Consider the following 57,671-nt stretch of genomic DNA (forward strand, 5'->3'; position numbering starts at 1 on the left):
GACCTGCTGCTCTTCTTCCGGATGGGCGACTTCTATGAGCTGTTCTACGACGACGCCCGCAAGGCGGCGCGGCTGCTGGACATCACCCTGACCCAGCGCGGCAGCTCCGGCGGCGCGCCGATCCCGATGGCCGGCGTCCCGGTCCACGCCTACGAAGGCTATCTGGCGCGTCTGGTCGCCCTGGGCGAGTCGGTGGCGATCTGCGAGCAGATCGGCGACCCGGCGCTGGCCAAGGGCCTGGTGGAACGCAAGGTGGTGCGCATCGTCACCCCCGGCACCGTGACCGACGAAGCGCTGCTGGACGAGCGCCGCGATACGCTGCTGATGGCGCTTTCGCGCGGCAAGCAGGGCTACGGCCTGGCCTGGGCCGATCTGGCCGGCGGCCGCTTTTTGGTCAACGAAGTCGATTCGGACGATGCGCTGGAAGCCGAGCTCGCGCGATTGGAACCGGCCGAGCTGCTGGTGCCCGATGAAGAAAACTGGCCGGCCTTCCTGCAGTACCGCAGCGGCATCCGGCGACGTGCGCCGTGGCTGTTCGATGCCGACAGCGGCCGCCGACAGCTGCTGAATTTCTTCAAACTGCACGACCTGACCGGGTTCGGCATCGACGACAAGCCGCGCGCCACCGCCGCCGCCGGTGCCCTGCTCGGCTATGTCGAAGAAACCCAGAAACAGCGCCTGCCGCACTTGACTGCGATCGCCACCGAAACCGCCAGCGAAGCCATCGCCATGAACGCGGCCACGCGCCGCCATCTGGAGCTGGATACGCGCGTGGATGGCGATACCCGCAACACCCTGCTCGGTGTGCTCGACACCACGGTGACGCCGATGGGCGGTCGCCTGCTGCGGCGCTGGCTGCACCGCCCGCTGCGCCTGCGCGAGGTGCTGGTGCACCGCCACGATGCGGTCGCCACGCTGATCGACCGCGGTGCCGACAGCGACGTGCGCGATGCCTTCCGCGCCCTGGGCGATCTGGAACGCATTCTTACCCGGGTGGCCCTGCGCTCGGCGCGCCCGCGCGATTTCTCCACGTTGCGTGATGGCCTGGGCCTGCTACCGGACGTGCGCGCGGTGCTCGCCCCGCTGGATTCGCCGCGCCTGATCGCCCTGCACGATGCGCTGGGCTCGCATGACGAATGCGCGCACCTGCTGGCCAGCGCGATCGCCCCGACCCCGCCGCTGAAGCTCAGCGATGGCGGCGTCATCGCCGAAGGGTACGACGCCGAGCTCGATGAGCTGCGCCGCCTCTCCACGCATGCGGACCAGTTCCTGATCGATCTGGAACAGCGCGAGCGCATCAGCAGCGGCATCGCCACGCTCAAGGTTGGCTACAACCGCGTGCACGGCTACTACATCGAAATCAGCAAGGGCCAGTCGGAGAAGGCACCGGTGCATTACACGCGCCGCCAGACGCTGACCAATGCCGAGCGTTACATCACCGAGGAACTGAAGTCCTTCGAGGACAAGGTGCTGTCCGCGCGCGAGCGCTCGCTGAGCCGCGAGAAGTTCCTGTACGAGCAGTTGCTGGACATCCTCGCCAGCGGGCTGGAGCCGCTCAAGCAGTGCGCGGCGGCATTGAGCGAACTGGACGTGCTGGCCGGTTTCGCCGAGCGTGCGCAGGCGCTGGACTGGGCGCGCCCGGAACTGGAGACCGCGCCCTGCCTGAAGATCGAGCGTGGGCGTCACCCGGTGGTCGAGGCGGTGCGGGAACAGCCGTTTGAACCGAACGACCTGGACCTGCATCCGGACCGCCGCATGCTGGTGATCACCGGCCCGAACATGGGCGGTAAATCCACCTACATGCGCCAGAACGCACTGATCGTGCTGCTGGCCCACATCGGCAGCTTCGTGCCGGCCAGCCGCGCGGTGATCGGCCCGATCGACCGCATCCTGACCCGTATCGGCGCCGGCGACGATCTGGCCCGCGGGCAATCGACCTTCATGGTCGAGATGGCCGAGACCAGCTACATCCTGCACCACGCCAGCGCACAGTCGCTGGTGCTGATGGACGAGATCGGCCGCGGCACGTCCACGTACGACGGCCTGGCGCTGGCTGATGCGGTCGCACGCCATCTGGCTTACCAGAACCGCTGCTACACGCTGTTCGCCACGCACTATTTCGAACTGACCGCGCTGGCCGACGAACAGCACCAAGGCGGCGCCAGCGGCATCGCCAACGTGCACCTGGATGCGGTGGAGCACGGCGACGCGCTGGTGTTCATGCACGCCGTGAAGGATGGCCCGGCCAACCGCAGCTTCGGCCTGCAGGTGGCCGCACTGGCTGGCCTGCCGAAATCGACCGTCGCCCAGGCGCGACGTCGCTTGGCCGAGCTGGAACAGCGCAGCCATGAGACGCAGTCCGCCGTGGTCGCCGCGCAGGCGCTGGATGCACCGCAGCAGTTCGGGCTGTTCAACGCGCCCAACACCGCTGCCCAGGACGCGCTGGCCGCGATCGATCCGGACGAGCTGACCCCGAAGCAGGCACTGGAAGCGCTGTACCGGTTGAAGACACTGCTCTGACGATCCGGTAGTGCCGGCCGCTGGCCGGCTCCCCGCAGAGCCGGTAGCACCCGACCGTTGGTCGGGTGCGCGCGCGGGCCCGCGTGAATTCTTCGCATTCCCGTAGTGAACGCGGCGCTATGCTCGGGCGGTCCCCATCCCTGCCCTGGAGTCCGCCGTGAATACCGAATCGCTTGCCGCGTCCCTGTTCCAGCAACTGCAGCAGGGCCAAGGCCTGCAGCAGGTATCCCAGCAGTTGGGCATCGATCAGAACCAGGCCAGTGGCGCCATCGGGGCGGCGCTGCCCCTCTTGCTGGGCGCGATGGGCCGCAATGCCCAGGAACCCCAAGGCGCGCAGGCCCTGCTCGGCGCCCTGCAGCGCGACCACGCGCCGGCCAGCGGCGGCGGCTTCGATCTGGGCGGGCTGCTAGGCAGCGTGCTCGGCGGTGGCGGCGGCAATGCGACCAACGGCGCCGGCATCCTTGGCCACGTCTTCGGTGGCAACACCGACCGCGCCACCCAGGGCCTGAGCCAGGCCACCGGGCTGGACAGCAGCAAGACCAGCCAGCTGCTCGCCATCCTCGCCCCCATCGTCATGTCCTATCTGGCCCAGCGCTTCGCCAGTGGCGGCAACGCGAGCCCGGGTCAGCTCAGCCAGGCCCTCGGCCAGGAAGCGCAGAGCGCCAACAGCGGTGGCCTGCTGACCTCCGTGCTGGACCAGGACGGCGACGGCCAGCTGGGCGTCGGCGATCTGCTCAAGCTCGGTGGCGGGCTGTTCGGCAAGCGCTGAGGGCGAGACGCGAAATAGTCTGCGCCTATCACATTGGTTGATTCATTCGAATTTACTGAATGAACGGCAGTGCCTAACGTGGACGTACGCCTTCACATCGCGCCGCCCCACGCGCCGCACGTGCAGGTGCCACGTTACCCGACGTCGCCATCGCCTCCCCCGCGCCGGTGGTCTCCACGTTCGCCAGTCCACAGGTAGATACCCATGAAAAGCGAAGCCAAGTGTCCGTTCAACCACGCCCTCGTCGGCGATGCCACCACCAACCGGGACTGGTGGCCCAAGCAACTGCGGGTGGATCTGCTCAACCAGCACTCGAGCCGCTCGCATCCGCTGGATGACACTTTCGATTACGCCGAGGCCTTCAAGGGCCTGGATTACGCCGCGCTCAAGGCCGACCTCAAGGCCTTGATGACCGACTCGCAGGACTGGTGGCCGGCCGACTTCGGCCATTACGGCGGCCTGTTCGTGCGCATGGCGTGGCACAGCGCCGGCACCTACCGCATCGGCGATGGCCGGGGTGGCGCCGGCCGCGGCCAGCAGCGCTTCGCACCGCTCAACAGCTGGCCGGACAATGTCAGCCTGGACAAGGCCCGCCGCCTGCTGTGGCCGATCAAGCAGAAGTATGGCCAGGCGATCTCCTGGGCCGACCTGCTGGTGCTGACCGGCAACGTCGCACTGGAATCGATGGGCTTCAAGACGTTGGGCTTCGCCGGCGGCCGCCCCGATACCTGGGAACCGGACCAGGACGTGTACTGGGGCCGTGAAACCACCTGGCTGGGCGGCGACGTGCGGTATGCGCACGGCTCCGAAGGCGTGCAGGAAGACCACGGTGTGCTGGTCTCCGATGACGACGCGGACGGCGACATCCACTCACGCGATCTCGAGAACCCGCTGGCCGCCGTGCAGATGGGCCTGATCTACGTCAATCCGGAAGGCCCGGACGGCAACCCCGATCCGCTCAAGGCAGCATTCGACATCCGCGATACCTTCGGCCGCATGGCCATGGACGACGAGGAAACCGTCGCCCTGATCGCCGGTGGTCACAGCTTCGGCAAGACCCACGGCGCCGGCCCGGCCGACAACGTCGATGTGGAACCAGAAGCGGCCGGGCTGGAAAGCCAGGGCCTGGGCTGGGCCAACCGGTTTGGCACCGGCAAGGGCGGCGACACCATCACCAGTGGCCTGGAGGTCACCTGGACACGCACCCCGGCGCAATGGAGTCACGACTTCTTCGAGATCCTGTTCGGCCACGAGTGGGAGCTGACCAAGAGCCCGGCCGGTGCGCACCAGTGGGTAGCCAAGGACAGCGAGGCGATCATTCCCGATGCGCACGATCCGTCGAAGAAGCATCGCCCGACCATGCTCACCACCGACCTGTCGCTGCGGGTGGACCCGGCGTACGAAAAGATCTCGCGTCGCTTCCTGGCCGACCCGCAGGCCTTTGCCGATGCCTTCGCCCGTGCGTGGTTCAAGTTGACCCATCGCGACATGGGCCCGCGCGCACGCTATCTCGGCCCTGAGATTCCGGCCGAAGAATTCGTCTGGCAGGATCCCGTGCCGGCAGCCCCCCAGGCCACGATCAGCGCGCAGGACATCGCCTCGCTGAAACAGCAGATCGCTGCGGCCGGGCTGAGCGTAGGTGAGCTGGTCTCCACCGCGTGGGCGTCGGCGTCCACCTTCCGCGGCTCGGACAAGCGCGGCGGAGCCAATGGTGCGCGCGTGCGCCTGGCCCCGCAGAAGGACTGGGCGGTCAACCAGCCGCAGCAGCTGGGCAAGGTGCTGGCCGCGCTGGAGAAGATCCAGAGCGGCTTCAAGGGCGATGGCGGTGCGCAGGTGTCGCTGGCCGATCTGATCGTGCTGGCCGGCAATGTCGGCGTCGAGCAGGCGGCCAAGGCCGGTGGCCATGAGGTGAGCGTGCCGTTCAACCCGGGCCGCACCGATGCCAGCCAGGCGCAGACCGATGTCGCGTCCTTCGCGGTGCTGGAACCGTACGCCGATGGGTTCCGCAACTACGTCAAGGGCCGTTACGCCGTGCCTGCCGAGGCGATGCTGATCGACCGCGCACAGCTGCTCACGCTGACCGCCCCGGAAATGACCGCACTGGTCGGTGGCCTGCGCGTGATCGGCACCAACGTCGGCGGCAGCCTGGACGGCGTGTTCACCGATCGCGTCGGCACGTTGAGCAACGACTTCTTCGTCAACCTGCTCGACATGCGCACGCAGTGGGTGGCCAACGGCGATGGCTACAGCGGCCGCGACCGCAGCACCGGCGCGCAGCGCTGGAGCGGCAGCCGCGTGGACCTGGTGTTCGGCTCGAACTCGGTGTTGCGTGCACTGGCCGAGGTCTACGCCAGCGCGGACGGCGAGAAGAAGTTCGTTCGCGACTTCGTCGCTGCCTGGGCGCGGGTGATGGAGCTGGACCGCTACGACCTGCGCTGATCCGCCGTCGCAGGCACACACGAAGACCGGGCCCACTGGCCCGGTCTTTTCATTTCTGCAGGGCGCCCCTCACAGCGCGTCCAGATCGCCCAGCGCACGGATCAATCGACGCGCACGCTTGTCCGGCTTGTGCTCCGGCGGCAGGTAACCGTTCTTCGCCGCCGCACGCTGCAGGCGCACCTCCGCGCGGCGAGCCAGCGACGCTTCACTTTCGACATACAACTGCTGCGCCACCGGTGCCGGGCCGCGCATATCGCTCAGGCCACGGACCTCGATCTCGAACACTTCATCGCCCCGGCTGATCTGCAGGGCTTCGCCCACGCGCACCGCGCGCGAGGATTTCGGACGCTGCCCGGCCACGTCCACCTTGCCGGTTTCCACCGCCTGTTTGGCCAGGCTGCGGGTCCGGAAAAACCGTGCGGCCCACAGCCACACGTCCAGCCGCACGGCGGCTACCGGTGTTGCTTCAGTCATGCGTTCTACCCAGCTCCACGGCGTTGGCCGGTTGTCGATTCAGCGGTTGCGTCGCGTCCGGATTACCGCGGCACCCCGTGCCACCGATCAGCGCCGGCACTCCGGCATCCAGATCACGGCGCTGGCTGCCGACCTGGCATTCCGGTCGGTCCATGGGCCTTACCTGTGCATCGCGCAGGCGGTCGTCCGTACTCGAACATGCGGCCAGCGAGGCGCCAATCAAGAGGGCCAGCGCAGCGGGGATGAACCGGTCAGCCGGGAGGATCGGCAGCCGGCCAACGGCCGGCACTGCCGGGGGAGCGGCTGACGTGCGTTGAGACGCGGAAGTGCGCATCGCGATATCCCCTTGATGGGCTTGGTGCTAGTGTGCCGCTCTCTGAGCATGATCTCCAGCGCACATGGCCAAAGCGCCGCTTGACCTGACCACCGGCCCGATCGGGCGCAATCTGTTCCTGTTCGCCCTGCCGATCCTGGCCGGCAACATCGCCCAGTCTCTGAACGGCTCGGTGAACGCGATCTGGGTCGGCCGCTTCCTCGGCGAAGCGGCGCTCACCGCCACCGCGAACGCCAACAACATCATGTTCTTCCTGATCGGCTCGGTGTTCGGGATCGGCATGGCCGCGTCGATCCTGATCGGCCAATCCATGGGCGCGCGTGACCTGCCGCAGGCGCGCCGCGTCATGGGCACCAGCGCGACCTTCTTCATCGGCCTGTCGGTGGTGATCGCGATTGCCGGCTGGTGGCTCTCACACCCGCTGCTGGCGGCGATGGGTACACCGGCCGAGTCCCTGCCGCTGGCCGAGGCCTACCTGCGCATCATCTTCCTGGCGATGCCCACGCTGTATGCCTTCGCCTTCCTGAGCTCGGCGCTGCGCGGCGTGGGCGATTCACGCACGCCGTTCCGCTTCCTGCTGCTCTCGGTGCTGCTGGACATCGGCTTCAACCCGCTGCTGATCTTCGGCATCGGCCCGTTCCCGCAGCTGGGCATCGCCGGCGCGGCGTGGGCCACGCTGATCGCGCAGACCCTCTCGCTGCTCGGCCTGCTCTGGTATATGCGCAACAAGCGCCATGTGCTCTGGTTGGGGCGCAAGGACATGGCGCTGTTCAAGATCGATGGGGAGATCCTGCGCGCCCTGGTGGTCAAGGGCGTGCCGATGGGCCTGCAGATGGTGCTGATCTCGCTGTCGATGATCCTGATGATGACCATGGTCAACGGCTACGGCACCGATACCGCGGCCGCGTATGGCGCCTCGCTGCAGCTGTGGACCTATGTGCAGATGCCGGCGATGGCGATCGGCGCGGCGTGCTCGACCATGGCGGCGCAGAACGTCGGCGCGCAGCGCTGGGACCGCGTCCGTGGCACCGCCCGCAGCGGTGTGCTCTACAACTTCCTGCTGACCGGCGTGCTGATCCTGCCGCTGATCCTGCTTGATCGTTACACGCTCGCCCTGTTCCTGCCCGAGGGCAGCCAGGCGCTGGAAGTGGCCCGCCACCTCAACCACATCGCGGTGTGGTCGTTCCTGTTCTTCGGCGTGAACTTCGTGATCTCCGGCGTGGTGCGCTCCACCGGCGCGGTGATCCCGCCGCTGCTTATCCTGGCCGCCTCGCTGTGGGGCATCCGCGTGCCGTTCGCCGAGCTGCTGCAGGACCGCTGGGGCGCCGACGCGGTGTGGTGGAGTTTCCCGGTCAGCTCGTTCTGCGCGATGCTGATGTCGCTGGCGTATTACCGCTGGGGCGGCTGGCGCAAGGCACGCATGCTGCCCAGCCATCATGAAGAGCTGGCAGCCCCGGCCGAGATCCCGGCGTCGCCGCCGTCACCCGTGGCGGACCCGAATCCCACCACGCTGCAGCCCGCCGCGGCGGGCAACGCACGGCCGGATTAGGCCACGCGCCCCTGCAGCAGGGTCTTCCAGGCCGGCAGCCTGTAGCGCCGGCGCTGGTAGCGCATGAGCAGCGCCATCAGCAGGCCGAACAACAGCCCGGCCATGACAGCACTGCCCACGGTGATGCCCAGCGTGAGCGAACCAAGGTCAAGCACCAGCCCCATCAACAGGCGCCACAGCACGCCCCACAGCACCCCGAACAGTCCGCCCATCACGAACAGGTTGCTACTGAAGCTGGCGAGCAGCGGGGGCGGCACGCGCAGCCCCATGCGCCACAGCAGCCGATGCATCGGCGGTGCGCGCATGCCGGCGGGCACCCTGGCGTCGGCCATGGCCTGCAGGGCAAGACGTACGTCGGCGGGATAACGGTCCATGTGCTTCTCCATCACGAGGCCACAAACGCAAACGGCCACCCGAAGGTGGCCGTTTGAGGCGACAACCGAAGTTGCCGGCCGGGAATTACTGGGCAGCCTTGGCAGCCAGGCGCGCGGCCTTGGCCTGCGCAGCAGCAGCCAGATCTTCCTTGATGCGGGCAGCCTTGCCTTCCAGGCCACGCAGGTAGTACAGCTTGCCGGCGCGGACCTTGCCACGACGCTTCACTTCGACCGAGTCGATGATGGCGCTGTGGGTCTGGAAGACGCGCTCGACGCCGTAGCCGTGCGAGATCTTGCGGACGGTGAACGCGGAGTTCAGGCCGGCGTTCTTGGTGCCGATGACGACGCCTTCGTAAGCCTGCACGCGCTCACGGTTGCCTTCCTTCACCTTCACGTTGACGACGACGGTGTCACCCTGGCTGAACTTCGGCAGCTCGCGGGTGATCTGGGCGGATTCGAAGTCCGAGAGGATGGATTTGTTCAGCTTGCTCATGGGTGCACCGATAGTGTTCGGGTGGTCGTGTCGTTCGACAACGTGGGCTCATGCAGTCACCGGACTGTGCTGCACGTTTTTTGTAGGGATTCCTGCCACCGCGCCCAAAAGGCCGATGGCAATCCCGAATTGTAAACAAGATCCCGCCCCCGCGCTAGGGGGTCGGATCCTTGGCAATGGCCTGCCGCGCCTGCTCCAGCAGGAGGCGGTCGGCCTTGGGCAACTGGCTTTCATCGAGCAGATCCGGCCGCCGCAGCGCGGTACGCAGCAGCGACTGCTGCCGTCGCCAGCGGGCGATGGCGGCATGGTTGCCCGAGCGCAGCACGTCCGGGACAGTGCCCCATTCATGCTGCGCGGGATGACTGTAGTGCGGGCAGTCCAGCAGCCCCTGCGGGCCTTCGAAACTGTCCTGGGCGGCCGATTCGGCATCGCCGAGGGCCCCGTCCTGCAGGCGGGTCACCGCATCGACGATCACCGCCGCGCCCAGCTCACCGCCGGACAGGACGTAGTCGCCCAGCGAGATCTCCTCGGTGACCTCGGCCTCGAGGAAGCGCTCGTCGATGCCTTCATAGCGGCCGCAGAGCAGGATCATGCGCGGCAATGCCGCCAGTTCCCGGACCTTGGCCTGGGTCAGCGGCCTGCCCTGCGGGCTGAGGTAGATCACCGGCGCAGGCGCCGGGTCCGCCGCCTTGGCCGCAGCCAGGCAGGCCCGCAGCGGCTCGATCAGCATGACCATGCCCGGGCCACCCCCGAACGGACGGTCGTCCACCCGGCGGTAGTTGCCTTCGGCATAGTCACGCGGATTCCAGCCGTGCAGGTCCAGCAGACCGCGCTCAGCGGCGCGGCCGACCACGCCCAGCGCGGCCGACTGCGCCATGAACTCGGGGAACAACGTGACGACGTCGATACGCATCCGGCCTAGAACTCCGGATCCCAGTCGACCACGATCAGGTTGGCCTCGAAATCCACCGAGACCACGAATTCGGGCTGCACGAACGGAATCATCCGCTCACGGTCACCCTGCACCACGAGCACATCGTTGGAGCCGGTCGAGAACAGGTGGGATGCCCGCCCCAGTTCGACGCCCTCGACGGTACGCACCTGCAGGCCTTCCAGATCCACCCAGTAATATTCATCGGGCTTCGGCGGCGGCAGTGCGCTGCGCGCGACATAGACTTCGGTCCCGTACATCGCCTCGACCACGTCGCGGTCGGTGATGCCGGGAAACACGGCGACCAGATGCTTGCCGGACTGACGTCCGCGCGCACCGGTGAGCGTGCTCTCCTGGCCGGCGGGGGTCCGCAGGATCCAGGGCTGATAGTGGAAAATGGCGGTACGCGGCTCGGTCCAGGACTCGAGCTTGATCTCGCCTCGCACACCAAAAGCGCCGACAATCCTGCCCAGCAGGATCCGGCGCTCGGTATCTTTCATCTGAATAGACCGAATGGGCCGCGGCAGGCGCGGCCCTTCAGGATCAGGCCGCGGAGGCCTGGGCCTTGGTCGCTTCCTTGTACAGGTTGCGGACCTTGTCGGTCATCTGGGCGCCGTTGGCGACCCACTTGTCGACCAGCGGCAGGTCCAGCACGATGCGGGACTCGGCACCCTGGGCAACCGGGTTGTAGTAACCGACGCGCTCGATGTTGCGGCCATCACGGGCGCTGCGCGAGTCGGTCACGATGATGTGGTAGAACGGACGCTTCTTGGCGCCGCCGCGGGTCAGTCGAATCTTGACCATGGTGTTGTTTCCTCAATTGCCCAGTCGCCAGGATGGCGCGGTAAGCCGGCGATTATAGCGGCGGCCTCCCGCCATTCCAAGCCTGTGAAGGCCAGGAAAGCTGAACAGGGCTCATTGATCGGCGCGTTCACGACGACAAGGGCTGCCAAGGTGTCCCGGCGAGCACCCGCCGTGCGTTGGCGCACAGGGCTTCCGAGTTCCCCAGTGCGACGCCATCGACCCTCGCGATCGGCCAGATGCCGGCGGCATTGCAGGCGATGGCGGCGTCGAACCCGGCCAGGTCCCCCAGCGCGACCGGCCGCACCTGCTGATCGCTGCCCCACCCTGCCTGCAGCAGGCGTTCGTGGGTGCCGCGCAGCGCGGGCGCCTGCGGCCAGACCAGCGTGCCACCGCTGGCGAACGCGATGTTCCAAGTGGTGCCTTCGCTGATATGCCCGTCGTCGCCAACGAACAGCGCGTCGTCCACGCCAGCCTGCAGTGCCTCGCGACGATGCTGGAACAGCGCGAACGTCCCGACATGCTTCACGTGCGGCAGCTCGCGCTGATAGCGCACCGTCCGCAGCCGCCGTGACATCGCCGGTAGATCGACCGGCGGCGCCACGGCGACCAGCACATCGACGGCCACCGGTTGCAGCGGCCGCCGGAAATCGAACTGGCGCGAGAACACAGTCACCCGCAGCGACGCATCGACCACGCCCTCGGCCTGCAGCGCGCCGTGCATCCAGGCCCGCACCTGCTGCGGATCCAGTGCGGTGCCGAACAGCTCGGCCGTGCCCTCCTGCAGGCGCTGCAGATGCAGGTCCAGGCCCTGCACCGCAGCGCCGCGCACCTGCAACGAGGTGAAATGGCCGTAGTTGGTCAGCGCCCCGGCAAGATCATCGACCGTGGCCGGCCGGCCATTGCAATACAGCGTCATCCCAGCAACGCCTTGGCGTCGGACCACATCTGCTGCAGAACCTCGGCGGCGGGGCGTGCCGGCGCCATCCACGCGGACTGCCCGGCCCAGGCCTGCATCGCATCGAGGTTGCTGTCGCGGCCCGCCTGCGTGCGCATCGGTGCGGTCAGGCCACGCTGCACCGGATACGGGCGCGGCGGCGGCGCATCGGCAGACGCGGCGGCCCGTACATACGCGGTCGCCAGACCACGGCCGAGGCGACCGCTGAAGGCGCGGGTCGGCCAGGTATCTTCGGGTTCGGTCTCGGCCAATGCCTGCGACCACGCCGGATTCAAATGACACTCGGGGGTACGCAGGAACGCGGTGCCCACCTGCACTGCACTCGCGCCCAGCGTCAGCGCCGCGGCGATGCCGCGCCCATCGGCGATGCCACCGGCCGCGATCACCGGAATATCCAGATGATCGGCCAGCCGCGGCAGCAGCGCGAACAACCCGACCAGCTGGCGCTCGGCCGCATCCGGATCGAACGCGCCCCGATGCCCGCCGGCTTCAAACCCCTGCGCGACCACCGCGTCGGCGCCGGCGGCCTGTGCGGCACGCGCTTCGGCCAAGGTGGTCGCACACGCGATCCAGGCAATGCCCACGTCTTTCAGGCGCTGCACCTGTGCCGCGGAGAACACGCCCATGATGGTCGAGGCCACCGCAGGGCGCGCCTCGATCAGGGCCTCGAACTGTGCATCGAAATCGGCCGGCCCGGCATCGGCCGCACTGGCCGGCACCTCCGGCCCCCACTGCGCCAGGAAGCGACGTGTCGCGGCTTCCGCATCGGCATCGCGCCTGGGCAACGGATCAGGAATCCAGACATTGACCTGCGCCGGCCCTGCGGACTGCGCGCGGAAATCGGTCATCCACGCCACGATGTCCTGCGGCTGGGACAACACCGCGCCCATCGCGCCCATGCTGCCGGCGTTGGCCAGCGCCGCCGACAGCGGCACCGGGCAGGCGCCGGCCATCGGCGCCAGCAGGATCGGGGCCTGCAATGCAAAACGCCGACAGAAGCTGTCGGCGCGTTCGAGAAGCGGAGAACCATTCACGCGCGGCGCACCTGGGGAAGGAGACGGTGCCAGCATACGCCGCACCGCCCCCGCCCGGAATGCATGCACGCAGGACTCAGCGGAACGGCATGCCGCCGCGGCCGCCCATGGCGCCCATCATCCCCTTCATGCTGCGCATCATGCCCTTCATGCCGCCGCCGGCCATCTTGCTCATCATCTTTTCCATCTGCTGGAACTGCTTCATGAGCTTGTTGACGTCGGCCGGGGTCAGGCCGGAACCACGCGCGATGCGGGCGCGGCGCGAGCCGTTGAGCAGGCCCGGGTTGCGGCGCTCTTTCTTGGTCATCGAGTTGATGATCGCGATCATGCGCGGCACTTCCTTGCCCTGGCTGACCTGCTGCTTGAGGTGCTCGGGAATCTGGCCCAGGCCCGGCAGCTTGTCCATCAGGCCGCCGATGCCGCCCATGTTCTGCATCTGCTCGAGCTGGTCACGCATGTCGTTCAGATCGAACTTCTTGCCCTTGGCGACCTTCTCGGCCAGCTTCTGGGCCTTGTCCTTGTCGACCTGCTGCTCGACCTGCTCCACCAGCGACAGCACGTCGCCCATGTCCAGGATGCGGCTGGCGATACGGTCCGGGTGGAACACATCCAGGCCGTCCGGCTTTTCGCTCACACCGACGAACTTGATCGGCTTGCCGGTGATGTAGCGCACGCTCAGCGCAGCACCGCCGCGGGCGTCACCGTCGGTCTTGGTCAGCACCACGCCGGTCAGCGGCAGCGCATCGCCGAAGGCCTTGGCGGTGTTGGCGGCATCCTGGCCGGTCATGGCGTCGACCACGAACAGCGTTTCGGCCGGGTTGACCGCGGCGTGCAGCGCCTTGATCTCGGCCATCATCGCTTCGTCGATGGCCAGGCGACCGGCGGTATCGACGATCAGCACATCCACGAACGACTTGCGCGCGTCATCGATCGCGGCGCGGACGATGGCTTCCGGCTTCTGGTCGGCGGTGGACGGGAAGAACAGCACGCCGACCTGGTCGGCCAGGGTCTTGAGCTGCTCGATCGCAGCCGGACGGTAGACGTCGGCCGAGACCACCATCACCTTCTTCTTGCGCTTTTCCTTCAGGTGCTTGGCCAGCTTGCCCACGGTGGTGGTCTTGCCCGCACCCTGCAGGCCGGCCATCAGGATGATCGCCGGGGCCGGCACGTTGAGGTTCAGGTCCGAGGCGGCCGAGCCCATGACCGCGGTCAGCTCGTCGCGCACGACCTTGATCAGCGCCTGGCCCGGGGTCAGCGACTTGAGCACTTCCTGGCCGACCGCGCGCACCTTGATGCGCTCGACCAGCGCCTGCACCACGGGCAGCGCGACATCGGCCTCGAGCAGCGCGATGCGGACTTCGCGGGTGGCCTCGCGGATGTTTTCCTCGGTCAGGCGACCGCGGCCGCGCAGCCGCTCGATGGTGCCGGAGAGGCGCTGGGTCAGGGACTCGAACATGGAAGCGACCTGTTCAGAACAAAAGACAATGAGACCGCCAGTATAACGGTTCCGCCCCGGCTCCCGGACCGACCGCAACCTGCCGCCCGCCGGGCATCGCCAGCACCCCGGGGGTATGCGAAACTGACACGATGACAATCGTTCTCATCGCGACCCTGCTGTACCTGACCGCCACCGGCCTGCTGGTGCGCGCGGTCGTCCGCGATGATGCGGTGACCTCCCCGGCCTGGCTGTGGCCGGCGCTCCCGGCGATGCTGCTGCACGGCGGCTATCACGTGCTGGTGGCGATGCGCACCAGCGGCGGCCCGGACATGCACTTTTTCGCGGCCCTGTCGCTGGTCGGCCTGGGCATGGCGTGGCTGACCTCGCTGGTCGCCGCGCGCGGGCGCATGGCAGCACTTGGCGTGCTGGTGTTCCCGATGGCCGCCGCGGTGTTGTGGATCTATCACGCCTACGGCCACGAGCCGAGCAGGCCGCTGGGCTGGCAGCTGGCCACCCACGCGTGGATGGCGCTGCTTGCCTACGCCACCCTGAGCGTGGCCGCCCTGCTGGCCATCATGCTGTGGCTGCAGGAACGCGCCCTGCGCCGCCGCGATTTCCGGCCGTGGCTGCGCGCCCTGCCCCCGCTGGCGGATCTTGAAGCCCTGCTGTTCCGCGTGATCGCGGTCGGCTTTGCACTGTTGACGCTCACCCTGGTGACCGGCGTGCTGTTCGTCGATGACCTGCTGGCACAGAAGCTGGTCCACAAGACTGTGCTCAGCATCCTGTCCTGGATCGTATTCGGCACCCTGCTGATCGGCCGCCGCCGCTATGGCTGGCGCGGCGCGAAGGCGGTGCACTGGACCCTGACCGCGATGGCGCTGCTGCTGCTGGCGTTCTTCGGCAGCCAGTTCGTGATCGAATTGGTGTTCGGCCGCACGCGATAGAGGCGTGCCGACCAACGGTCGGCACCTGCCCGAACCTCGCAAGGGGAGCTGCCGACTGTTGGCCGGCAGGCCGCTGGCGGGCACCAATCCGCTATCCGTTGATCACAACCCGTACCGTTCGATCGCGTCCAGATGCGGCTGACGGTCCTGGTCGCAGGCCTCGGCCAGGCGCAGCCAGCAGTGCGGGTGCGCCCACTGCGCCGTCACCTGCTGCAGGAAGCGATGCAGTGCCAGCGGCGCGTGATCCTGTGGCTGGGCGATAGTGAACAGCAGGCCCGGCAGCGTCCCGCCTTCCGCATCCGGATCGGTCACCGTGTAGTCCGGCCGGCTGTGCGCCCACACCTTCCAGCCCTGTGCCTCTGCCGCTGCTACCAGAGCGTTCCACGCCTCCTCGCCCGGGTGCGCGCCGTCGACCAGCCAGCTGCGTGCGAAACCGCCCCGCTCCAGCACGTGCACCTGCGCATAGGTCGGAATGAAGTGCTCGCGCTCCGCTTCGTCCTCCGGCGCGGGGTGTACGAGGCCGGAGTCAAACACCACCCAGTCCCCCACCTGCTGCGCGCGGTTGGCCGGTGCGTTCTCGACGATGCGCGCGGTCACCGGTCCGGTGCGGCGGCCGTAGTACTCCATCGGCTCGCCGCCTTCTTCGCTGCGGATGATCACCCAGCCCCAGGACTCTTCGACCACGCCCTGCTGGCTGGACAGTTCCATGCCGATCGCCGCCGCCGAGCGGCGCACCGCCTCCCAGTCGCGCGCCGCGCTGGCCGCACTCATGTGGTCCCAGTGCGCGGCGTTGGGCTCATCCAGCGTCTCCACCAGCTGCGCATAGCAGGCTTGGGCGTCGCTGAAGCGGCCGGTCTCCATGTACATGCGGGCAAGCGTCCCGCGTGCGCCGTTCGAGCCTGGCGACAGCGTGAGCAACGCCTGCGCGGCCTGTTCCAGCGCCGGCCAGTCGGACGCGCGCCGGGCGCGCTGCACCTCGCACCAGTGCGCGAACACCGGCACGCTGTCGCGGTAGGTCGCGGCCAGCCTGCGCAGGCCGTCATCATCGCCCTGCTCGGCCAGCCAACGCATCAGCGTATAGGCCGCTGCGCCATCTTCCTGCGCGTGGGCGCGCACGAAGTCCCACAGCAGCGCCTGCGCTTCTGTCTTCGCGCCACAGGCATGCAACGCCGAGGCGGCAACTTCGGCCAGCGCGCCGTCGTCCGGCCGCTCGCCGTGCGCCTGCAGCAGCCACTGCGCCTCACGCTCGGGATCGCGCGACTGGTGCTGTTCGCCCTGGGCCTGCAGCCATGCCAGCAGTTCATCGGCCGGCACCGGCAAGGGTGCCATCTCCGGCAGCGCCTCGATCCGCGCCGCCAACCCATCCACCAGCGCGGCAGCGCCACGATCCTGGCGCAGCTGCGCCAGGTGGGTACGGGCCAGTCCAAGCTGGCGCTGCGCCACCCAGCGCGCACCACGCTGCAGGGCCAGTTCAAGGCTCAACGCGGCGATCTCGATCACCAGGCGATGCGCGCCGACAGCGGCGAAGTGCTCGATGATCGTGTTGAAGCGCGTCCCCAGATCCCAGGTATTGCGTGCGCCATCACGGCTGCACAGCGTCGAAGCGGTATTGGCCCACAGCCGCCAGTGATTCGGCGTCAGCTCGCTCCAGGGCACCAGCTGCTGCAACGCCTCTTCATCGCGCCCCAGCTGGGCCAGTGCCCAGGCCTTGGACAGCCGGCGCGGCACCGTGCAGTTGGCAGGTTCGTATTCGCCCGCAGCGGCCACCTCGGCTTCGCGCGTCTCGATCAGCGCCAGCGCTTCCTGCGCACGGCCGCTGGCCAGCAGGATCTTGATCTGCATTTCAGGGAAGCTGTCGAACACTTCCTTGCCGCGCGCCTGGATCGCCGCCGCCTGCACCTGCAGGTAATCCAGCGCGTCCTGGCCGCGGCCGTCGTCCAGCAGCGCGTCGGCCTTCTCGCAGCTCAGGCACTGGAAGCAGGCCCAGCTCGGGTCGATGCGGCCCAGCGTCTCGTCGCAGACCTCGATGCGTTCGGGCACCCAGCCCGGACCATCGATGTTGCCATAGCAGGCGGCAAGATCCTGGGTGACGCAGATCGACTGCGGGCAGTCCAGGGTATCGGCGCGGTGTGCGCGCTCGAACAGCGCCACCGACTCGCCCAGCGCGCTTTCACCTTCCATGCGGTTGCCGACGCGGTTGCGCAGGGCCCAGTGGCCGACATAGACGTCGACCCAGGGGTTGTCCAATGCCTTGCCCAGCGCGCGCGCTTCAGGCAGCAGTGCATCGACGCGGTCGACCTGCAGTTCACTGACGTCATCGGCAAGGCGGGTCAGCAGGTGGGCGTTCTGTGCCTGGCCTGCCTGGCGCAGGTCTTCCTGCAGTTTTTCGACCCAGTTCCAGATATCCATGGGGGTTGAGGCTCCTGTCTAGCGAAGGCTTGATGAGAGAGGGGGCGGTACTCAGCGCAGCATCTGCTGCAGGGCACCGGCAATATCGGTAAATGCACCATTGAGATCGGGGCCTGGCGTCGCGGTGCTCCGCTGCAACGGCCGGCCCTGCGCGGACACGATGATCTTCAGTGAGCGCAGCAGGCGCGCGGCCGCCCCGGCCTGCGGGTGGCCCTCGCGCTGGGCCTGCAGCAACGCCTGCACCGCTGGATTGTCCAGGTTGAGGTACAGCCGCGACGGCGCACGTGCCTCGATGCGCGCGGTGAACTGGCGGGCCAGTCGCAATGCGGCCATCGATACGCGCTTGTCGTTCTCGTCGTCTTCGAGGCGCTGCTTCAGTTCGGCTTCGCGGTCGGGCACCACCACCACCGGGAGTGCCTCGGGGCTGAACCGCGCCGGCAGCAGCTGTTCGCCGTCGCCCAGGTGCTCGCGCAGCCAGGCCAACTGCGTATCGTCAAGGCTGTCGTCGGTGCGGAACAGGGCGCGGTTGCCCTGCTCGGTACCCAGTTCGACCAGGCGCAGGCCCTTGGCCTGGGCCCAGCGCCGCAGGAACGGCACGACCGCGTAGCGATGACCATGCGCGACCGGCACGCCCATCGCGCGGAACAGCATTTCCTCGAAGCCACCACCGTTGTCGAGGATCACATGCACTGCGCCGCGCGCCGGCAACGCGCTGGCCGGCAGGTCACCCTGCGAGGTCGGCACGCGCACGTGTTCCAGCAGCAGGTCGAACAGGCGCTCATCGCACAGCGCCGCGCCCAGCAGGGCCTCGTTGTGGCGGCTGAGCACGCGGCGCCAGGCTTCGGGCTGCTGCCGCGCGACGTCGGCCAGGCCATCGATCAGCGCTTCCAGCAGCGCGTGCTGCACGGCGCGATAGTGGTCATCGCGCTGCAGGTCCTCGCGGCTGGCGGTCGGGGTCAGCTTCGACGATTCGATCACCCCGCCGATGAAACCGGCCCACGGCGGCAGCAGGTCGCGTGCATCGTCGTCCAGCAGCATGCCGCGCACGAACACCGACAGGTTGCGGTTGTCGCTGGTGCCGTAGGTGGCACCGTCCTGCACCCAGAGCATGCCGAGGGCGTCGCTGCTGCCATCGGACTGCAGCGGCATCGTCACGATGGGCTCGAAATCGTGTTCGAAACGGGCCGCGAACTGCAGCGCCTGGCGGCGCGCCTGCACCGGATGCAGCGCGACCTCACCCTGCCCGCGCCACGGCGGCGGTTCGGGATTGATCGCGGCGGTCGCCGCACCGATGAAGATCGGCTCGGACAGCAGCGCGCAGTAGCGGCCCAGCACCTCGTGCAGGCGCGCTTCGTTGGCCAGCGGCAGGAAGTCCGGATGCAGCTCCAGCTCGACCTCGGTGCCGATCGCGCGCGCCGGCACGTCGCTGACGGTGTACTGCTCGGCGTTGCTGGACACGTACAGGTGGCCCAGTTCCGGTGCCTGGTAGGAAGTGGTGCGCACGCTGACGCGGCGCGCCAATACAAAGGCCGACAGGAACCCCAGGCCGAACATGCCGATCAGGCCGTCATTGTCCTCGCCATCCTGGCGCAGCCCCCGGGTGTAACCCACCCCCACCGTGGCCAGGTAATCGTGGATTTCCTGCCGGGTCAGGCCGGCACCGGTATCGGTGATGCGCAGCACGCCGGCGGCGGCGTCCACCTGCACGTCGATGCGCGACAGACCCGGGCTGCCGGGCTGCTCGATACGGCGACGGATGATCGAATCGTGCGCGTTCTGCACCAGTTCGCGCAGCGCCACCATCGGGGTGGAATACAGGTGCTTGCCCAGCACCGTCATCAATCCATTGAGATCGACCCCGGCGCGGCGGATTTCGGCGGCGGGGGCGCTGAACATCGGGTCCTGCATGTAATCGGTTACTCCTTGCCACGGAAAGCGCCGGAGGGCGCCTTCGTCGAGCCGGGAAAACTAGCACAGGCCGGCTGAGCGCAGACGCACTTTCCCGCGGCATCCCGCGCCGGCCCGGCCCCGCTTACAGCGCGTCGATCGCCTCGGACAGCCGCTCCACCGCGATCACTTCCATCCCCTTCACGCTGCCGGTCTTCGGCGCGTTCGCCTTGGGCACGATGGCGCGCTTGAAGCCATGCGTGGCTGCCTCGCGCAGGCGATCCTCACCGTTGGGCACCGGGCGGATCTCGCCGGACAGGCCCACCTCGCCGAAGGCGATCGTTTTCTCTGCCAATGGCCGGTCCTGCAACGAAGACAGCACCGCCAGCAGCACGGGCAGATCGGCCGCAGTCTCCTGCACGCGGATGCCGCCCACCACGTTGACGAACACGTCCTGGTCGCCCACGAGCACGCCGCCATGGCGGTGCAGCACCGCCAGCAGCATCGCCAGGCGGTTCTGCTCCAGACCCACCGCGACGCGGCGTGGGTTGGACAGCGGCGAGGCGTCCACCAGTGCCTGCACTTCCACCAGCAGCGGGCGCGTGCCCTCGCGCGTGACCATCACGCAGCTGCCCGGCTGCTGGGTGCTGCCGCCGGAGAGGAAGATCGCCGAGGGATTGGAGACCTCTTTCAGGCCCTTCTCGCCCATGGCGAACACGCCCAGTTCGTTGACCGCGCCGAAGCGGTTCTTGAAGGCGCGCAGCAGGCGGAACCGGCTGCCGCTCTCGCCTTCGAAGTACAGCACCGCATCGACCATGTGCTCGAGCACGCGCGGGCCGGCGATGCCGCCTTCCTTGGTCACGTGACCGACCAGGAACACGGCGGTGCCGGTTTCCTTGGCGAAGCGCACCAGCCGTGCGGCGCTCTCGCGCACCTGGCTGACCGAGCCGGGCGCGGCGGTAAGCGATTCGGTCCACAGTGTCTGTACCGAGTCGGCCACGATCAGCCGCGGCTTGGCCACGCTGGCATGCTGGAGGATCGCCTCCACCTGGGTTTCGGCCAGCGCGTTGACGTTGTCCAGCGGCAGGTCCAGCCGCACCGCACGGCCGGCCACCTGCGACAGCGATTCCTCACCGGTGATGTACAGCACCGGCAGCGACGCGGCCATCTTCGCCACGGCCTGCAACAGCAGGGTGGACTTGCCGATGCCCGGATCGCCACCGACCAGCACCACCGCACCTTCGACCAGGCCACCGCCGAGCACGCGGTCGAACTCACCGATGCCCGTGCTCACCCGCAGGTGTTCGGTCTGCTGCACGTCCTTGAGCGCCATGATCTTCGGCGCATCGACCTTGCCGGCCCAGCCGGAGCGCCGCGACGCCGGCGACGCCTTGGTGGGCGTGGCGCTTTCCAGCGTGATCTCGCTCAGCGTGTTCCAGACGCCGCACTCGGTGCATTGGCCCTGCCACTTGCTGTATTCGGCGCCGCATTCACTGCAGACGTAAGCGGTGAGTCGCTTGGCCATGTCCACTTCCACATCATCAATTGTCAGGCAGGATAGCCGAGCCGCGTCGCAGCAACCGAGACGCCGGGCGGGCGGGCTCAAGTTTCCGGCCCCGAGGCCGATACTCCGGCGGGCCACTGCCCCTCCTTTCCATTTTTCCAGGCTTTTCCATGACCGGCACCTACAGCCAGAGTCTTGTCGTGTTCTCGCTGCTGGTTGCCATCCTCGCCTCGTACACCGCGCTGGACATGGCCGGCCGCCTGGCCACCACCCGCGGCCGGGTGGCACGCTGGTGGCTGGCCGGTGGTGCCGGTGCGATGGGGCTGGGCATCTGGTCGATGCACTTCATCGGCATGCTCGCCTTCCACCTGCCGATCCCGGTCGGCTACGACCTGGCCATTACCCTGTATTCGCTGGCCGTCTCGGTCGGGGCTTCGGCCTATGCGCTGTGGCTGGTCTCACGCGCGGAGCTGCCGTGGTCGAGGTTGTGCGCCGGCGCGGTGCTGATGGGCCTGGGGATCGCAGCCATGCATTACCTGGGCATGGCCGCGCTGGAGATGCAGCCGGGCATCGACTACGACCCGCTGTGGTTTGCCGCCTCGATCCTGATCGCCATCGGCGCGGCCGGTGCGGCGCTGTGGATCGCCTTCCGCCTGCGCCTGGAACAGCGCCGCCCGTTCGTGCTGCGCGGGCTGGCCTCGCTGGTGATGGGCCTGGCGATCGTCGGCATGCACTACACCGGCATGGGCGCGGCCCACTTCCCCGAGGGCGCGATGTGTGGCGCGGCGTATGGCGAGGGCATCGAGACCAAGTGGCTGGCGGTGCTGGTGATCGTCACGACGCTGGCGACCCTGGGGATCGCACTGATCGCATCGGTGTTCGACCGCCAGATGCGCACCCGCACCGGCCTGCTCGCCGATTCGCTGGCCCAGGCCAACGAGAAGCTGATGCAGGCCGCCCTGCATGATCCGCTGACCCAGCTGCCCAACCGGATGCTGCTGCAGGACCGCATCGAGCAGGCGATCGAGAAGGCGCAGCGCCGGCAGTTCAGCTTCGCGGTGATGTTCTGCGACCTGGACGGCTTCAAGGCGATCAACGATGCCTACGGCCACCAGCTTGGTGACCAACTGCTGATCCAGGTCAGCAAGCGGATCACCGCGCTGCTGCGCGCGCAGGACACCTTCGCGCGACTGGGGGGCGATGAGTTCGTCATCGTGTTCCAGGTGGAGGATCCGGAAGATGCGGCCGTGGTCGCCGAACGGATCATCGCCAGCGTGGCCGAGCCGTTCGAGATCGATGCCTTGGAACTGCAGGTCAGTGCCAGCCTGGGCATCGCGCTGTACCCGGCCGACGCCACCACCGAACGCGACCTGATGGCCCACGCCGATGCGGCGATGTACCACACCAAGGATTCGGGCCGGAACGGCTATACCTTCTTCACCCAGTCGCTCAACGTGAGCGCGAACCGCCAGCTGAAGCTGCTGCAGGAACTGCGCAAGGCGGTCAGCCGCGGCGAGCTGGTGCTGCATTACCAGCCCAAGTTCCAGGCCAGCGGGACATCGCCGATCGGGGCCGAGGCGCTGGTGCGCTGGCAACATCCCGAGCTGGGCCTGTTGTCACCGGACGCGTTCATTCCGATCGCCGAACGCAGCGGCCTGATCCTCTCCATCGGTGACTGGGTGCTGGACCAGGCCTGCGCGCAGCTGCGCCACTGGCACGACGCCGGCCACCCGGACTGGACCATGGCGGTGAACCTCTCACCGCTGCAGTTCGGGTCGAGCACGCTGCTGGAGACTGTGCGCCGCACGCTGGACAAACACGGGCTGGACCCGAAGCGGCTGACCCTGGAGGTCACCGAGACCACCGCGATGCGCGATGTGGAAGCCAGCCTGCTGATCCTGCACGGGCTGACCGCGATGGGCGTGAACATCTCCATCGACGACTTCGGCACCGGCTACTCCAGCCTGCTGTATCTCAAGCGCATGCCGGCCACCGAGCTGAAGATCGACCGCGCCTTCGTGCACGACCTGGAAGACAACGCCGAAGACGCGGCGATCGTTTCCTCGATCATCGCATTGGGCCGGTCCCTGCAGCTGCAGATCGTCGCCGAGGGCGTGGAAACGGCCGGGCAACGCCAGTACCTGAGCGACATGGGCTGCGACCAGCTGCAGGGGTATCACCTCGGGCGGCCGGTCGACGCCGCCGAGTTCATGCGGCTGGCGAAAGTGGCGTAACGCGCGGAGAGCAGCCCGTTGCCGGGCACCAGTAGTCTGGACACGCTGGGCCGCGCTGCGCTTGTGGGCGAAATAAAGGAGGAGGTGGCGGCCGCAGGCCGCCGCCGGGGGACATTCGCCGGCAAGCGCAGCGTGGCCCAGCGCTCGACCCTCCCCATCGGCCGCGTGTGGAACGGCCACCCCACTGAACAACGTTCGCTGCGTCGCCATGCGCGCCAAACAGAAAGGCCGCCCGAGGGCGGCCTTTCCGTGTGTGGCAACGTCGCGAAGACGTCAGTGCATCATGTGCACGTTCATGTTGTGCATGACCCACAGCGAACCGGCGACGATGATGCCGATCACCACGACGGTGAAGGCCGCCGCGCTGACGTTCCAGCGCTGTTCCGAGGAGCGGTCCAGGTGCAGGAAGAACACCAGGTGCACCAGGATCTGCAGCACCGCCGCAACGACGATGATGACGCCGGTGGTGAAGCGCGGCAGGTCGCCATGCATGACCGCCCAGAACGGGATGATGGTCAGCACCGCGGCCAGCAGGAAGCCGATCAGGTAGGACTTGACGCTGCCGTGGCTTTCGCCGGCGGCACCGTGGCCATGATCGTGTGCGTGATTGTCATGTGCGGCCATTACAGCGCTCCATTCAGATAGACGACGGAGAACACGCCGATCCAGATCAGATCCAGGAAGTGCCAGAACAGGCTCAGGCACGCCATGCGGGTCTTGTTGGTCTGGGTCAGGCCGTTCTGCTTGATCTGGATGAACATGATCAGCAGCCACAGCAGACCCGCGCTCACGTGCAGACCGTGGGTACCGACCAGCGCGAAGAACGCCGACAGGAACGCACTGTGGTCCGGACCATAGCCCTGATGGATCAGGTGGTTGAACTCCCACACTTCCATGCACATGAAGCCAAAGCCCAGCAGCCAGGTCAGGGCCAGCCATGCATACATCTGGCCCACCTTCTGCTTGTGCATGGCGATCATGCCCAGGCCGAAGGTCAGCGAGGAGACCAGCAGCAGCGTGGTTTCCCAGGCGACGAAGGACAGTTCGAACAGGTCCTTCGGGCCGGGGCCACCGTCGGTGCCGCCGGACAGCACGATGTAGGTCGCAAACAGGGTGGCGAAGATGAGGCAATCGCTCATCAGGTACACCCAGAAACCGAAGACGGTATTGCCGCCGGTGTCGTGGTGCTCGTGGTCGTCATGGCCGTGGGCCGCCGCGTGCGCGGCGTGCCCATGGTTCATGGTGTTGGGGATAGTGGTGCTCATGCCTTCAGCTCCGATTTCACCAGGCCCTGCGCCACGAGGTGGCGACGGTGCTCATTTTCGATCCGCTCCACTTCCGCGGCCGGCACGTAGTAATCCACGTCCTTGTCGAAGGTGCGCCAGATGAAGGTGCCGATCATGCCGACCAGACCCACGATGGCCAGCCACCAGATGTGCCAGATCATCGCAAAGCCGAACACCAGGCTGAAGGCGCCGATCACCACACCGGTGCCGGTATTGCGCGGCATGTGGATGTCGGTGTACTTGGCCGGGCGTTCCCACGCCTCACCACGCTGCTTGCGCTCCCAGAACTCGTCCAGTTCGGTGACACGCGGCAGCGAGCCGAAGTTGTAGAACGACGGCGGCGAAGAGGTTTCCCACTCCAGCGTACGGGCGTCCCATGGGTCGCCGGTCAGGTCGGCGGTCTTCTTGCGGTCGCGGATCGACACGGCGATCTGGATGATCTGGCACAGGATGCCGGCACCGATGATGAAGGCACCGCACATGGCGATGATCAGCAGCGGCTGGTATTCCATGTTCGGGTAGCTCTGCATGCGGCGGGTCATGCCCATGAAGCCCAGGATGTACAGCGGCATGAACGCGACATAGAAGCCGATGAACCAGCACCAGAACGCGCGCTTGCCCCAGGTTTCATTGAGGCGGAAGCCGAACATCTTCGGCCACCAGTAGGTGATGCCGGCGAACATGCCGAACACCACGCCGCCGATGATGACGTTGTGGAAGTGGGCGATCAGGAACAGGCTGTTGTGCAGCACGAAATCGATGGCCGGGATCGCCAGCATCACGCCGGTCATGCCGCCGATGGTGAAGGTGACCATGAAGCCGATCGTCCACAGCACCGGGGTCGTGAACTGCACGCGACCGCGGAACATGGTGAACAGCCAGTTGAAGATCTTCACGCCGGTCGGGATCGAGATGATCATCGTCGTGATGCCGAAGAAGGCATTGACGTTGGCACCCGAGCCCATGGTGAAGAAGTGGTGCAGCCACACGATGAACGACAGCACGCCGATGCAGGCGGTGGCGTAGACCATGCCCTTGTAGCCGAACAGCGCCTTGCGCGAGAACGTGGCGATGACCTCGGAGAACACGCCGAAGGCCGGCAGGACCAGGATATAGACTTCCGGGTGACCCCAGATCCAGATCAGGTTGATGTACAGCATGGCGTTGCCGCCACCATCGTTGGTGAAGAAGTGCGTGCCCAGGTAACGGTCCAGGGTCAGCAGCACCAGGGTGATGGTCAGCACCGGGAAGGCGGCGATGATCAGCACGTTGGTGACCAGCGCGGTCCAGGTGAACACCGGCATCTGCATCAGCTTCATGCCGGGGGTACGCATCTTCAGGATGGTAATGAAGAAGTTGATGCCGCTCAGTGTGGTACCCAGGCCTGCTACCTGCAGGCCCCAGATGTAGTAATCGACACCTACCCCTGGACTGTATTCCTTGCCTGACAACGGCGGGAAGGCCAGCCAGCCGGTCTGCGCGAACTCACCAACACCCAGCGAGATCATCACCAGGCCCGCGCCCGCCACGAACAGCCAGAAGCTGAGCGAGTTGACGAACGGGAAGGCCACGTCGCGTGCGCCGATCTGCAGCGGCACGACAACGTTCATCAGGCCGGTGATCAGCGGCATCGCCACGAAGAAGATCATGATCACGCCGTGGGCGGTGAAGATCTGGTCGTAGTGATGGGGAGGCAGGACGCCCTCGTTGCCGCCAGCGGCCATGGCCTGCTGGACGCGCATCATGATCGCGTCGGCGAAGCCGCGCAGCAGCATGACGAAGGCGACGATGAGGTACATCACGCCGATCTTCTTGTGGTCTACCGAGGTGAACCACTCTTTCCAGAGATAGCCCCACAGCTTGAACTTGGTGATCAGGGCCAGCACGAGCAGGCCACCGATCCCCGCGCCGATCAGCGTGGTGATGATGATCGGATCGTGCGGGATGTCGGCAAAGGTCAGTTTACCCAACAGATTCATGGTCATTCTCCCGAGCCGTCGTGACCGGCGTGACCGGCTGCGGCGTGCTCGTCTGCAGTGTGTGCGGCGTCCGCGGCAGCGGGCTGGTCGGCATGGACCGGCAGCTTCGCTTCGTCGTGGGCTCCGCTCATGGCCTGCATGTCGTGGCCTTCATGGCTTTCGCCCTCGGCGCCGTCATGCTTCATGGCCTTGTGGTCGTGCTTCATGCCGTAGTGCTGGTTGTCGCCCATGTGCTTGGCGATGACCCAGTCGAACAGGCCGGCCTCGGTGGTGCCGTAATAGGTCACCGGGTGCCAGTCGTGGTTCTTCTCGGCAACCAGCGCAGCGAAGGCGGTCTTGTCCAGGGTCGCGCTTTGGGCACGCACCTTGGTCAGCCACTGCTGGTACTCCGCCTCGGTCACCGAGTGCGCGGAGAAATGCATCTTGCTGAAGCCCGCGCCGCTGTAGTGCGAGGACATGCCCGGGAACTCACCGGTCTCGTTGGCGATCAGGTGGAGTTTGGTCTCCATGGCCGTCATCGAGTAGATCATGCTGCCCAGGTGCGGGATGAAGAACGCATTCATCACCGAATCGGACGTGATCTTGAAGTTCAGCGGGGTATCGACCGGGAAGGTGATCTCGTTGACGGTGGCAATGTTCTCTTCGGGATAGATGAAGAGCCACTTCCAGTCCAGCGAGATGGCTTCGATCACCACCGGCTTCTTGTCCGAGTCCAGCGGACGGTACGGATCCAGCGCGTGCGAGGAACGCCAGGTCAGCACGGCCAGCACCAGCACGATCATGCACGGGATCGACCAGACCACCACTTCGATGGCCGTGGAGTGCGACCACTTCGGCTCATAACGGGCCTTGGTATTGGTCGCACGGTACTTCCACGCGAAGGTGAGGGTCATGATGATGACCGGCACGACAACCAGCAGCATCAGCACGGTCGCCGTGATGAGCAGGGTCTTCTCGTCGTGGCCGATCTGGCCCTTGGGGTTGAGGATGGCCGAGTTGCAGCCCGTCAGGAACACGGACAACGCAAACAGCAGGCCCGGACGCAGGAAGCGTCCAAGGGGTTTCAACGGAATCATCGGTCGATCCAATTGCGTAGGGAATGCCAGTTCAAGCCCGCCTCCGTCCCAGCCAAAGCCGGTGGTGCCGGTCCAGGGGGACAGGCACGGAGGACGATCATGTCAGCCTTCCAATTTTAGGCCGTCACGCATCATTTAAGAAAGGCATTGACAATGATCCAGCGCAGGAAAGGCCTGTTTTGGGCTGCGACACGTTGTCGCAGTGCCGGGCAATGACCCGATTCGGCAACATTCCGGCCCTTGTATAGACATGAACGGGTCAGTTCCGGGGCTGGCCAGCGCGGACCCGGTTGCAGTGTCCCGGCGGGTGCTGCGCAATGGCCGGCGGGCGGCCACGGTACACGCACCGACGCCCCACGTCACCCGCGGCGCCGTTCAGGCCGCCCGCACCCGATTCGCGCACGTCGCCCCACTGGCGAAGTCCGCCAGGTTGCGCAGCGTGATGTCGGAAATCTCCTGCAGCGCCTCGACCGTGAAGAAGCCCTGGTGCCCGGTCACCAGCACGTTGGGGAAGGTCATCAGGCGCTGGAAGGCGTCATCGTCGATGATCTCGCCGGAGCGGTCCTGGAAGAACAGCCCACTCTCCTGCTCGTACACATCGATGGCCAGATGCCCCAGGCGCCGTGACTTAAGCGCGCGGATCACCGCATGGGTGTCCACCAGCCCGCCGCGCGAGGTATTGACCAGCATCGCCCCGGGCTTCATTGCGGCCAGTGAGGCGTCGTCGATCAGGTGATGGGTCTCCGGCGTCAGCGGGCAGTGCAGCGAGACGATGTCTGATCGGGCCAGCAGGTCCTCCAGCGCGACCGATGCGCCAACGGCGGCGAACCCGGGCGATGGATACGGATCGTGGCCCAGCACGGTACAGCCCATGCCCTTGAAGATGCGGGCGGTGGCCAGGCCGATCTGGCCGGTGCCGACGATGCCCACGGTCTTGCCGTGCAGGGTGCGGCCGAGCAACCCATCGAGCATGAAGTTGCCCTCGCGCACCCGGTTGTAGGCGCGGTGGGTCTGCCGGTTGAGCGTCATCACCATGGCCAGGGCATGCTCTGCCACGGCTTCGGGGGAGTAAGCCGGCACGCGTGCCACGAACAGGCCCAACTGCTCCGCCGCGGCCAGGTCGACATTGTTGAAGCCCGCACAGCGCAGCAGGATCGCGCGCACCCCCTGTGCATGCAGCGCCTGCAGGACCGGGACGTCCAACCGGTCGTTCACGAACACACAGACTGCCTCGCAATCCTGCGCCAGCGCCGCGGTATGCAGATCCAGCGCGGCATCGAAGTACAGAAACTCAAACGGCTGGCCTGCCCCGCGGCGTTGCTTGGCCTCATCGAGAAACTGCTGGTCGTACGGGCGGGCGCTGAATACTGCGATCTTCATGAGGCGATCCCCGGGAGTTCGAGCATCACGATACCGCAGTACACTCCGGCCAACTGCCTGGAGCCTGCCGTGTCCTTGACTGCCCGCCTTCTCCGCTGGACCGCCACGCCGATGGCCCGGCGCGGCCTGTTCGTGCTCACGTGCGCGGCCGTGATCGTGATGGCCTGCAATCCATTGCTGGCGCCCTTGCTGCCCGTGGTGGATGCGCTGGGGCTGGATGTCCTGGTGCTTCTCATGGGTGCGCAGGCGATGGCACTGCTGCCATGGGTGCGGCTGCATGCCCGTCGTATCGCGCGCATCACCCTGCGTTTGCTGCTGGGTACCCTCGCCGGTGCCATCGCCAGTTTCATCGGCGGCTATCTGCGGCAACTGGTATTCGCCATGGCCACGCGTTGGACCCACGCGCGCCCGTGACCTAGTATTCGGCCCTTGCAAGACGCCATGGGTGGATGTGCGTGGAAAGTTTCGAGCGGTTCAACGGGCGCCGTAGTGGTGAGGGCAAGGCGGTCGCGATCCTGTCACACGGCTTTGGTACCGATCAGACCGCATGGAATGCATTGCGCCCGTGGTTTGAAGCGCGCTATGACGTGATCTCCTTCGATCTTGCCGGCTGTGGCCCGCAAGGTGCGCAGACTTACGATTTCGAACGCCATGGTTCGCTGTTCGGCTACGCCGACGATCTGCTCGACATCCTGGATGAGCTCGACGTGCACAACTGCACCTACGTCGGCCATTCGATGAGCGGCATGATCGGCGCGGCCGCTGCGGTGGCACGGCCGGAGCTGTTCGAGCGGCTGGTCATCATCGGTGCGTCGCCGCGTTATCTCGACGATGACGGCTACACCGGCGGTTTCAAACCGCAGGACCTGGAGCAACTGTTCGAGAGCATGCGCGCCAACTACCAGGCCTGGATCGCCGGCTTCGCCCCGATGGTCGTCGGCGTGGAAGACAGCGCGGTCGTTGCCGATTTCTCCAACACCCTGTTCCAGATGCGCCCGGACATCGCGCTCAATACCTCGCGCACGATCTTCACCTCAGATCTGCGCAGCCTGGCCGCGCGGGTTTCCACGCCGGTCCACCTGATCCAGACCGCGCACGATGTGGCGGTACCGGTCGCGGTCGGCCACTGGCTGGCCAACGCGATCGATGGCGCCACCCTGGATGTGATCGATGCTTCCGGTCACCTCCCGCACATGACGGCACCCGATGACGTCATGCGCATTCTCGAACAGCGCCTGGCAGGCCCCACGCGGTGACGACCTCCGATAGTGAAGCGCTTGCCGCGCTGTGCCAGTTCGCCCGTCTCGCCTCCCACGCCGACCTGGTGATGGCAGTGGAGGTGGACGCCGGCGGGAGGGCGACCTGGGCTGTCTCGGCCCCGGCACTGCCCTCGCCGAGCTTCAACCTGGCGCGCAGCGGCATCCTCGAGGCGCGCTGGAGCGGCGAGGCCATGGACGCAGCGGACTTCCGGCTGCCGACGGCGATCATCCATGCCCTGGAAGGCCGCCCCGCCAGCCTGCTGTACGTTCCGGCCCCCTCCCACGGCGCGCCGCTGAGTGGCCTGCTGCTGCTCTGGCGAAGCGTCCCTGCCCCGGCAACCTTGACGGCACAGGTGCCACTGCTGGCCACGAGCGTGGCCCGGCTGCTGTCCGCACGGCGCGAAGCCGCGCGCGGCACGATCGTCCGCAATCAATTCCTCGATCTGTTTGAAAGCGTGCCGGCGGGCATCGTGCTGATCGACGGGGATGGCATCGGTGCGGCGGTCAACGAGCACGCTGCGGAGCTGCTGGGCTGCACGGCTGGCAATCACCGGGCGGCGGATCTGGCCGGCCCGATGCGCGCCCTGCGCCAACGCTGCGACAACCACGCCGAGCTGGAACTGGCCTACAGCGCCCAGATGAACAACGATCAGTTCGCCGCCAAGCAGAACTGGACCCTGGGCGAGCGCACATTCGAAGTGGACACCCATCCGGTACGCGGCAACGGCGCACACGGGCGCATCTGGCTGTTCACCGATGTCACCGCGGACCTGCTGATGGCCGCCGAGCTGCGCCGCCTGGCGTCCTCGGATCCGTTGACCGGCGTCCCCAATCGACGCCATTTCGAAGAATGCTCGGCCCAGATCATCGCCGCCCGCGAAGCCAACGGCCGCGCGGTGGCGGTGCTGATGGTGGACGTGGACCACTTCAAGAAGATCAACGATACCTACGGCCATCCGGTCGGCGATGAAGTCCTCAAAGTAGTCGCCAAGCGCTGCCGCGACGCCCTGCGGGAGCGCGATCTGTTCGCCCGCTTCGGCGGCGAAGAGTTCATCGCCCTGCTGGCGGCCTCGGCCGTCGATGAGATTCCCGCCGCCGCCGAGCGACTGCGCAGTGCGGTGGCCGCTGAGCCGATCCTCGTGGGCAGCGAGCGCGTTGCCGTCTCCGTCAGCGTCGGGGGCGCGATCGGCGAGGCGTTGCCGGGTGGCGACCAGCGGCTGCTGGAGGCGCTGATCGCCCGGGCGGATGAGGCGCTGTATGACGCCAAGACCAGCGGGCGTAACCGGGTCCGGATGGCGGTCCTGCAGCCTGAGCTGATCGACCTCTGAGCCAAGCGGGCGCCTCTGGGCCCCCCGCCCCCTCCCTGGGCGCGCCTGAACCCATCAGCCACGTCCCGCGGGCCCATTGGGGGTCTGTGCACGGGCACTTGTCGGCGCGAACCTAACACTGTTAGATTCGCCCCCTAACAACGTTAGGCCAGAGCACAGTGCGCCAACCCATCGCGCGGGAAGACATCGTCAAGGCGGCCTTCCGGATCCTCGACGAGGCCGGCCTGGAGGGCATTACCCTGCGCAAAGTGGCCTGCTCGCTGGGCATCCGGGCGCCGTCGCTCTACTGGCACTTCAAGAGCAAACAGGCGCTGATCGACGCCATGGCCGACGCCATGATCTGCGACGTGGCTCGCGTGATTCCCGACGGACAGCCATGGCGGCAGACGCTGCTGCAGATCGGGCGTGAGTTCCGCCTGGCGTTCAAAGCGCGCCGCGATGGTGCGCGGGTGTATGCGGGCACCTTCCTGGCCACCGAGAACGTGCTGCGGGTAGGTGAGGCCAGCATCGCCGCGCTGATGGGCGCCGGCGCGCCGGCACGCTTTGCCGCGACCGCGGCGATGGACCTGGTGTACTACACGATGGGCTTCGTGATCGAGGAGCAGTCCTGGCCCGGCGACGGCAGCATGGAAGCGCTGGGTGAGGCCTTCATGGCGCTGGCCGAGGCGCGCTTCCCCCATTGCTGGCAGGCCCGTGATGCATGGAGCGAGGTCGATTTCGACGCCCGCTTCGAGCAGGGGCTGGGCCTGATGCTCGATGGCATCGAACTCCGCCTGTCCCGCGAATCCTGATATCCCGATTCCTTTCTTTTCCCGCTGTTCCGACCCGGAAAGCCTCTCGATGCGTGCACCCTACCTCCGCAGTTTTTCCCTGATCCTGGCTGTCGCGCTGCTGTCCGCCTGCGGCGGCAAGGACGACAAGGCCGCGGCCGACGCCACGGCCGCCAGCTCCGCGCTGCCGGTCTCGCTGGCGCCCGCGCAGCCGCAGACCATGGCCCGCACGGTGCTGGTCTCCGGGCCGGTGACCGCCTATGAAGAAATGCAGTTGGGCGTGGAGATCAGTGGCCAGCGCGTGACCGCGTTGCTGGTGGACGTGGGGCAATGGGTCAAGCAGGGCCAGGTGCTGCTGCAGGTGGACCACCGCACCCTGGACAGCGAGCTGGCGCAGGCCGACGCCTCGTTGCGACAGGCGCAGGCCTCGCAGGAACTGGCCCGCATGAACTACGAGCGCAGCGCCAAGCTGGCCGCCCAGCAGCTGATCAGCGAAAGCAGCCTGGATGAGCTGCGCGCCTCACGCATCAATGCCGAAGCGCAGACCTCCACCGCACGTGCTGCGCGCGACGCGGCCAAGCTGCGCCGCGATTTCGCCGACCTGCGCGCACCCGCCGACGGCCTGATTTCCAAGCGCCTGGTGCAGCCGGGCCAGGTGGTCTCCGCCGGTACCGAATTGCTGCGCCTGATCCGCGATGGCCGCCTGGAGTGGCGTGCGGAGCTGCCGGAAAACCAGCTGGCCGATGTCGCCGTCGGCAACACGGTTGAGCTGCCGTACGGCGGCCAGGTGGTCAGTGGCCGCATCCGCGCGGTCACCCCGGGTGTCGATGGGCAGACCCGCACCGGCACGATCTACGCCGACCTGCCAACCCCCGGCCCGCTCAAGCAGGGCATCTACGTGGATGGCCGCATCGTCACCGGCGACGGCCCGGTGCTGACCATCCCGACCGCGGCGATCGTGCAGCGCGACGGCCACAACTATGTGTTCACCGTGAACGACAAGCAGCAGGCCACCCGCCACCGCATCAGCACCGGCCAGGCCGTGCAGGGCCGCACTGCGATCCTTGAAGGCCTGAAGGCCGGTGACCAGGTCGTGGTGGATGGCGCCGGCTTCCTCGGTGAGGGCGACCGCGTGCGTGTGGTCGCTGCGACCAAGGCCGCCGCACGATGAACATCTCCGCCTGGGCGATCAAACGCCCGTTGCCTGCGCTGCTGATCTTCTTCGTGCTGTGCGTGGCCGGCCTGTGGGGTTTCCATCAGTTGCCGGTGGCGCGCTTCCCGGACATCGCCTTCCCGATGACCACCGTCACCGTCACCCAGCCCGGCGCCTCGCCCAGCCAGCTGGAGGCCGAGGTGACCCGCAAGGTCGAGGACTCGGTGGCGACGGTGAACAACGTCAAGCGCGTGATGTCTTCGGTCAGCGAAGGCGTCAGCACCACCACCATCGAGTTCCAGCTGGAAGCCGATCTGGCCACCGCGCTGGACGACACCCGCGACGCGGTCACCCGCATCCGCACCGATCTGCCGCAGGACATCCAGGAGCCGGTGATCTCCAAGGTCGACATCGGCGGTTCGCTGATGACCTATGCGCTGGTCGCCCCGCACATGACCACCGATGAGGCCAGCTGGTTCGTCGACCGTGATATCTCGCGTGCGATGTACGGCGTACCCGGTGTCGCACGCGTCACCCGCGTGGGCGGCGTGCAGCGCCAGGTCCGGGTGGATCTGGATCCCAATGCGCTGATCGCGATGGGCATCACCGCCGGCGACGTCTCCCAACAGTTGGCCCGCATCCAGGTCGAGCGTGCCGGCGGCAAGACCGAGGTCGAAGGCGCGCAGCAGACCATCCGCACGCTGGGTACTGTCGGTGACGCACAGGCGTTGCGTGACTACTCCATCGCCCTGCCGGACGGGCGCGCGGTGCGGCTCTCCACGCTGGCCACCGTGACCGACGGCGCCGCTGACCCCACCGAGGCCGCCCTGCTGGATGGCAAGGGCGTGGTGGCCTTCTCGATGTCGCGTACGCGCGGCTCCAGCGAGGTCAAGGTGGAGGCCGGCGTGCATGACGCGCTGGACAAGATCAAGGCCGAGCATCCGGGCATCGACTTCCGCCTGGTCACCACGGCGATCGACGAGACCCACCGCTCCTACGATTCCTCGATGACCATGCTCTGGGAGGGCGCGCTGCTGGCCCTGCTGGTGGTGTGGCTGTTCCTGCGCGATTGGCGGGCGACGTGGGTGTCGGCGCTGGCGCTGCCGCTGTCGATCATTCCGACGTTCGCGGTGATGTACTTCTTCGGGTTCACCCTCAACATCATCACGCTGCTGGCGCTCTCCGTCGTGGTCGGCATCCTGGTGGACGATGCGATCGTGGAGATCGAGAACATCGTGCGCCACCTGCGCATGGGCAAGCCGCCGCTGGAAGCCGCGCGCGAGGCCGCCGGCGAGATCGGCAACGCGGTAATCGCCACCTCGCTGACCCTGGCCGCCGTGTTCGTGCCGGTCGCCTTCATGCCGGGCATCGCCGGCAAGTTCTTCCGCGAATTCGGCTGGACCGCCGCCACCGCCGTGCTGTTCTCTTTGCTGGTGGCCCGCCTGCTCACCCCGATGATGGCCGCCTACCTGCTCAAGCCACATGGCGAGGAGAAGCCGGAATCCAAGCTGATGACGTGGTACCTGGGCTGGGTGGACGCCGCGCTGCGCCATCGTGGCCGCACCCTGTGGATCGCCACCGGCCTGTTCGTGGCCTCGCTGGCGCTGGTGCCCTTCATCCCGGCCACCTTCATTCCACAGTCCGATCTGGGCCGCAGCAACCTCAATCTCGAGCTGCCGCCGGGCACCCGCCTGCAGGAGACCGTGGCGGTCGCCGAGCATGCGCGCGGCCTGCTCAAGGACATGCCCGAGCTCAAGCAGGTCTACACCGCCGTCGGCAGCGTGCTGGACCTGGGCGACCCCGGCGCGACCGGCATCGGCGAACCGCGCAAGGCCACCCTGGTCCTTGATTGGGGCAACGCCGACGGACGGGACCGCGACCAGCGCGTGCTGGAGCGTGAGGCCCGCGAGCGCCTGGCCGACCTGCCCGGCGTGCGGGTCAGCTATGTCAGCTCCGAGCCCGGCAACCTGCTGCAGCTGGTGCTCTCCGGTGACGACCCGCAGCGCCTGCAGGATGCCGCCACTGCGCTGGAGCGCGACCTGCGCGGTATCCAGGGCCTGGGCAGCGTCACCTCCACGGCCTCGCTGCTGCGCCCGGAACTCCAGATCGTGCCGAACCCCGCCCGCGCCGCCGACCTGGGCGTGGCGACGGCCGATATCGCCGAGGCCGCCCGCATCGCCACGGCTGGCGATTACGAACAGCGCCTGGCCAAGCTCAACCTGCCCGACCGGCAGGTGCCGATCCGGGTCGGCTTCGCCGAAGCCACGCTCGCCAATCCGGGCCTGATCAGCCAGCTGCGCGTGCCCGGCCGCAATGGCCCGGTACCGCTGGCGGCCGTGGCTGACATCCAGCAAGGCAGTGGCCCTTCGCAGATCTCACGCTACCAGCGCCAGCGCAACGTGACCCTCACGGCCGAACTCAACGGCCGCCCACTGGGCGATGTGATGACCGAAGTGCAGGCCCTGCCGAGCGTCAAGCAGTTGCCGCCGGGCGTCACCTTCCTCAACACCGGCGATGCGGAAGTGTTCGTCGAGCTGTTCATCGGTTTCATGCTGGCCATGGCGGCCGGGTTGATCTGCATCTACATGGTGCTGTTGCTGCTGTTCAACCATGCGCTGATGCCGATCACCATCCTCGCCGCGGTGCCGCTGTGTGCCGGTGGCGCGTTCGGCGCGCTGCTGATCACCCAGAACATGCTCTCGCTACCGGCGCTGATCGGGCTGCTGATGCTGATCGGCATCGCCACCAAGAACTCCATCCTGCTGGTGGACTACGCGGTGATGGCCGAAGACGAACACGGCATGAGCCAGCACGACGCACTGATCGATGCCTGCCGCAAACGTGCACAGCCGATCATCATGACCACGCTGGCGATGGGCGCAGGCATGATGCCGATCGCGCTGGGCTTTGCCGGCGATTCCAGCTTCCGTGCACCGATGGCGATCGCCGTGATCGGTGGCCTGATCACCTCCACGCTGTTGAGCCTGATCGTGATTCCGGCGGCCTTCACCGTGGTGGATGATGCGGGGGATTGGCTGTCACGGAAGTTCCGGCGGCGGCCTTCGCATCCGGCGGGGAGTGGTGCGGAGTGAGGTGACTGGCTGCTTCGCCACAAACAAGTAAGCCCCGGCCAACGCCGGGGCTTTTTGCTGCATCTGGCGTGTCCGGAGCAGAAAATTGAGCCTGCTGCCAAGCTGACGCTGGCTGCATCACCTGCTGCATAGATACGGTTGCACTTCAAAATACAGCATGTACAGATGCGCCATTCGCCATCAAAGTCTCATCGACAAACTTATGGCAAGGCACTTACGAGCATTTCAACGGCGCAGCTCATCTGTGATGTCAGACAGAAATCTTTGCAACCCAACCGGATCGTCTTCTCCAGGGTCAAGGCAGACCGCAGGCAAGCAAAGTCGCGCGCTGCGGTAGCCTTGGTGACGGCGTCAGGGCCAGTGACACGCCCGCGCCACCATCGCTCCATTGTGGGCACGTCAATTTCGATGATCTGCCGGCGCAACAGCCACGGGAACACGGATCGGATGCGATCCGGGTACTGACGACCACCCTTGAGCTCAGCCACAGCCCAAGGCTCGAAGTGATCATTGAGAAGCGTCTCGAGGGTGCAACTGGTGGGCTTGGTCTTCGCAAGCGCGGGCAACCCGGACTGAACGTACTCAGCGACAGCCTGCCGAGCTTGATCGCGGGCTTGATCAAGTGACAGATGCTCGACCGACCCCAAGGTACGACGCTTACCGTGCGCCCAGGTCACGATCCAAGCCTTGTGCCCTGACGGCTGCACACGCAGGATCAGGCCGCGAACCTGAGCATCCCTGAGCTCGTAGGGGCGCTCTCGGGGGGCTGCTGTAAGAACGATGCGCTTGGTGAGGGTGGATGACATCGGGCGGAGAGTCCGTAAGTGGCGGTAGAGCCAACTTAGGACAGGATGCGAGGCGGTGTTTGGATGCGGATCGTCCGCGACCAAGAAATCCGTGCTCCCTCAATCGTCGCGGGAAAATGCAAACCAAGGCACATCCTTAGAACGCCGCCACAATCTTGCTGGATCCATCCGGCCCAAATCAGTACATCGCAGCCCCATATCTAAGCGCTTCGGTGCGGGAAAAACACACGCCGCGGCCGGAAGATCCTAAGCAGCATACGCCGGAACGCAAGACACATGCACTCAACCTTGCCTATCCTAAAAAAAGTAAAACCCAGGTCACGCCCTTCGAATTCAAACATCCTCCCTTCAGAAACTTCCCAAACGTCACGTATCGAAAAATACGTCCTGAATAATCCCATCTCAATAGTCGATACGAAATGTGCGCTCATACGATCCGAAAGTACCCACCGCACGCGATCAACCGCAGTCGCAACATTCGATGACTTGATGAAGAACGTCGCTTGAAATCCGCCAACATCAGCCCCGAGGCCTGACGCTCGAACAAATACCCCTTCAACCATGAATTCATAGAATCTCACGAGCCTATCTCCCCTTGCTCAGCCCTTGATCCAGCCTTTTAGAATCAAGCCTTCCGTCAACTCGAAAATAGCCCTGAAATCCGCCATCCTTCCCCATCTTTACACCGGACATAGGCAGGCCAGTCTTCTCGCTGATCGCACCCATAGTGCCATTCCATCTTGCAATATCAGACTGCTCAGCAGGTCTAGGAATTGGGTCAGGGATGTACTCTGCCGAATCAGCAACTTGCTCAAGCGTACCAGCCAGAGCTAGTGCGCCGACGCTGACCTTACCCCAGAAGGAGTGCCCCCTTACGCTCTCTGTCTGGTAATGAGGAAGTCCTTTGCCGCCCCCCTCTAGTTCATGGCCCACATGTTTGAGCTGACCCTCCGCCCCGTGTGCGGACGTCTCAATCTGCCTCGCTACTTGTCTTCTGTCCGCTATCACGTTCTGCTGCGCTCGGCGCGCACTGACGGCCTGCTCCTGAGTCAGTCGTGCAATCTTATGGGCCTGGTTTGCGGTGAGCCTAACGAGCCACGCAACTTTTCCGGCTTCTCCATCAGGATCTACGTAGGTGTACGGATTGCCGTTCGCATACCGATACCGATTGAACTGCCCAACCGGCTGCTCATACGCCGTCACAGGATCCACCGACAGGAACACCCCCAGCTGCGGGTCCATGTACCGCTGCTGCATGTAGCTCCAATAACTTACCAAGCTTTCTAGATTCAACCAGTATTTCTCTAGGTAATAAATATCCAGCTCATCGAGAGAAACCTCGCCGTATCCCACAATGCCGCTTGACTGAAAGTCGATCATCACCCCACCCCTTATCTGTAAATTTGGCCAGACTTGTTGATGTCAATAGTCGCCGCGCCAGTAGTTTTTGACGTGTGGCTTCCTATGACTATTCCGTCCGGGATTCTCACCCGACCGCCAGAGGTCTTAGTGCCGCCATCGGTGATTGCATCAAATAGCTTGCCTGCGTCTCCTTCCACCCGCCCTTGGCACGGGCCGCCCTTGGCACGCGCCCCCTTTACCCGCTCCAGCTTTCCAGCTGCATCGATCAGATGGTCCGCGTTCCACCTTGCGGCTTGCTGCTGATCGGTGACGAATGCCCATCAAAGGATTTTTGTCGATCAGCTTCCACTCAACTGCACGAGACAAGGCAGACCGCAGGCAAGCAAAGTCGCGCTGCGGTAGCCTTTGTGACGGCATCAGGGCCAGTTATACGCCCGCGCCACCAGCGCTCCATCGTGGGCACATCAATCTCGATAATTTGACGGCGTAACAGCCACGGGCACACCGATCGGATGCGGCCTGGATACTGACGCCCACCCTTCAGTTCAGCAATAGCCCAAGGCTCGAAGTGATCGTTGAGCAGCGCTTCGAGGGTGCAGCTAGTTGGCTTGGACTGAGCAAGCGCGGGCAGTCCAGATTGAACGTATTCAGCTACCGCCTGACGGGCCTGATCTCGAGCTTGGTCAAGCGTCAGGTGATCGACCGAACCCAATGTACGGCGCTTACCGTGCGCCCAGGTAACGGGCCAAGCCTTGCGCCCTGAGGACTGCACGCGAAGAAACAGACCGCGAAACTGAGCATCCCTGAGCTCGTAGGGGCGATCCTTGGGCTCAGCTGTGAGTACGATGCGCTTGTTGAGGGCGGATGACATTGACCGAGTTTCTGTAAGTGGCGATAAGGCCAACTTAGGACAGGATGCGAGGCGATGTTTGGATGAGGACCGTCCGCAGTGGACGACCCCACCTCATGTAGCCGCCAGTTCAGTTACAGCTCAAGCTGAAAACCGATGAAATTCGAGCTGACCCACAGTCTCTACGGCACGTATACCAAAACCACCTCGTATCGATATCCATCACCAACTTCGTACACGTGAGCCTGAAGCACTAGATCACTTCGCCCCTCCTCTTCTGTGTAGAGATCAACCAGAACATTCCAAAAATCTCCATACCAGATGCAGACGGAAGAATTCCAGGACTCATCTGGCAGCCTTTTCAAGTGTGCACCATACGCGCGAATGCTCTCTAGCGCGCTTGCCCACACATCTGGGGCCTGAAGGGTTACCTGCGGTAGCGATGGTTCGCCCCCTTGAATCAGCGCATCAACGATGCCTGCGAGGGTGGGCCGCCAAGCTTGCGGCACCGCAATCTCGTTCTCAATATCTTTGGTTATGGTCGTCTCATGCATTGCCAATCTCCCCCGTGCAATTGCTTGTGGCAGTCCAACGGGACCTCGGCATGATTGGAGGATGTTGTAGGACCACCGTCGACGTGTCGCTCGACATGATGCCCGGCGGAATTGCTTCGATCAATTGACGTCCCGCACCCCGTCGCGCACTTTCCACCTTGTTCCGCTCGCTTGGATTCTCGTGCGGAATCAGTGAACAACCGCTGTAGGTCTCGTCGTGCTATTGGACGGGTAGGACAGGATGCGAGGCGGCGTTTGGTTGCGGATCGTCCGCATGCGAGTCAATCTAAACAGGACCTCGCGCCGCCATGTAAGGCGCACCGTCGAGATACACTGCATCCGCTGAAATGCTGATAAGCCCGCCCGACTGCATCTCAATCTTCAAACAAACTCCTCCTCCAAGAGGCGAAGAATCCCAAGAGGCCTCATTGATTGAGCTGCTTGGACCCCAATGCTCCTGCCTATCAGCTGAGAATTCGCGCAACCCTCTGAAGAATATTGAACGGATCGCAGAGTGCTCGTCCAGCACAGTTAGCTCGGTCGAGCTTTCAGCCCAGTCGATTCGTATCTTCAGAAGCGTCCAATCGTGCATCAGAACCTCACCTTGTATTGAGAGGAGGATGCGCTTCCGGCAACTCCGGAGCAACGTTCTTGCTATTGATATCCAAACGTTTGCCACTCATCAGCAGTGCCCTTGCCGCTAAGCGCCAGCGAAGCCGGATCGGATCGAGGTGCCGATGTCAGTCCGGGGTGCGTTGAATGGACCTGAGGTTGCCGGCCAGCGGCCGGCACTACCACCAAGCGAGCCACAAACAAAAAGCCCCGACCAAGGCCGGGGCTTTTTGCTGTATCTGGTGCCGGAAATAGGAATCGAACCTACGACCTACGCATTACGAATGCGCCGCTCTACCAACTGAGCTATTCCGGCGAGGTCGTGAATTCTAGGGGGTGTCGACCACTTTGGTCAATCAGGGAAGCGCCCCACCATGGAAGCGCCCATGCCCCAATGGCCCGGCACGAGTCACTGCTGCCGCACCAGCCGTTGACGCGCCGGCCCTTAGAGTGGATTCCCCATCTCCGGAGGCATCCCATGCGCCCCTGTTCCCGCCTGGCCGGCCTGCTGCTGTCATCCCTGTTGTTGAGCGCCGCCGCGCAGGCACAAGGCACGGTGCCGGCGCCGCCGCCCCCGGACCAGCAGTGGCAGCCCCTGTTCCAGCAGGTCCAGGCCGCGCACCTGTTCAAGGATCAGAAGACCTTCGCCGATGCGGTGCCCCGCCAGCCGGCGGCGACCGTCCTGACCCAGTGGCAGCGCGCCAGGACGCAGCCCGGGTTCGACCTCGCCGGTTTCGCCTCCGAGCACTTCACCGTGCCCGGCGACACCCAGCCCTACGTGCCGCCAGCGGGCGAGACGCTGCGCGCGCACATCGAGGGGCTGTGGCCCGTGCTGACCCGCACCACCGGCACCGTGGATCCGAACGGCTCGCTGCTGCCGCTGCCCAAGCCCTACGTGGTGCCCGGCGGTCGCTTCCGCGAGGTGTACTACTGGGACAGCTACTTCACCCTGCTCGGCCTGGCCTCCAGTGGCCGCTGGCAGCAGGTGCGCGACATGGTGGACAACTTCGCGTTCCAACTCGACAGCTACGGCCATATCCCCAACGGCAACCGCAGCTACTACCTGAGCCGCTCGCAACCCCCCTTCTTCAGCCTGATGGTGGATCTGCTCGCCACGCATGAAGGCGATGAGGCCTACCGCCGCTATCTGCCGCAGTTGCGCATCGAGCATGCATTCTGGATGCGCGGCGCGGAAAGCCTGGCACCTGGCGAGGCACGCGAGCGGGTGGTCAGGCTGGCCGATGGTCAGCTGCTTAACCGCTATTGGGACGACCGCGCGGTGCCGCGCACCGAATCCTGGATGGACGATGTGGCCACCGCCGCGCAGGCGCCGCAGCGCACGCCCTCACAGATCTATCGCGATCTGCGCGCCGGCGCGGAGTCCGGCTGGGATTTCAGCTCGCGCTGGCTCGCCGAGCCGTCTGCATTGGCGAGCATCCACACTACCGCGATCGTGCCGGTGGATCTGAACAGCCTGCTGTTCCATCTGGAAACGACCGTGGCCCGCGCCAGCAAGGCAGCCGGTGATCGCGCCGCTGCGCGCACCTTCACCCAGCTGGCGAAGGCACGTCAGCACGCCATCAACCAGCTGCTCTGGGATGAACAGCAAGGCTGGTACGTGGACCGCGACCTGGAGCGTGGCCAGACCCGCCCTGCCCTGACCGCGGCGGCGTTGTTTCCCTTGTGGCTGGACGTCGCCGGCCGCACGCAGGCCCGCCGTACCGCCCAGGCAGTCGATTCGCAGCTGCTCCGCGACGGCGGGCTGCTGACCACCACCGTGGCGACCGGTCAGCAATGGGATGCCCCGAATGGCTGGGCACCGTTGCAGTGGGTCGCGGTGGACGGGCTGCAGCGCTATGGGCAGGACACCCTCGCCCGCCGGATCGGCACGCGCTTCCTGCGCACAGTGCAGACGGTGTATGACCGCGAGGGCAAGCTGGTGGAGAAATATGTGGTGGACGGTTCGGCCACCGGCGGCGGTGGCGGCGAGTACCCGCTGCAGGACGGTTTCGGCTGGAGCAACGGCGTCACGTTGGCCCTGCTGGATCGGCTGTGCGCGCCGAAGCGGGTATGCAACAGTGCACAGGAGGTGGAGACCGCAGACTGATCCGGCGGCCTCCACGCAGCGCACTCACCGCGCCTTCCACAACTCCGCCAGACGATCCGGCTTGCCTGCGATGCGCTCCAGCGAGGGGTACTTCAGCCCATCGTGGTAATCCAGCGTGACCGTATCGATGCGGTCGAAGCTCTTCACCAGCAGCGTCAGCGGCGCCTTGTCGGTCTTGGCTGCGGTGATCGCCTCCTTCAACTGCTCGGCCTTGAACACCCGGCCATTGAGCGCGACCACGCTCATGCCGGAGGTCAGGCCGGCATTGAAGGCCGGGCTGTCCCACAGCACATCGCCGATGTAGCCGGATTCGCTGACCGACATTCCGATGGAGTAGAGCAGGTTGCTGTTCTTGCCGCGGGTTTCCTGTGCCTTGAACGCCTCGTTCGGTGTATCGGTGTACACCAGTTTCCAGCCAGCCGCTTCCAGGCCCCCGGTGAGCGGACCATGCCCGTCCAGGCGCTCGCGCAGGAAGCTGGCCCAGTCGAACGGCGCCACGCCGTTGAGCGTGCTCACCACCTCGTCGAAGGTGTAGGGATTTACATTCCAGTCGCCGTCGTTCATGCCGAAGAACGCCTTGGCAAAGTCGTCCAGGCCGCGCTTGTTACCCGTCAGCGCGCGCAGCTTGCCCTCCACCTCCAGCCAGACCATCTGGCCGCCGGAGTAGTAGTCCTCGCTCATCTGGTAGTTGCGGAAGGCCAATGCGCGGCGCTGGGCGATGGTCGGGTCGTTGGTGGTGTCCTGCAGGTTGCGCCAGGCCAGGCCCGGGCGACCACGATCGTAGGTGCCCGCCACATTGGCCAGCACGTCACGGGTCTGCTGCTGGCTCCACAGCCCGGAACGCGCGGCCAGCACCTGACCCCAGAACTGGGTCTGGCCTTCATACAACCACAGCAGGCTGTCGCCCATGGGCACGTTGAAGTTGGCGGTGGTCAGATCGGCGCCACGACGGTACTTGCCGTTCCAGGAGTGGTTGAACTCGTGCGGCAGCAGATCGCGGCCCAGCCAGGTCTTGTCCCACTCGGTGAAGTAACCCGTGTCACCGCTGTTCTCGCTGGAGCGCTGGTGCTCCAGGCCGATGCCACCGAGCTTGTCGGTCAGCGCCAGCAGGAACTCGTAGCGGTCGAAGTGGCGTGCGCCGTAGAGCTTGTACATCTGCTGCACCAGCGCGCGGTGCGCCTGGATCTGTTCGGGCTTGGCCGCCAGCGATTTGGCCTCATCGGCGAAGACGTTCAGGTGCACCGGCACCTTCGCGCCGGGGTCCAGGTCGAAGCGCTGAAAGTGGCGCCCGGCGAACAGCGGCGAGTCGACCAGGTGGTCGTAGCTGATCGGCTTGAACACCACCGTGTCACCCTCGCGGCGCTCGGTATCCAGCGCGGTGGCATATGACCAGCCCGGCGGCAGAGTGACGGTGGCCTGCGCCTGGATGTTGCGGGTGATCACCCCGGCCGGATACAGCGAATTGGCATTCCACTGCAGATTGAGCATGTCCGGGGTCATCACCACGCGGCCCTGGTTGCCCTGCGAAGAGAGGAACTTGAACTCGGCCACCACTTCGCTGGCGCCCTGCGGCACCTCCACGGTGAAGGCATAGACGTCGTACTGATCTCGCGTCCACTGCAGTGGCTTGCCGTTGGCGGTGACGACCAGGCCGGCGAGCTTGTCGATCGGGCCACTCGGTGAATGTGCCCCGGGCAGCCACTGCGGGTACAGCAGGGTCAGTGGGCCGGGTCTGGCCGGCACCGTGGCCTTGACCTTGAAGATCCGTCGGCCGATGTCACGTGCGTCCACATCGATGCGCAGCAGCCCGGGGAAGGCCACATCCTGCGGCGGCGGTGTCTGCGCCTGTACGCCGGTGGCGGACACGGCCAGCAACACGAACAGGGCAATGGCACGCATCTTCATCAGGCAGGCTCCAGCGGGGGAAGCCTCGATCCTAGCCCTGCGTTACCGCCCTGCCCCATGGCCAAAGGTCATGCGTCGCGTTGCGGCCATGATTGGCACAGCGGCGCGCGGTGATGTTCTGTCTGCCGGATGGGATCAGGGCCTACCGGAGTGCGCTGCCGGCCAGCGGCCGGCACTACCGGGGCAGCGCCACGGCATGCGTGGTGGAATGCTGCGCGGTCAGTCGACCAGTCGCAGCCGCAGTTCCTTCGGCAGCGCGAACACCATCGATTCCGGCTCACCGTCCAGTTCGCCGACGCCGGTGGCACCGAGTTCCTTCAGCCGCGCGATCACGCCATCCACCAGCACCTGCGGGGCCGAGGCACCGGCGGTCAGGCCGATGTGCTTCTTGCCGGCGACCCACGCCGGGTCGATCTCGTCGGCACCGTCGATCAGGTAGGACTCCACGCCATCACGGCGCGCCAGTTCACTCAGGCGGTTGGAGTTGGAGCTGTTCGGCGAGCCGACCACCAGCACCAGGTCGCACCGCTTGGCCAGGTCGCGCACGGCGTCCTGGCGGTTCTGCGTGGCGTAGCAGATGTCGTCGTTCTTGGGGCCCTGCATCGCCGGGAAGCGGGTGCGCAGGGCGTCGATGATGCTGCGGGTGTCATCCACCGACAGCGTGGTCTGGGTGGTGTAGGCGAAGTTCTCCGGCTGGTCGATGACCAGCGTGGCGACGTCCTCCACATCTTCCACCAGGTAGATCTGGCCGGTGCCGCGCTCGCGGCTCCACTGCCCCATCGTGCCTTCCACTTCCGGGTGCCCGGCGTGGCCGATCAGCACCACGTCGCGGCCGGCGCGACAGTGGCGGGCCACTTCCAGGTGCACCTTGGTGACCAGCGGGCAGGTCGCGTCGAACACCTTCAGGCCACGTCGGTCGGCCTCCTGGCGCACGGCCTGGGAAACGCCGTGGGCACTGAAGATCACCGTGTTGTCGTCCGGCACTTCGTCGAGCTCCTCGACGAAAATCGCGCCGCGGGCCTTGAGGTCATCAACCACGAACCGGTTGTGCACGACCTCGTGGCGCACGTAGATCGGCGCACCCAGGGTCTCGATCGCGCGCTTGACGATCTCGATCGCACGATCGACACCGGCACAGAAACCACGCGGATTGGCGAGCAACACATCCATCGGTCAGATACTCCGGCCGGCGTGAGCCGGGTTGTTACGGATACAGGAGGGAATTATCCCGCTTTTTTGGCAGCCTTGCCGTCGAACAGGCCGAACAGGGCGATACCCACCGCGCCGACCACGATCGCCGAATCAGCGATATTGAACGAGGGCCAGTAATGGTCCCCGATATGCCACTGGATGAAATCGACCACGTGACCGTGCATGAGGCGGTCGATCACGTTGCCGATCGCCCCGCCGATCACCAGCGCGTAAGGCACGGCGCTGCGCCAGGCGCCGCGAGCGGTGCCCCACATCCAGTAGGCCATCAGGCCGCTGATGCCCACTGCCAGTGCGGTGAAGAACCACAGCTGCCAGCCACCGGCATCGCTCAGGAAGCTGAATGCCGCACCGGTGTTATAGGTGCGGAACCAGTTCCAGAAGCCCTCGATGACCACCACCGGCTCGTACTCGGGCAGGCTGGACAGCACCCAGGCCTTGCTCCACTGGTCGGCGATGATGATCGCCGCCGAGAGCAGCAGCCAGATCAGCGCGTTCGGACGCGGACGGGCGGCGGCCATCAGAACCACCGCCGGTCTTCGCCGGCCCCATCGATGTTGGTCACGCAGCGGCCACACAGTCCCGGATGCGCAGCGACCGAGCCCACATCGGCGCGGTAATGCCAGCAGCGCACGCACTTCTGCTTGCCGGTCGGCTGGGCGCTGACGAACACCTCGTCGGTGGTCGCCGGGCGCACCTGCACGTCACCACTGATCAGCAGGAAGCGCAGCTCCTCGGCCAGCGGCTGCCAGCGCGCGGCGGTCTCGGCATCGGCGGCGACAGTGATCTCCGCTTCCAGCGCCGCACCGATCGCACCGTTGGCACGCATCGGCTCGAGCACCTTGGCGACCTGCTCGCGCAGGGCCAGCAGCTGGTCGAAATCGGCCGCGTTGAGCGGTGCGTCGGCCGGCAACGGCACCAGGCCCTCGTACCACGTGGCGAACAGCACGTTCTCCTTGCGCTCGCCCGGCAGGTACCCCCACAGCTCATCGGCGGTGAAGCTCAGGATCGGCGCGATCCAGCGCGTGAACGCTTCGGCGATGTGGTACATCGCGGTCTGCGCCGAGCGGCGGCCGCGCGAGTCCACCGGCATGGTGTACAGGCGGTCCTTGGTGACATCCAGATACACCGAGCCCAGATCCACGCTGCAGAAGTTCAGCAGCAGCTGCACGATCTCGGCCATGTTGTAGCCGGTGTACGCCGCCTTGATCTTCTCCTGCACCTCGAAGGCGCGATGCACGATCCAGCGGTCCAGCGCGACCATGTCGGCCGGGGCCACCCGATGCTGGGCCGGGTCGAAGCCGTCCAGGTTGCCGAGCAGGAAGCGCGCGGTATTGCGCAGGCGCCGGTAGGCATCCGCGTTGCGCTTGAGGATTTCCTGCGACAGCGACATTTCGTTGCTGTAATCGGCCGAGGCGATCCACAGGCGCAGGATGTCCGCGCCCAAGGTCTTCATGATGTCCTGCGGCTCGATGCCGTTGCCCAGTGACTTGGACATCTTGCGGCCCTTCTCATCCACGGTGAACCCGTGGGTGAGGCACTGCTTGTACGGGGCCTGTTTGTCGATGGCCACGCCGGTCAGCAGCGAGGACTGGAACCAGCCGCGGTGCTGGTCCGAGCCTTCCAGGTACAGATCGGCCGGCTTGCCGAAGCCACGCGCCAGCAGCACGCCTTCATGGGTCACGCCCGAGTCGAACCAGACATCGAGGATGTCGGTGACCTTCTCGTAGTGCGGCGCTTCATCGCCCAGCAGCTCGGCGCTGTCCAGGGAGTACCACACGTCGATGCCCTCGGCTTGCACGCGGTCGGCGACCTGCTGCATCAGCTCGACGGTACGCGGGTGCGGCTCACCGGTTTCGCGATGGGTGAACAGCGCGATCGGCACACCCCAGGTGCGCTGGCGGCTGATGCACCAGTCCGGGCGGCCATCGACCATCGAGCCGATGCGCGCCTTGCCCCAGCTCGGGAACCAGCCGACGTTGTCGATCGCGGCCATCGCATCGCTGCGCAGGTTGGCCTTGTCCATCGAGATGAACCACTGCGGGGTGGCACGGAACACGACCGGGGTCTTGTGGCGCCAGCAGTGCGGGTAGCTGTGCACGATCTCGACATACGCCAGCAGCGCACCGGACGCACGCAGCACATCGACGATCAGCGGCTGCGCCTTCCACAGGTGCACGCCGGCCAGCTCGACATCGCCGGCCGGCGGGGTCGAGGACAGGTACACGCCGCGGCCGTCGACCGGATTGATCTGGCCGGCGTTGTACTTCTCCATCAGCCCGTACTGCTGGCTGACCACGAAGTCTTCCTGGCCATGGCCCGGGGCGGTATGCACGGCACCGGTACCGTCTTCGTCGGAGACGTGCTCGCCGTTGAGCAGCGGGATGTCGCGCTGCGGGTAGAACGGATGGGCCAGCAGCAGGTTTTCCAGCGCGGCGCCGGTGGCACGACCGTGCACGACCAGGCCGTCCACGCCATAGCGCTGCAGCGAACGCTCGGCCAGCGCGGCGGCCAGCACCAGCCATCGGCGCTTGCCGTGGTGGGCCGGGCCTTCGGCCAGCACATACTCGATCTCCGCACCGAGGGACACCGCCAGCGAGGCCGGCAGCGTCCACGGGGTGGTGGTCCAGATCGGCACCGCAACCTCGACATCGGCCGGCAGGGTCGCGCCGAAGCGCGCGGCCAGCTGCTGCGAATCACGCGACACGTAGGCCACGTCGATCGCCGGCGAGGTCTTGTCCTGGTATTCGATCTCGGCCTCGGCCAGCGCCGAGCCACAGTCGAAGCACCAGTGCACCGGCTTGGCGCCGCGCACGATGTGACCGTTGGCGAACACCTTGGAGAGCGCGCGGATCTCGTTGGCTTCGAAATCGAAGCTCAGCGTCTTGTACGGGTTGTCCCAATCGCCGATCACACCCAGGCGCTTGAAGTCGCGGCGCTGGAGTTCGATCTGCTCTTCGGCGAACTCGCGGCACTTCTGGCGGAACGCGACCGCATCAAGCTTGACGCCGACCTTGCCCCACTTCTTCTCGACCGCGATCTCGATCGGCAGGCCGTGGCAATCCCAGCCCGGCACGTAGGGCGCATCGAAGCCGGCCAGGTAGCGCGACTTGACGATGATGTCCTTGAGGATCTTGTTGACCGCGTGGCCCAGGTGGATCTGGCCGTTGGCGTAGGGCGGGCCGTCGTGCAGCACGAACAGCGGGCGGCCCTGCGCGTTGTCGCGCAGGCGGGCGTAAAGGCCCTCGTCCTCCCAGCGCGACAGAATGCCCGGCTCGCGCTTGGGCAGGTCGCCGCGCATCGGGAATTCGGTTGCCGGCAGATGAAGGGTGGCTTTGTAGTCCTGGCTCACGCAGTGGCTCGCAATCTGTGTTCGGAAAGGATGTGACGGGCCTGTTCGGCGTCACGGTGCATCTGGTCGGTCAACGCGGCCAGATCGTGGAACTTTTCTTCGTCGCGCAACTTGGTGACGAATTCGACATCGATGTGACGACCGTACAGGTCGCCCTGGAAATCAAACAGGTGCGCCTCCAGCAGCGGCTCCACGCCATCCACGGTGGGACGCGTCCCGAAGCTCGAGACCGAGGGCCACGGCTGGTCGAACACGCCGTGGACCCAGGTGGCATAGATCCCCGACAGCGCCGGCGTCTTCGGGAAGCGCAGGTTGGCGGTCGGGAACCCCAGCGTACGGCCCAACTGGCGGCCGCGCACTACCCTGCCCCCAATCGTATACGGCCTGCCCAGCAGATCGCCGGCGTGGCTGAAATCACCGGCGCGCAGCAACTGGCGGATGCGGGTGCTGGAGATGCGCTCACCGTGCAGATCCACCGGCTCGATCTCGTCGGCACTGAAGCCACGCTCGCGGCCCATCGCCTGCAGCAGGGCCAGATCGCCGCGGCGGCGGTTGCCGAAGCAGAACTCCGGCCCGATCCACACCTCGCGCGCGCTCAGCCGGTGCACCAGTAGCTGCTCGACGAAATCCTCGGCCTGCATCGCGGCCATGCGCGCGTCGAAGCGCAGCAGGCCGATCGCGTCCACGCCGAGCTCGCGCAGCATCGCGACCTTGTCGCGGGCCAGGGTCAACCGCGGCGGCGGCTCGCCCTGGGCGAAGTACTCGCGCGGCAGCGGCTCGAAGGCCACTGCCACGGCGGCCACGCCCAATGCGCGCGCGCGCGAAACGGCGTGGCGCACCAACGCACGATGACCCAGGTGCAGGCCGTCGAATGCGCCGATGCAGACCACGCTTCCGTGCGGGAACAACTGCCCGCCTTCGACGCTTCTAAACAGCCTGCTCATCTACGTGGAATGCGGCCCACCAGGGCCGATGCTTTGCAAGAGATAGCCATGAAGTATAGCCGGGCTGCCCCCGGATCAATGCTCCCGCAGGTGGCGCGGGCGGAAGCCCATCGCGATCAGGGCCACCAGGTAGGTCAGGCCACCGCCGCCGACCAGCAGCGCGAGGTTGCCGATCCGGTGCCATTTGTCCATGCCGGTGAAGTCCGCCATCCCGTAACGCAGGGCCAGCAGCACCGCCACCATGGCCACGCAGGCCAGCCCCAGCTTGGTGACATAGCCGCCCCAGCCCGGCTTGGGCTGATACACGTCGGTCTTGCCCAGCCAGTACCAGAGCAGGCCCAGGTTCAGATAACTGGACAGCGCGCTGGCAATGCCCAGCGCCAGGTGCAGGCCCGGCTGCTTGCCCAGCGCGACCCACACGCCCTGCGCCTTGAGCGCGTCGGGCACCATCACCTGGTACAGCACGGCCAGCAGAATGAAGTTGAACACCATGTTGGCCACCAGCGCGGCCACGCCGGCGCGGACCGGGGTACGGGTGTCCTGGCGGGCGTAGAAGGCCGGCAGGACCACCTTGAGCAGCGCGAACGCCGGCAGCGCGAAGCTCAGGCCGTACACCGACAGGGCGGTCATCCGCGTATCGAAGGCGGTGAAACGCCCGTACTGGAAGACCGTGGCGATCAGCGGCTCGGCCAGCAGCAGCAGGCCCAGCATGGCCGGAACGGCGATCAGCAGGGTCGTGCGCAGGCCCCAGTCCAGCGCGCTGGAGAAGCCGGCCTTGTCGGTGCTGACATGGTGGCGGGCCAGCGCCGGCAGGATCACCGTGCCCAGCGCCACCCCGAACACGCCCAGCGGCAGCTCCAGGAAGCGATCGGCCAGCGACAGCCAGGACTGCGAGCCGTCGGTCAGCTTGGCGGCGATCACGGTATCGAGCAGCAGGTTGATCTGCGCGATCGAAGAACCGAACAGGGTGGGCACCATCAGGGTCAGCACCTTGCGCACGCCCGGATGCCGCCAGCCCCAGCGCGGCAGGGTCAGCAGGTTGATCCCCTTCAGCGAGGGCAGCTGGAACAGCAGCTGCAGCAGCCCGGCCGCCAGCACCGCCCAGCCCAGCGCCAGGATCTGCTTCTCCGGCGTACCGCCCAGCCGAGGGGCCAGCCACAGCGCACCGGCGATCATGCACAGGTTGAGGATGACCGGGGTCAGCGCCGGCATCGCGAACTTCTGGAAACTGTTGAGCGCCCCGCCCGCCAGGGCGGTCAGCGAGACGAACAGCAGGAACGGGAAGGTCAGCCGGAACAGGTCCACCAGCAGGCCATGCTTGGCCGGGTCGGTATCCACCCCGCTGGAGAACAGGGTCGCCACCTGGGGCGCGAAGATCAGCGCCAGCGCGGTGACCAGCAGCAGGACCCCGCCCAGGGTGCCGGCCACCCGCGACATCAGCTCGCGCAGTTCGGCGTGGGAGCGGGTTTCCTTCACCTCCGTGAACACCGGAACGAACGCGGTGGCGAACGAGCCCTCGGCGAACAGGCGGCGCAGGAAATTGGGCACCCGGAAGGCGACCCAGAAGGCGTCGGTCACCGCATTGGTGCCGAACGTGGTGGTGATGACCAGGTCGCGAACCAGCCCCAACACCCGCGAAATCATGGTCATGCTGCTGAAAGACAGCAGGCCCCGCAACATCCTTGGTGAACTCACCCGTGTTCCCTCTTGACAATTGACTTGACGTACATTTTTCGAGCCATCATACTTTCCAGCTTGCTGTTCCCATTACACCGATTTTTCAGGAAACCACCACTGTGGCCAATATCAAGTCCGCCAAGAAGCGCGCCAAGCAGACCGTCGTGCGCAACGCGCGCAATACGGCTCAGCGTTCGATGCTGCGCACCGCTGTCAAGAAGGTGATCAAGGCTCTGGATGCCAATGACGCCGCCGGCGCCGAGGCAGCCTTCGCTGTTGCCCAGCCGATCCTCGACCGTTTCAGCTCGCGTGGTCTGATCCACAAGAACAAGGCTGCTCGCCACAAGAGCCGCCTGACCGCGCGCATCAAGGCCATCAAGGCCGCCTGATACGGCGCTGCGGGTGTCGTAGAGCCACGCCACGCGTGGCTTCGATCCAGCCGCAGAGAAAAGCCCGGCCCCGGCCGGGTTTTTTGTTGCCTGCGATCTGCGACGTCCAGCCCGGCTGGCGGCGACGGCGGCACCACAGAAAAACCCGGCCGGAGCCGGGTTTCTCAGGGGCGCGCGGGTGCGCTCAGTACGCATCGCGCGCTTGCGCCTCGTCTTCCTTCTGGCGATCGAAGAAGGCCATGATGTTGTTCATGATCGGCCAGGTGCCTTCACGGCCCAGGGCCGAGACCAGGTACCACGGCTGGGTCCAGCCCAGCTCGGCGATGATCTTCTCGGCGGCGGCCTTGGCCTCGTCCTCGAACATCAGGTCGGCCTTGTTCAGCACCAGCCAGCGCGGCTTGTTCAGCAGCTCCGGGTCGTGCTTTTCCAGCTCGCGCTCGATTGCCCGGACCTGCTCGATCGGCGAGACACCTTCCACGCCACCTTCCATCGGGGAGATGTCCACGAGGTGCAGCAGCAGGCGGGTGCGCTGCAGGTGGCGCAGGAACTGCGCGCCCAGGCCGGCGCCATCGGCCGCACCCTCGATCAGGCCGGGAATATCGGCGATCACGAAGCTGCGGTAGTTCTCCACGCGCACGACGCCCAGATTGGGGTACAGCGTGGTGAACGGGTAATCCGCAACCTTCGGCGTCGCAGCGGACACGGCGCGGATCAGCGTACTCTTGCCGGCGTTCGGGAAGCCCAGCAGGCCCACGTCGGCCAGCAGCTTCAATTCGAGCTTGAGCAGGCGCTCTTCACCCTCTTCGCCCGGCAGCGCCTGGCGCGGCGAGCGGTTGGTGGAGCTCTTGAAATGCATGTTGCCCAGGCCGCCGCGGCCGCCCTTGGCGACCAGCAGGCGGTCACCATGGCCGGTCAGGTCGCCGATCACTTCATCGGTGCTGACGTTCATGATCACGGTGCCGACCGGCACGGTGATGACCAGGTCTTCGCCGCCCTTGCCGTAGGCCTGGCGGCCCATGCCGTTCTCGCCGCGCTGCGCCTTGAAGATGCGGTCATGGCGGAAGTCGACCAGGGTGTTGAGGTTCTCGTCGGCGCGGATCCACACGCTGCCGCCATTACCGCCGTCGCCACCGTCCGGCCCGCCCAGCGGAATGAACTTCTCGCGACGGAAACCGATGCAGCCGTTGCCGCCATTGCCGGCGATCACCTGGATTTCTGCTTCGTCTACAAGTTTCATGATTCTGGATGCCAATCTGGAGGCGGCGGGCGCGAGGTGCACCCCACCGCAGAGTCTAACGGCCCCGGTACGATCCAGGGCCGGCGGCGGGAAATGTCCCGCCCGATATTCGATACCAACGAAAAACCCCGCCGAAGCGGGGCTTTCGTCAGCGACCCCACGCCGTGGCGTGGGCGCCTGCGTACCGCTGAAGATCAGGCTTCGGCGACGACGCTGACGGTACGACGCTTCTTCGGGCCCTTGACCGAGAACTCCACCTTGCCGTCGACGAGCGCGAACAGGGTGTGGTCACGGCCGAGGCCAACGCCGGTACCCGGGTGGAACTGGGTGCCGCGCTGACGCACGATGATGTTGCCGGCGTCGATGGCCTGGCCACCGAAGATCTTGACGCCGAGGTATTTCGGGTTGGAGTCGCGACCGTTGCGCGATGAGCCTACGCCCTTCTTATGTGCCATGACTGCTTCTCCTTATTACTTGCTGCCACCGGCAATGCCGGTGATCTCGATTTCGGTGTAGTACTGACGGTGACCCTGGCGCTTCATGTGGTGCTTACGGCGACGGAACTTGATGATCCGGACCTTGTCGGCACGACCCTGGGACACGACCTTGGCGGTGACCGAAGCGCCGCTCAGCGCGTCGCCCAGCTTGATGCCATCGCTGTCGCCCAGCATCAGGATGTTGTCGAACTTGATCTCGTTGCCGACTTCGACTTCGAGCTTTTCAACGCGGAGCGTTTCGCCCTGCGCCACGCGGTATTGCTTACCGCCGGTTACCAGTACTGCGTACATGACCAGACTTCCTCTGTAGTTATTGTGGTCTATGGACTGCCGCCATCGAGGGCGGACAGAAGCGGAATTTTAATGACTTCAACCACTTCGGGTCAACCCACCCCCTGCTCTGACCCGGATTTGGCTGAATACGGTTCAGGAAACCGGCTGGCGGGGTCTCAGGGAATGAGACATGGGGGTGGCAAAGTCCGCGATTGCCCCCAAATCCCAAGCTCGGTAGGCTGACCGATTGCCGTTTCCGATTGCCCCACCCGCTTGCCGGCTCCCTGAGCCGAAGCCCCACAACGGATCCCCCATGGCGATGGATTTCATCCGCATCCGCGGCGCGCGGACGCACAATCTCAAGAACATCGATCTCGACCTGCCCCGCGACAAGCTCATTGTCATCACCGGCCTGTCCGGCTCGGGCAAGTCGTCGTTGGCGTTCGACACCATTTACGCCGAAGGCCAGCGTCGTTACGTGGAGTCGCTGTCGGCCTATGCCCGCCAGTTCCTCAGCGTGATGGAAAAGCCGGACCTGGACCACATCGAGGGCCTGTCCCCGGCGATCTCGATCGAGCAGAAGTCGACCTCGCACAACCCGCGCTCGACCGTCGGCACGATCACCGAGATCTACGACTATCTGCGCCTGCTGTACGCCCGCGTCGGCAGCCCGCGCTGCCCGGACCACGGCTACCCGCTGGAGGCGCAGACGGTCAGCCAGATGGTCGACCACGTGCTCACCCTGGATGCCGAGCAGCGCTACATGCTGCTGGCCCCGGTGATCCGCGAGCGCAAGGGCGAGCACGCCCAGGTCTTCGACCAGCTGCGCGCGCAGGGGTATGTGCGCGTGCGCGTGGATGGCCAGCTGCATGAAATCGATGCGGTGCCGCCGCTGGCGCTGCGCCAGAAGCACACCATCGAAGCGGTGATCGACCGCTTCCGCCCGCGCGAGGACATCAAGCAGCGCCTGGCCGAGAGCTTTGAAACCGCGCTGAAGCTGGGCGACGGCATGGTCTCGGTGCAGTCGCTGGATGTGGAGGATGCGCCTGCGCATCTGTTCTCGTCCAAGTACAGCTGCCCGGTCTGCGATTACTCGCTGCCGGAGCTGGAACCGCGCCTGTTCTCGTTCAACTCGCCGGTCGGCGCCTGCCCGGGCTGCGATGGGCTGGGCATGGCCGAGTTCTTCGATCCCTCGCGCGTGGTGGTGCACCCGGAGCTGTCGCTCTCGGCCGGTGCCGTGCGCGGCTGGGACCGCCGCAATGCGTATTACTTCCAGCTGATCGCCTCGCTGGCCAAGCACTACAAGTTCGACACCGACGCCCCCTGGCAGAGCCTGCCCGAGGATGTGCGCCAGGCCGTGCTGTACGGCAGCGGCGATGAAACCATCACCTTCACCTACTTCACCGAAGCCGGTGGCCGCACCCAGCGCAAGCATCGCTTCGAGGGCATCATTCCCAACCTCGAGCGCCGCTACAAAGAAACCGAATCGGCCGCGGTGCGCGAAGAGCTGGCCAAGTACATCAGCGAACGTAACTGCCCGGAGTGCAACGGCCAGCGCCTGAACAAGGCTGCGCGCAACGTGTTCGTGGCCGACCGTGCACTGCCCGAACTGGTGGTGATGCCGATCGACGACGCGCTGAAGTTCTTCAGCGGCATGACCCTGCCCGGCTGGCGCGGCGAGATTGCCGGCAAGATCGTCAAGGAGATCGGTGAACGCCTCGGCTTCCTGGTCGATGTCGGGCTGGATTACCTCACCCTGGAGCGCAAGGCCGACACCCTCTCCGGTGGCGAAGCCCAGCGCATCCGGCTGGCCTCGCAGATCGGTGCCGGCCTGGTCGGCGTCATGTACGTGCTGGATGAGCCGTCCATCGGCCTGCACCAGCGCGACAACGAACGCCTGCTCGGCACCCTCACCCGCCTGCGCGACCTGGGCAATACGGTGATCGTGGTCGAGCATGACGAAGACGCGATCCGCCTGGCCGACTACGTGCTGGATATCGGTCCGGGCGCGGGCGTGCATGGCGGCGAGATCGTCGGCCAGGGCACCCTGCAGGACATCCTGGATGCACCGCGTTCGCTGACCGGCCAGTACCTGTCGGGCAAGCGCGCCATCGAGATCCCGGCGCGCCGGCACAAGCCCAACCCGAAGATGACGCTGCACCTGCGCGGCGCCAGCGGCAACAACCTCAAGGGCGTGGACCTGGACATCCCGTCCGGCCTGCTGACCTGCATCACCGGCGTGTCCGGCTCGGGCAAGTCGACCCTGATCAACGACACCCTGTTCTCGCTGGCGGCCAACGAGATCAATGGTTCCTCGCACCCGATCGCTCCCTACAAGGAAGTGGACGGGCTGGATCTGTTCGACAAGGTGGTGGACATCGACCAGTCGCCGATCGGCCGCACCCCGCGCTCGAACCCGGCCACCTACACCGGTCTGTTCACGCCGCTGCGCGAGCTGTACGCGCAGGTGCCCGAAGCGCGTGCGCGCGGCTATTCGCCGGGGCGTTTCAGCTTCAACGTGCGCGGCGGCCGCTGCGAAGCGTGCCAGGGCGATGGCCTGATCAAGGTGGAAATGCACTTCCTGCCGGACGTGTACGTGCCCTGCGATGTCTGCCATGGCAAGCGCTACAACCGCGAAACGCTGGAGATCCTCTACAAGGGCTACAACATCAACGACGTGCTGCAGATGACCGTCGAAGATGCGCTGAAGCTGTTCGAACCGGTGCCGAGCATTGCGCGCAAGCTGGAAACCCTGGTCGACGTGGGCCTGAGCTACATCAAGCTGGGCCAGAGTGCGACGACGTTGTCCGGTGGTGAAGCGCAGCGCGTGAAGCTCTCCAAGGAACTGTCGCGCCGCGATACCGGGCGCACGCTGTACATCCTGGATGAGCCGACCACCGGCCTGCACTTCCACGATATCGAGGCGCTGCTCGGCGTGCTGCACAAGCTGCGCGACGAAGGCAACACGGTGGTGGTGATCGAGCACAACCTGGATGTGATCAAGACCGCCGACTGGATCGTCGATCTGGGTCCGGAAGGCGGCCATCGCGGTGGCACCATCCTTGTCACCGGTACGCCGGAAGACGTGGCGGCGTGCCCGACCTCGTACACCGGCCAGTTCCTGGCCAAGATGCTGCCTTCCACCAGCGCGCGCCCGGAACAGCCGGCCGCCGTGGCCAACAAGCCCGACGCCCGCCCGCCGCGCAAGGCCAAGCCGGAAAAGCCGGCCAAGGTGGCCAAGAAGGCGGTTGCCGCCACGCGTGCGGCAACCCCCAGCAAAACCAGCCCTGCCAAGACCACGAAGGCGAAGAAGAAGTAATGAGCAGCGAACACAAGATCCTCGCCCGCGTACCGATCAGCGTCCGCTGGCGCGACATGGACAGCATGGGCCACGTCAACAACGCCAAGTACATCTCCTACCTGGAAGAAGCGCGTGTGCGCTGGATGCTGGGGGTGGAGGGCGTTTCGATGACCGACCGCAT

The 57,671-nt window shown here is 66.1% G+C and carries 47 protein-coding genes and 1 tRNA gene (2 of these 48 running past the window's edge); 16 read left to right on the forward strand and 32 right to left on the reverse strand.

Annotation, left to right across the window (positions count from 1 at the left end):
- From mutS to katG, 3 genes are all read left to right on the forward strand, one after another.
- Positions 1-2,520, forward strand: the 3' portion of a protein-coding gene (mutS, locus tag ORK51_RS10625; RefSeq protein ID WP_429000653.1) for a DNA mismatch repair protein MutS. It extends 96 nt beyond the left edge of the window; 2,520 of the gene's 2,616 nt are visible here — the last part of the coding sequence; its start codon lies off the left edge, out of view; it ends in the stop codon at positions 2,518-2,520.
- A 157-nt stretch (positions 2,521-2,677) separates the two neighbouring features.
- Positions 2,678-3,289 (forward strand): DUF937 domain-containing protein, encoded by a 612-nt coding sequence (locus tag ORK51_RS10630; RefSeq protein ID WP_019184480.1) that lies wholly within the window; start codon positions 2,678-2,680, stop codon positions 3,287-3,289.
- A gap of 204 nt (positions 3,290-3,493) precedes the next feature.
- Positions 3,494-5,728, forward strand: coding sequence for a catalase/peroxidase HPI (gene katG, locus ORK51_RS10635; protein WP_266084884.1), 2,235 nt, complete (start codon positions 3,494-3,496; stop codon positions 5,726-5,728).
- 69 nt (positions 5,729-5,797) lie between these two features.
- Here katG and ORK51_RS10640 read toward each other — a convergent pair whose 3' ends face one another.
- Both ORK51_RS10640 and ORK51_RS17875 read right to left on the reverse strand, forming a co-directional pair.
- Positions 5,798-6,202 carry an RNA-binding S4 domain-containing protein gene (locus tag ORK51_RS10640; protein ID WP_046272160.1) on the reverse strand — a complete coding sequence of 135 codons (405 nt, stop codon included), beginning with the start codon at positions 6,200-6,202 and terminating at the stop codon, positions 5,798-5,800.
- Complete coding sequence (locus tag ORK51_RS17875) at positions 6,195-6,491, reverse strand: hypothetical protein (protein WP_083279869.1); 297 nt, start codon at positions 6,489-6,491, stop codon at positions 6,195-6,197. Before ORK51_RS17875 ends, ORK51_RS10640 begins: the two co-directional genes overlap by 8 nt.
- Positions 6,492-6,600: 109 nt before the next feature.
- On the opposite strand from ORK51_RS17875, the gene ORK51_RS10645 reads away from it, so the two are divergent.
- Positions 6,601-8,085, forward strand: a complete 1,485-nt coding sequence (locus ORK51_RS10645; RefSeq protein WP_266084885.1) for an MATE family efflux transporter — start codon at positions 6,601-6,603, stop codon at positions 8,083-8,085.
- On the opposite strand, the gene ORK51_RS10650 is transcribed toward ORK51_RS10645, so the two are convergent.
- The 8 genes from ORK51_RS10650 to ffh form a co-directional block, all read right to left on the reverse strand.
- Positions 8,082-8,459, reverse strand: coding sequence for a DUF6404 family protein (locus ORK51_RS10650; RefSeq protein WP_083279868.1), 378 nt, complete (start codon positions 8,457-8,459; stop codon positions 8,082-8,084). The genes ORK51_RS10645 and ORK51_RS10650 overlap by 4 nt on opposite strands.
- Before the next feature lie 85 nt (positions 8,460-8,544).
- Positions 8,545-8,952 (reverse strand): 50S ribosomal protein L19, encoded by a 408-nt coding sequence (rplS, locus tag ORK51_RS10655; protein ID WP_019184486.1) that lies wholly within the window; start codon positions 8,950-8,952, stop codon positions 8,545-8,547.
- A gap of 154 nt (positions 8,953-9,106) precedes the next feature.
- The gene (gene trmD / locus ORK51_RS10660; protein ID WP_266084886.1) at positions 9,107-9,865 is read right to left on the reverse strand and encodes a tRNA (guanosine(37)-N1)-methyltransferase TrmD; all 759 of its coding nucleotides are present in this window, start codon (positions 9,863-9,865) and stop codon (positions 9,107-9,109) included.
- A gap of 5 nt (positions 9,866-9,870) precedes the next feature.
- Positions 9,871-10,383 (reverse strand): ribosome maturation factor RimM, encoded by a 513-nt coding sequence (gene rimM, locus ORK51_RS10665; RefSeq protein ID WP_070473373.1) that lies wholly within the window; start codon positions 10,381-10,383, stop codon positions 9,871-9,873.
- 43 nt (positions 10,384-10,426) lie between these two features.
- On the reverse strand, positions 10,427-10,687 hold the full coding sequence (rpsP, locus tag ORK51_RS10670; protein ID WP_017356068.1) for a 30S ribosomal protein S16: 261 nt from the start codon (positions 10,685-10,687) through the stop codon (positions 10,427-10,429).
- Between the two features lie 127 nt (positions 10,688-10,814).
- Complete coding sequence (locus ORK51_RS10675) at positions 10,815-11,603, reverse strand: aminotransferase class IV family protein (protein WP_266084887.1); 789 nt, start codon at positions 11,601-11,603, stop codon at positions 10,815-10,817.
- Positions 11,600-12,676, reverse strand: coding sequence for an NAD(P)H-dependent flavin oxidoreductase (locus tag ORK51_RS10680; RefSeq protein WP_266084888.1), 1,077 nt, complete (start codon positions 12,674-12,676; stop codon positions 11,600-11,602). Before ORK51_RS10680 ends, ORK51_RS10675 begins: the two co-directional genes overlap by 4 nt.
- 76 nt (positions 12,677-12,752) lie before the next feature.
- Positions 12,753-14,132 (reverse strand): signal recognition particle protein, encoded by a 1,380-nt coding sequence (gene ffh, locus ORK51_RS10685; RefSeq protein WP_019184491.1) that lies wholly within the window; start codon positions 14,130-14,132, stop codon positions 12,753-12,755.
- A 131-nt stretch (positions 14,133-14,263) separates the two neighbouring features.
- Between ffh and ORK51_RS10690 the strand changes: the two genes are divergently transcribed.
- Positions 14,264-15,058 carry a cytochrome C assembly family protein gene (locus ORK51_RS10690; RefSeq protein WP_019184492.1) on the forward strand — a complete coding sequence of 265 codons (795 nt, stop codon included), beginning with the start codon at positions 14,264-14,266 and terminating at the stop codon, positions 15,056-15,058.
- Between the two features lie 102 nt (positions 15,059-15,160).
- On the opposite strand, the gene ORK51_RS10695 is transcribed toward ORK51_RS10690, so the two are convergent.
- The 3 genes from ORK51_RS10695 to radA all read right to left on the reverse strand — a co-directional run bounded on the left by ORK51_RS10695 (position 15,161) and on the right by radA (position 20,879).
- The gene (locus ORK51_RS10695) at positions 15,161-17,467 is read right to left on the reverse strand and encodes a YbbN family protein (protein WP_266084889.1); all 2,307 of its coding nucleotides are present in this window, start codon (positions 17,465-17,467) and stop codon (positions 15,161-15,163) included.
- 51 nt (positions 17,468-17,518) lie between these two features.
- Positions 17,519-19,375, reverse strand: a complete 1,857-nt coding sequence (locus ORK51_RS10700) for an ATP-binding protein (protein ID WP_266084890.1) — start codon at positions 19,373-19,375, stop codon at positions 17,519-17,521.
- A 124-nt stretch (positions 19,376-19,499) separates the two neighbouring features.
- Entirely contained in the window at positions 19,500-20,879 is a 1,380-nt protein-coding gene (radA, locus tag ORK51_RS10705; RefSeq protein WP_070426878.1) for a DNA repair protein RadA, read from the reverse strand.
- 149 nt (positions 20,880-21,028) lie between these two features.
- On the opposite strand from radA, the gene ORK51_RS10710 reads away from it, so the two are divergent.
- Positions 21,029-23,092 carry a putative bifunctional diguanylate cyclase/phosphodiesterase gene (locus ORK51_RS10710; protein WP_266084892.1) on the forward strand — a complete coding sequence of 688 codons (2,064 nt, stop codon included), beginning with the start codon at positions 21,029-21,031 and terminating at the stop codon, positions 23,090-23,092.
- Between the two features lie 273 nt (positions 23,093-23,365).
- Here ORK51_RS10710 and cyoD read toward each other — a convergent pair whose 3' ends face one another.
- The 5 genes from cyoD to ORK51_RS10735 all read right to left on the reverse strand — a co-directional run bounded on the left by cyoD (position 23,366) and on the right by ORK51_RS10735 (position 28,813).
- Positions 23,366-23,716, reverse strand: a complete 351-nt coding sequence (gene cyoD, locus ORK51_RS10715; protein WP_019184497.1) for a cytochrome o ubiquinol oxidase subunit IV — start codon at positions 23,714-23,716, stop codon at positions 23,366-23,368.
- On the reverse strand, positions 23,716-24,357 hold the full coding sequence (gene cyoC / locus ORK51_RS10720) for a cytochrome o ubiquinol oxidase subunit III (protein WP_046272182.1): 642 nt from the start codon (positions 24,355-24,357) through the stop codon (positions 23,716-23,718). The genes cyoD and cyoC overlap by 1 nt, the downstream gene beginning before the upstream one ends.
- On the reverse strand, positions 24,354-26,351 hold the full coding sequence (gene cyoB, locus ORK51_RS10725; protein ID WP_026069991.1) for a cytochrome o ubiquinol oxidase subunit I: 1,998 nt from the start codon (positions 26,349-26,351) through the stop codon (positions 24,354-24,356). The genes cyoC and cyoB overlap by 4 nt, the downstream gene beginning before the upstream one ends.
- A gap of 8 nt (positions 26,352-26,359) precedes the next feature.
- Positions 26,360-27,433, reverse strand: a complete 1,074-nt coding sequence (gene cyoA, locus ORK51_RS10730) for a ubiquinol oxidase subunit II (RefSeq protein WP_019184500.1) — start codon at positions 27,431-27,433, stop codon at positions 26,360-26,362.
- Between the two features lie 375 nt (positions 27,434-27,808).
- Positions 27,809-28,813 carry a 2-hydroxyacid dehydrogenase gene (locus ORK51_RS10735; protein ID WP_266084893.1) on the reverse strand — a complete coding sequence of 335 codons (1,005 nt, stop codon included), beginning with the start codon at positions 28,811-28,813 and terminating at the stop codon, positions 27,809-27,811.
- A 69-nt stretch (positions 28,814-28,882) separates the two neighbouring features.
- Between ORK51_RS10735 and ORK51_RS10740 the strand changes: the two genes are divergently transcribed.
- The 6 genes from ORK51_RS10740 (at position 28,883) to ORK51_RS10765 (ending at position 36,415) form a co-directional block, all read left to right on the forward strand.
- Positions 28,883-29,227, forward strand: coding sequence for a hypothetical protein (locus tag ORK51_RS10740; protein WP_046272185.1), 345 nt, complete (start codon positions 28,883-28,885; stop codon positions 29,225-29,227).
- 35 nt (positions 29,228-29,262) lie between these two features.
- Positions 29,263-30,069: an alpha/beta fold hydrolase gene (locus tag ORK51_RS10745; protein ID WP_266084895.1), complete on the forward strand. Its 807-nt coding sequence runs from the start codon at positions 29,263-29,265 to the stop codon at positions 30,067-30,069.
- A complete protein-coding gene (locus tag ORK51_RS10750) occupies positions 30,066-31,400 on the forward strand; it encodes a GGDEF domain-containing protein (RefSeq protein WP_266084896.1) in 1,335 nt (444 codons plus the stop codon). The genes ORK51_RS10745 and ORK51_RS10750 overlap by 4 nt, the downstream gene beginning before the upstream one ends.
- A 158-nt stretch (positions 31,401-31,558) precedes the next feature.
- Positions 31,559-32,191: a TetR/AcrR family transcriptional regulator C-terminal domain-containing protein gene (locus ORK51_RS10755; protein ID WP_266084897.1), complete on the forward strand. Its 633-nt coding sequence runs from the start codon at positions 31,559-31,561 to the stop codon at positions 32,189-32,191.
- Between the two features lie 49 nt (positions 32,192-32,240).
- Positions 32,241-33,341: an efflux RND transporter periplasmic adaptor subunit gene (locus ORK51_RS10760; protein WP_266084898.1), complete on the forward strand. Its 1,101-nt coding sequence runs from the start codon at positions 32,241-32,243 to the stop codon at positions 33,339-33,341.
- Positions 33,338-36,415 carry an efflux RND transporter permease subunit gene (locus tag ORK51_RS10765; protein WP_266084899.1) on the forward strand — a complete coding sequence of 1,026 codons (3,078 nt, stop codon included), beginning with the start codon at positions 33,338-33,340 and terminating at the stop codon, positions 36,413-36,415. The genes ORK51_RS10760 and ORK51_RS10765 overlap by 4 nt, the downstream gene beginning before the upstream one ends.
- Positions 36,416-36,615: 200 nt before the next feature.
- On the opposite strand, the gene ORK51_RS10770 is transcribed toward ORK51_RS10765, so the two are convergent.
- The 5 genes from ORK51_RS10770 to ORK51_RS10790 form a co-directional block, all read right to left on the reverse strand.
- On the reverse strand, positions 36,616-37,221 hold the full coding sequence (locus ORK51_RS10770) for an Arm DNA-binding domain-containing protein (RefSeq protein ID WP_266084901.1): 606 nt from the start codon (positions 37,219-37,221) through the stop codon (positions 36,616-36,618).
- 585 nt (positions 37,222-37,806) lie between these two features.
- Positions 37,807-38,601: an RHS repeat-associated core domain-containing protein gene (locus ORK51_RS10775; RefSeq protein ID WP_266084902.1), complete on the reverse strand. Its 795-nt coding sequence runs from the start codon at positions 38,599-38,601 to the stop codon at positions 37,807-37,809.
- 331 nt (positions 38,602-38,932) lie between these two features.
- Positions 38,933-39,454: an Arm DNA-binding domain-containing protein gene (locus ORK51_RS10780; protein ID WP_266084903.1), complete on the reverse strand. Its 522-nt coding sequence runs from the start codon at positions 39,452-39,454 to the stop codon at positions 38,933-38,935.
- A 161-nt stretch (positions 39,455-39,615) separates the two neighbouring features.
- Positions 39,616-39,987 (reverse strand): DUF7668 domain-containing protein, encoded by a 372-nt coding sequence (locus ORK51_RS10785; protein WP_266084904.1) that lies wholly within the window; start codon positions 39,985-39,987, stop codon positions 39,616-39,618.
- An 852-nt stretch (positions 39,988-40,839) separates the two neighbouring features.
- Positions 40,840-40,915: transfer RNA gene (locus ORK51_RS10790), tRNA-Thr, on the reverse strand.
- A 162-nt stretch (positions 40,916-41,077) separates the two neighbouring features.
- Here ORK51_RS10790 and treA point away from each other — a divergent pair.
- A complete protein-coding gene (gene treA / locus ORK51_RS10795) occupies positions 41,078-42,706 on the forward strand; it encodes an alpha,alpha-trehalase TreA (protein WP_266084905.1) in 1,629 nt (542 codons plus the stop codon).
- Between the two features lie 24 nt (positions 42,707-42,730).
- Here treA and ORK51_RS10800 read toward each other — a convergent pair whose 3' ends face one another.
- The 6 genes from ORK51_RS10800 to murJ form a co-directional block, all read right to left on the reverse strand.
- Positions 42,731-44,611: a M61 family metallopeptidase gene (locus tag ORK51_RS10800; protein WP_266084906.1), complete on the reverse strand. Its 1,881-nt coding sequence runs from the start codon at positions 44,609-44,611 to the stop codon at positions 42,731-42,733.
- A 219-nt stretch (positions 44,612-44,830) separates the two neighbouring features.
- Entirely contained in the window at positions 44,831-45,781 is a 951-nt protein-coding gene (gene ispH / locus ORK51_RS10805; RefSeq protein ID WP_019184510.1) for a 4-hydroxy-3-methylbut-2-enyl diphosphate reductase, read from the reverse strand.
- 53 nt (positions 45,782-45,834) lie between these two features.
- Entirely contained in the window at positions 45,835-46,341 is a 507-nt protein-coding gene (lspA, locus tag ORK51_RS10810; RefSeq protein ID WP_070426864.1) for a signal peptidase II, read from the reverse strand.
- Positions 46,341-49,172, reverse strand: a complete 2,832-nt coding sequence (gene ileS, locus ORK51_RS10815; RefSeq protein ID WP_266084909.1) for an isoleucine--tRNA ligase — start codon at positions 49,170-49,172, stop codon at positions 46,341-46,343. Before ileS ends, lspA begins: the two co-directional genes overlap by 1 nt.
- Entirely contained in the window at positions 49,169-50,116 is a 948-nt protein-coding gene (locus tag ORK51_RS10820; RefSeq protein WP_266084910.1) for a bifunctional riboflavin kinase/FAD synthetase, read from the reverse strand. Before ORK51_RS10820 ends, ileS begins: the two co-directional genes overlap by 4 nt.
- A gap of 75 nt (positions 50,117-50,191) precedes the next feature.
- Entirely contained in the window at positions 50,192-51,796 is a 1,605-nt protein-coding gene (murJ, locus tag ORK51_RS10825) for a murein biosynthesis integral membrane protein MurJ (protein ID WP_266084945.1), read from the reverse strand.
- Between the two features lie 116 nt (positions 51,797-51,912).
- Between murJ and rpsT the strand changes: the two genes are divergently transcribed.
- Positions 51,913-52,182 (forward strand): 30S ribosomal protein S20, encoded by a 270-nt coding sequence (gene rpsT / locus ORK51_RS10830; protein ID WP_019184515.1) that lies wholly within the window; start codon positions 51,913-51,915, stop codon positions 52,180-52,182.
- A gap of 184 nt (positions 52,183-52,366) precedes the next feature.
- Here rpsT and obgE read toward each other — a convergent pair whose 3' ends face one another.
- From obgE to rplU, 3 genes are all read right to left on the reverse strand, one after another.
- Positions 52,367-53,419 (reverse strand): GTPase ObgE, encoded by a 1,053-nt coding sequence (gene obgE / locus ORK51_RS10835; protein WP_046272194.1) that lies wholly within the window; start codon positions 53,417-53,419, stop codon positions 52,367-52,369.
- A gap of 194 nt (positions 53,420-53,613) precedes the next feature.
- A complete protein-coding gene (gene rpmA, locus ORK51_RS10840; protein WP_019184517.1) occupies positions 53,614-53,874 on the reverse strand; it encodes a 50S ribosomal protein L27 in 261 nt (86 codons plus the stop codon).
- 15 nt (positions 53,875-53,889) lie between these two features.
- On the reverse strand, positions 53,890-54,207 hold the full coding sequence (gene rplU / locus ORK51_RS10845) for a 50S ribosomal protein L21 (protein ID WP_019184518.1): 318 nt from the start codon (positions 54,205-54,207) through the stop codon (positions 53,890-53,892).
- A 295-nt stretch (positions 54,208-54,502) separates the two neighbouring features.
- Here rplU and uvrA point away from each other — a divergent pair, with 295 nt between their 5' ends.
- Positions 54,503-57,508 (forward strand): excinuclease ABC subunit UvrA, encoded by a 3,006-nt coding sequence (gene uvrA / locus ORK51_RS10850; protein ID WP_019184519.1) that lies wholly within the window; start codon positions 54,503-54,505, stop codon positions 57,506-57,508.
- Positions 57,508-57,671: the start of an acyl-CoA thioesterase gene (locus ORK51_RS10855; RefSeq protein ID WP_019184520.1), read on the forward strand. 244 nt of this gene lie beyond the right edge of the window; the window shows 164 of its 408 coding nt (coding positions 1-164); it begins with the start codon at positions 57,508-57,510; its stop codon lies off the right edge, out of view. Before uvrA ends, ORK51_RS10855 begins: the two co-directional genes overlap by 1 nt.

This window comes from Stenotrophomonas sp. RIT-551, from assembly GCF_026241915.1.
GTDB classification, from domain to species: domain Bacteria; phylum Pseudomonadota; class Gammaproteobacteria; order Xanthomonadales; family Xanthomonadaceae; genus Stenotrophomonas; species Stenotrophomonas bentonitica_A.

Bases quoted from the DNA above. Each gene is read 5' to 3' on its own strand.
- katG (WP_266084884.1), top strand. From the start codon at position 3,494: ATGAAAAGCGAAGCCAAGTGTCCGTTCAACCACGCCCTCGTCGGCGAT.
- ORK51_RS10640 (WP_046272160.1), bottom strand. From the start codon at position 6,202: ATGACTGAAGCAACACCGGTAGCCGCCGTGCGGCTGGACGTGTGGCTG.
- ORK51_RS10645 (WP_266084885.1), top strand. From the start codon at position 6,601: ATGGCCAAAGCGCCGCTTGACCTGACCACCGGCCCGATCGGGCGCAAT.
- ORK51_RS10650 (WP_083279868.1), bottom strand. From the start codon at position 8,459: ATGGACCGTTATCCCGCCGACGTACGTCTTGCCCTGCAGGCCATGGCC.
- rplS (WP_019184486.1), bottom strand. From the start codon at position 8,952: ATGAGCAAGCTGAACAAATCCATCCTCTCGGACTTCGAATCCGCCCAG.
- trmD (WP_266084886.1), bottom strand. From the start codon at position 9,865: ATGCGTATCGACGTCGTCACGTTGTTCCCCGAGTTCATGGCGCAGTCG.
- rimM (WP_070473373.1), bottom strand. From the start codon at position 10,383: ATGAAAGATACCGAGCGCCGGATCCTGCTGGGCAGGATTGTCGGCGCT.
- rpsP (WP_017356068.1), bottom strand. From the start codon at position 10,687: ATGGTCAAGATTCGACTGACCCGCGGCGGCGCCAAGAAGCGTCCGTTC.
- ORK51_RS10675 (WP_266084887.1), bottom strand. From the start codon at position 11,603: ATGACGCTGTATTGCAATGGCCGGCCGGCCACGGTCGATGATCTTGCC.
- ffh (WP_019184491.1), bottom strand. From the start codon at position 14,132: ATGTTCGAGTCCCTGACCCAGCGCCTCTCCGGCACCATCGAGCGGCTG.
- ORK51_RS10690 (WP_019184492.1), top strand. From the start codon at position 14,264: ATGACAATCGTTCTCATCGCGACCCTGCTGTACCTGACCGCCACCGGC.
- ORK51_RS10695 (WP_266084889.1), bottom strand. From the start codon at position 17,467: ATGGATATCTGGAACTGGGTCGAAAAACTGCAGGAAGACCTGCGCCAG.
- ORK51_RS10700 (WP_266084890.1), bottom strand. From the start codon at position 19,375: ATGCAGGACCCGATGTTCAGCGCCCCCGCCGCCGAAATCCGCCGCGCC.
- radA (WP_070426878.1), bottom strand. From the start codon at position 20,879: ATGGCCAAGCGACTCACCGCTTACGTCTGCAGTGAATGCGGCGCCGAA.
- ORK51_RS10710 (WP_266084892.1), top strand. From the start codon at position 21,029: ATGACCGGCACCTACAGCCAGAGTCTTGTCGTGTTCTCGCTGCTGGTT.
- cyoD (WP_019184497.1), bottom strand. From the start codon at position 23,716: ATGGCCGCACATGACAATCACGCACACGATCATGGCCACGGTGCCGCC.
- cyoC (WP_046272182.1), bottom strand. From the start codon at position 24,357: ATGAGCACCACTATCCCCAACACCATGAACCATGGGCACGCCGCGCAC.
- cyoA (WP_019184500.1), bottom strand. From the start codon at position 27,433: ATGATTCCGTTGAAACCCCTTGGACGCTTCCTGCGTCCGGGCCTGCTG.
- ORK51_RS10735 (WP_266084893.1), bottom strand. From the start codon at position 28,813: ATGAAGATCGCAGTATTCAGCGCCCGCCCGTACGACCAGCAGTTTCTC.
- ORK51_RS10745 (WP_266084895.1), top strand. From the start codon at position 29,263: ATGTGCGTGGAAAGTTTCGAGCGGTTCAACGGGCGCCGTAGTGGTGAG.
- ORK51_RS10760 (WP_266084898.1), top strand. From the start codon at position 32,241: ATGCGTGCACCCTACCTCCGCAGTTTTTCCCTGATCCTGGCTGTCGCG.
- ORK51_RS10765 (WP_266084899.1), top strand. From the start codon at position 33,338: ATGAACATCTCCGCCTGGGCGATCAAACGCCCGTTGCCTGCGCTGCTG.
- ORK51_RS10770 (WP_266084901.1), bottom strand. From the start codon at position 37,221: ATGTCATCCACCCTCACCAAGCGCATCGTTCTTACAGCAGCCCCCCGA.
- ORK51_RS10775 (WP_266084902.1), bottom strand. From the start codon at position 38,601: ATGATCGACTTTCAGTCAAGCGGCATTGTGGGATACGGCGAGGTTTCT.
- ORK51_RS10780 (WP_266084903.1), bottom strand. From the start codon at position 39,454: ATGTCATCCGCCCTCAACAAGCGCATCGTACTCACAGCTGAGCCCAAG.
- ORK51_RS10785 (WP_266084904.1), bottom strand. From the start codon at position 39,987: ATGCATGAGACGACCATAACCAAAGATATTGAGAACGAGATTGCGGTG.
- treA (WP_266084905.1), top strand. From the start codon at position 41,078: ATGCGCCCCTGTTCCCGCCTGGCCGGCCTGCTGCTGTCATCCCTGTTG.
- ORK51_RS10800 (WP_266084906.1), bottom strand. From the start codon at position 44,611: ATGAAGATGCGTGCCATTGCCCTGTTCGTGTTGCTGGCCGTGTCCGCC.
- ispH (WP_019184510.1), bottom strand. From the start codon at position 45,781: ATGGATGTGTTGCTCGCCAATCCGCGTGGTTTCTGTGCCGGTGTCGAT.
- lspA (WP_070426864.1), bottom strand. From the start codon at position 46,341: ATGGCCGCCGCCCGTCCGCGTCCGAACGCGCTGATCTGGCTGCTGCTC.
- ORK51_RS10820 (WP_266084910.1), bottom strand. From the start codon at position 50,116: ATGAGCAGGCTGTTTAGAAGCGTCGAAGGCGGGCAGTTGTTCCCGCAC.
- murJ (WP_266084945.1), bottom strand. From the start codon at position 51,796: ATGTTGCGGGGCCTGCTGTCTTTCAGCAGCATGACCATGATTTCGCGG.
- obgE (WP_046272194.1), bottom strand. From the start codon at position 53,419: ATGAAACTTGTAGACGAAGCAGAAATCCAGGTGATCGCCGGCAATGGC.
- rpmA (WP_019184517.1), bottom strand. From the start codon at position 53,874: ATGGCACATAAGAAGGGCGTAGGCTCATCGCGCAACGGTCGCGACTCC.
- rplU (WP_019184518.1), bottom strand. From the start codon at position 54,207: ATGTACGCAGTACTGGTAACCGGCGGTAAGCAATACCGCGTGGCGCAG.
- uvrA (WP_019184519.1), top strand. From the start codon at position 54,503: ATGGCGATGGATTTCATCCGCATCCGCGGCGCGCGGACGCACAATCTC.